Annotated in this window: 60 protein-coding genes, 8 tRNA genes and 3 pseudogenes; 37 read left to right on the top strand and 34 right to left on the bottom strand. The window is 24.2% G+C overall.

Going from position 1 to position 57,671, the window contains the following annotated elements; genetic code table 4:
* Positions 1 to 171: 171 nt before the first annotated feature.
* The 5 genes from rpmG (at position 172) to nusB (ending at position 2,800) form a co-directional block, all read left to right on the top strand.
* Complete coding sequence (rpmG, locus tag ACICQF_RS04750) at positions 172 to 321, top strand: 50S ribosomal protein L33 (RefSeq protein ID WP_174481164.1); 150 nt, start codon at positions 172 to 174, stop codon at positions 319 to 321.
* Positions 322 to 404: 83 nt separating this feature from the next.
* Complete coding sequence (locus ACICQF_RS04745) at positions 405 to 1,481, top strand: M24 family metallopeptidase (protein WP_395472962.1); 1,077 nt, start codon at positions 405 to 407, stop codon at positions 1,479 to 1,481.
* A gap of 2 nt (positions 1,482 to 1,483) precedes the next feature.
* Positions 1,484 to 2,047 carry an elongation factor P gene (gene efp, locus ACICQF_RS04740; protein WP_395472961.1) on the top strand — a complete coding sequence of 188 codons (564 nt, stop codon included), beginning with the start codon at positions 1,484 to 1,486 and terminating at the stop codon, positions 2,045 to 2,047.
* Between the two features lie 14 nt (positions 2,048 to 2,061).
* Positions 2,062 to 2,430: a hypothetical protein gene (locus tag ACICQF_RS04735; RefSeq protein ID WP_395472960.1), complete on the top strand. Its 369-nt coding sequence runs from the start codon at positions 2,062 to 2,064 to the stop codon at positions 2,428 to 2,430.
* Positions 2,396 to 2,800, top strand: a complete 405-nt coding sequence (gene nusB, locus ACICQF_RS04730) for a transcription antitermination factor NusB (RefSeq protein WP_395472959.1) — start codon at positions 2,396 to 2,398, stop codon at positions 2,798 to 2,800. The genes ACICQF_RS04735 and nusB overlap by 35 nt, the downstream gene beginning before the upstream one ends.
* 89 nt (positions 2,801 to 2,889) lie before the next feature.
* Here the strand turns inward: nusB and ACICQF_RS04725 are convergent, their stop codons facing one another.
* Positions 2,890 to 3,840 carry an IS30 family transposase gene (locus tag ACICQF_RS04725; protein ID WP_395472958.1) on the bottom strand — a complete coding sequence of 317 codons (951 nt, stop codon included), beginning with the start codon at positions 3,838 to 3,840 and terminating at the stop codon, positions 2,890 to 2,892.
* Between the two features lie 235 nt (positions 3,841 to 4,075).
* Between ACICQF_RS04725 and ACICQF_RS04720 the strand changes: the two genes are divergently transcribed.
* Complete coding sequence (locus ACICQF_RS04720; protein ID WP_395472957.1) at positions 4,076 to 4,819, top strand: hypothetical protein; 744 nt, start codon at positions 4,076 to 4,078, stop codon at positions 4,817 to 4,819.
* Positions 4,820 to 4,835: 16 nt separating this feature from the next.
* Complete coding sequence (locus ACICQF_RS04715; RefSeq protein ID WP_395472956.1) at positions 4,836 to 5,615, top strand: alpha/beta hydrolase-fold protein; 780 nt, start codon at positions 4,836 to 4,838, stop codon at positions 5,613 to 5,615.
* On the opposite strand, the gene ACICQF_RS04710 is transcribed toward ACICQF_RS04715, so the two are convergent.
* Complete coding sequence (locus ACICQF_RS04710; protein ID WP_395472955.1) at positions 5,608 to 5,901, bottom strand: SemiSWEET family sugar transporter; 294 nt, start codon at positions 5,899 to 5,901, stop codon at positions 5,608 to 5,610. The genes ACICQF_RS04715 and ACICQF_RS04710 overlap by 8 nt on opposite strands.
* A gap of 47 nt (positions 5,902 to 5,948) precedes the next feature.
* The gene (locus ACICQF_RS04705) at positions 5,949 to 6,080 is read right to left on the bottom strand and encodes a hypothetical protein (protein WP_395472954.1); all 132 of its coding nucleotides are present in this window, start codon (positions 6,078 to 6,080) and stop codon (positions 5,949 to 5,951) included.
* Positions 6,081 to 6,120: 40 nt separating this feature from the next.
* Here ACICQF_RS04705 and ACICQF_RS04700 point away from each other — a divergent pair, with 40 nt between their 5' ends.
* Both ACICQF_RS04700 and ACICQF_RS04695 read left to right on the top strand, forming a co-directional pair.
* Positions 6,121 to 7,071 (top strand): IS30 family transposase, encoded by a 951-nt coding sequence (locus tag ACICQF_RS04700; protein WP_395472953.1) that lies wholly within the window; start codon positions 6,121 to 6,123, stop codon positions 7,069 to 7,071.
* Positions 7,072 to 7,230: 159 nt separating this feature from the next.
* Positions 7,231 to 8,853 (top strand): ABC transporter ATP-binding protein/permease, encoded by a 1,623-nt coding sequence (locus ACICQF_RS04695; RefSeq protein WP_395472952.1) that lies wholly within the window; start codon positions 7,231 to 7,233, stop codon positions 8,851 to 8,853.
* A 53-nt stretch (positions 8,854 to 8,906) separates the two neighbouring features.
* On the opposite strand, the gene ACICQF_RS04690 is transcribed toward ACICQF_RS04695, so the two are convergent.
* Together ACICQF_RS04690 and ACICQF_RS04685 are read right to left on the bottom strand one after the other, a co-directional pair.
* Complete coding sequence (locus ACICQF_RS04690; RefSeq protein WP_395472951.1) at positions 8,907 to 9,956, bottom strand: DUF3137 domain-containing protein; 1,050 nt, start codon at positions 9,954 to 9,956, stop codon at positions 8,907 to 8,909.
* Between the two features lie 45 nt (positions 9,957 to 10,001).
* Positions 10,002 to 10,952: an IS30 family transposase gene (locus ACICQF_RS04685; RefSeq protein WP_395472950.1), complete on the bottom strand. Its 951-nt coding sequence runs from the start codon at positions 10,950 to 10,952 to the stop codon at positions 10,002 to 10,004.
* A gap of 497 nt (positions 10,953 to 11,449) precedes the next feature.
* Here ACICQF_RS04685 and ACICQF_RS04680 point away from each other — a divergent pair, with 497 nt between their 5' ends.
* Positions 11,450 to 12,691 (top strand): DEAD/DEAH box helicase, encoded by a 1,242-nt coding sequence (locus tag ACICQF_RS04680; protein ID WP_395472949.1) that lies wholly within the window; start codon positions 11,450 to 11,452, stop codon positions 12,689 to 12,691.
* 631 nt (positions 12,692 to 13,322) lie between these two features.
* Here the strand turns inward: ACICQF_RS04680 and ACICQF_RS04675 are convergent.
* The gene (locus ACICQF_RS04675) at positions 13,323 to 14,444 is read right to left on the bottom strand and encodes an Mbov_0401 family ICE element transposase-like protein (RefSeq protein WP_395472948.1); all 1,122 of its coding nucleotides are present in this window, start codon (positions 14,442 to 14,444) and stop codon (positions 13,323 to 13,325) included.
* A gap of 142 nt (positions 14,445 to 14,586) precedes the next feature.
* On the opposite strand from ACICQF_RS04675, the gene ACICQF_RS04670 reads away from it, so the two are divergent.
* The gene (locus tag ACICQF_RS04670; protein ID WP_395472947.1) at positions 14,587 to 15,090 is read left to right on the top strand and encodes an IS30 family transposase; all 504 of its coding nucleotides are present in this window, start codon (positions 14,587 to 14,589) and stop codon (positions 15,088 to 15,090) included.
* Positions 15,091 to 15,099: 9 nt separating this feature from the next.
* Entirely contained in the window at positions 15,100 to 15,537 is a 438-nt protein-coding gene (locus tag ACICQF_RS04665) for an IS30 family transposase (RefSeq protein WP_395473705.1), read from the top strand.
* Positions 15,538 to 15,556: 19 nt separating this feature from the next.
* Here ACICQF_RS04665 and ACICQF_RS04660 read toward each other — a convergent pair whose 3' ends face one another.
* The 5 genes from ACICQF_RS04660 to ACICQF_RS04640 form a co-directional block, all read right to left on the bottom strand.
* Entirely contained in the window at positions 15,557 to 15,787 is a 231-nt protein-coding gene (locus tag ACICQF_RS04660) for a hypothetical protein (RefSeq protein ID WP_395472946.1), read from the bottom strand.
* A gap of 126 nt (positions 15,788 to 15,913) precedes the next feature.
* Positions 15,914 to 16,117 carry a hypothetical protein gene (locus ACICQF_RS04655; protein ID WP_395472945.1) on the bottom strand — a complete coding sequence of 68 codons (204 nt, stop codon included), beginning with the start codon at positions 16,115 to 16,117 and terminating at the stop codon, positions 15,914 to 15,916.
* A 59-nt stretch (positions 16,118 to 16,176) separates the two neighbouring features.
* Positions 16,177 to 16,332 carry a hypothetical protein gene (locus tag ACICQF_RS04650; RefSeq protein ID WP_395472944.1) on the bottom strand — a complete coding sequence of 52 codons (156 nt, stop codon included), beginning with the start codon at positions 16,330 to 16,332 and terminating at the stop codon, positions 16,177 to 16,179.
* Between the two features lie 339 nt (positions 16,333 to 16,671).
* Positions 16,672 to 16,896 carry a hypothetical protein gene (locus ACICQF_RS04645; protein ID WP_395472943.1) on the bottom strand — a complete coding sequence of 75 codons (225 nt, stop codon included), beginning with the start codon at positions 16,894 to 16,896 and terminating at the stop codon, positions 16,672 to 16,674.
* 285 nt (positions 16,897 to 17,181) lie between these two features.
* On the bottom strand, positions 17,182 to 17,619 hold the full coding sequence (locus ACICQF_RS04640) for a rolling circle replication-associated protein (protein WP_395472942.1): 438 nt from the start codon (positions 17,617 to 17,619) through the stop codon (positions 17,182 to 17,184).
* Positions 17,620 to 17,739: 120 nt separating this feature from the next.
* On the opposite strand from ACICQF_RS04640, the pseudogene ACICQF_RS04635 reads away from it, so the two are divergent.
* Positions 17,740 to 18,186 (top strand): annotated as a pseudogene (locus ACICQF_RS04635) (oleate hydratase); the annotation flags it as partial.
* Positions 18,187 to 18,304: 118 nt separating this feature from the next.
* Here ACICQF_RS04635 and ACICQF_RS04630 read toward each other — a convergent pair.
* Positions 18,305 to 19,255 (bottom strand): annotated as a pseudogene (locus tag ACICQF_RS04630) (IS30 family transposase).
* Positions 19,256 to 19,613: 358 nt separating this feature from the next.
* Between ACICQF_RS04630 and ACICQF_RS04625 the strand changes: the two are divergent.
* Positions 19,614 to 19,991 (top strand): S1 RNA-binding domain-containing protein, encoded by a 378-nt coding sequence (locus ACICQF_RS04625; RefSeq protein ID WP_252318945.1) that lies wholly within the window; start codon positions 19,614 to 19,616, stop codon positions 19,989 to 19,991.
* 170 nt (positions 19,992 to 20,161) lie between these two features.
* On the top strand, positions 20,162 to 21,472 hold the full coding sequence (locus tag ACICQF_RS04620; RefSeq protein WP_395472941.1) for a glucose-6-phosphate isomerase: 1,311 nt from the start codon (positions 20,162 to 20,164) through the stop codon (positions 21,470 to 21,472).
* Between the two features lie 161 nt (positions 21,473 to 21,633).
* Here ACICQF_RS04620 and ACICQF_RS04615 read toward each other — a convergent pair whose 3' ends face one another.
* From ACICQF_RS04615 to ACICQF_RS04595, 5 genes are all read right to left on the bottom strand, one after another.
* Entirely contained in the window at positions 21,634 to 22,068 is a 435-nt protein-coding gene (locus ACICQF_RS04615; RefSeq protein ID WP_395472940.1) for a hypothetical protein, read from the bottom strand.
* 56 nt (positions 22,069 to 22,124) lie between these two features.
* Positions 22,125 to 22,688, bottom strand: coding sequence for an IS30 family transposase (locus tag ACICQF_RS04610; RefSeq protein WP_395473687.1), 564 nt, complete (start codon positions 22,686 to 22,688; stop codon positions 22,125 to 22,127).
* Positions 22,685 to 23,074 (bottom strand): transposase, encoded by a 390-nt coding sequence (locus ACICQF_RS04605; RefSeq protein WP_395472939.1) that lies wholly within the window; start codon positions 23,072 to 23,074, stop codon positions 22,685 to 22,687. Before ACICQF_RS04605 ends, ACICQF_RS04610 begins: the two co-directional genes overlap by 4 nt.
* 189 nt (positions 23,075 to 23,263) lie before the next feature.
* Positions 23,264 to 23,890 (bottom strand): isochorismatase family cysteine hydrolase, encoded by a 627-nt coding sequence (locus tag ACICQF_RS04600; RefSeq protein WP_395472938.1) that lies wholly within the window; start codon positions 23,888 to 23,890, stop codon positions 23,264 to 23,266.
* 204 nt (positions 23,891 to 24,094) lie between these two features.
* Positions 24,095 to 25,045 carry an IS30 family transposase gene (locus tag ACICQF_RS04595; RefSeq protein WP_395472937.1) on the bottom strand — a complete coding sequence of 317 codons (951 nt, stop codon included), beginning with the start codon at positions 25,043 to 25,045 and terminating at the stop codon, positions 24,095 to 24,097.
* Positions 25,046 to 25,289: 244 nt separating this feature from the next.
* Between ACICQF_RS04595 and ACICQF_RS04590 the strand changes: the two genes are divergently transcribed.
* The 7 genes from ACICQF_RS04590 to ACICQF_RS04560 all read left to right on the top strand — a co-directional run bounded on the left by ACICQF_RS04590 (position 25,290) and on the right by ACICQF_RS04560 (position 25,962).
* Positions 25,290 to 25,365 (top strand) — tRNA-Val (locus tag ACICQF_RS04590).
* Positions 25,366 to 25,372: 7 nt separating this feature from the next.
* Positions 25,373 to 25,449 (top strand) — tRNA-Thr (locus tag ACICQF_RS04585).
* Between the two features lie 11 nt (positions 25,450 to 25,460).
* Positions 25,461 to 25,545: transfer RNA gene (locus tag ACICQF_RS04580), tRNA-Tyr, on the top strand.
* A gap of 10 nt (positions 25,546 to 25,555) precedes the next feature.
* Positions 25,556 to 25,630 (top strand) — tRNA-Gln (locus tag ACICQF_RS04575).
* Positions 25,631 to 25,646: 16 nt separating this feature from the next.
* Positions 25,647 to 25,721, top strand: a tRNA-Lys gene (locus tag ACICQF_RS04570).
* 6 nt (positions 25,722 to 25,727) lie between these two features.
* Positions 25,728 to 25,815, top strand: a tRNA-Leu gene (locus ACICQF_RS04565).
* Positions 25,816 to 25,880: 65 nt separating this feature from the next.
* Positions 25,881 to 25,962, top strand: a tRNA-Leu gene (locus ACICQF_RS04560).
* Positions 25,963 to 26,035: 73 nt separating this feature from the next.
* Here ACICQF_RS04560 and ACICQF_RS04555 read toward each other — a convergent pair.
* Complete coding sequence (locus tag ACICQF_RS04555) at positions 26,036 to 27,064, bottom strand: hypothetical protein (RefSeq protein WP_395472936.1); 1,029 nt, start codon at positions 27,062 to 27,064, stop codon at positions 26,036 to 26,038.
* A gap of 434 nt (positions 27,065 to 27,498) precedes the next feature.
* Between ACICQF_RS04555 and ACICQF_RS04550 the strand changes: the two genes are divergently transcribed.
* The 3 genes from ACICQF_RS04550 (at position 27,499) to ACICQF_RS04540 (ending at position 30,189) form a co-directional block, all read left to right on the top strand.
* Complete coding sequence (locus tag ACICQF_RS04550) at positions 27,499 to 28,311, top strand: IS30 family transposase (RefSeq protein ID WP_395472935.1); 813 nt, start codon at positions 27,499 to 27,501, stop codon at positions 28,309 to 28,311.
* Positions 28,312 to 28,510: 199 nt separating this feature from the next.
* Positions 28,511 to 30,055: a sodium-dependent transporter gene (locus tag ACICQF_RS04545; RefSeq protein ID WP_395472934.1), complete on the top strand. Its 1,545-nt coding sequence runs from the start codon at positions 28,511 to 28,513 to the stop codon at positions 30,053 to 30,055.
* Between the two features lie 5 nt (positions 30,056 to 30,060).
* A complete protein-coding gene (locus ACICQF_RS04540; protein ID WP_255495923.1) occupies positions 30,061 to 30,189 on the top strand; it encodes a hypothetical protein in 129 nt (42 codons plus the stop codon).
* Positions 30,190 to 30,284: 95 nt separating this feature from the next.
* Here the strand turns inward: ACICQF_RS04540 and ACICQF_RS04535 are convergent, their stop codons facing one another.
* Positions 30,285 to 30,677 (bottom strand): hypothetical protein, encoded by a 393-nt coding sequence (locus ACICQF_RS04535; RefSeq protein WP_395472933.1) that lies wholly within the window; start codon positions 30,675 to 30,677, stop codon positions 30,285 to 30,287.
* Between the two features lie 161 nt (positions 30,678 to 30,838).
* Between ACICQF_RS04535 and ACICQF_RS04530 the strand changes: the two genes are divergently transcribed.
* Positions 30,839 to 30,912: transfer RNA gene (locus tag ACICQF_RS04530), tRNA-Gly, on the top strand.
* A gap of 53 nt (positions 30,913 to 30,965) precedes the next feature.
* On the opposite strand, the gene ACICQF_RS04525 is transcribed toward ACICQF_RS04530, so the two are convergent.
* Positions 30,966 to 31,163 (bottom strand): hypothetical protein, encoded by a 198-nt coding sequence (locus tag ACICQF_RS04525; protein ID WP_338957754.1) that lies wholly within the window; start codon positions 31,161 to 31,163, stop codon positions 30,966 to 30,968.
* Positions 31,163 to 31,390 carry a hypothetical protein gene (locus ACICQF_RS04520; protein ID WP_174481002.1) on the bottom strand — a complete coding sequence of 76 codons (228 nt, stop codon included), beginning with the start codon at positions 31,388 to 31,390 and terminating at the stop codon, positions 31,163 to 31,165. Before ACICQF_RS04520 ends, ACICQF_RS04525 begins: the two co-directional genes overlap by 1 nt.
* A 796-nt stretch (positions 31,391 to 32,186) precedes the next feature.
* Here ACICQF_RS04520 and ACICQF_RS04515 point away from each other — a divergent pair.
* The 3 genes from ACICQF_RS04515 (at position 32,187) to ACICQF_RS04505 (ending at position 35,335) form a co-directional block, all read left to right on the top strand.
* Complete coding sequence (locus tag ACICQF_RS04515) at positions 32,187 to 32,498, top strand: hypothetical protein (RefSeq protein WP_338957756.1); 312 nt, start codon at positions 32,187 to 32,189, stop codon at positions 32,496 to 32,498.
* Between the two features lie 168 nt (positions 32,499 to 32,666).
* Complete coding sequence (locus ACICQF_RS04510; protein ID WP_395472932.1) at positions 32,667 to 34,349, top strand: phospho-sugar mutase; 1,683 nt, start codon at positions 32,667 to 32,669, stop codon at positions 34,347 to 34,349.
* 14 nt (positions 34,350 to 34,363) lie between these two features.
* On the top strand, positions 34,364 to 35,335 hold the full coding sequence (locus tag ACICQF_RS04505; protein WP_395472931.1) for a 3'-5' exoribonuclease YhaM family protein: 972 nt from the start codon (positions 34,364 to 34,366) through the stop codon (positions 35,333 to 35,335).
* 60 nt (positions 35,336 to 35,395) lie between these two features.
* Here the strand turns inward: ACICQF_RS04505 and ACICQF_RS04500 are convergent, their stop codons facing one another.
* Positions 35,396 to 36,436 carry a hypothetical protein gene (locus ACICQF_RS04500; protein WP_395472930.1) on the bottom strand — a complete coding sequence of 347 codons (1,041 nt, stop codon included), beginning with the start codon at positions 36,434 to 36,436 and terminating at the stop codon, positions 35,396 to 35,398.
* Between the two features lie 155 nt (positions 36,437 to 36,591).
* Positions 36,592 to 37,542 (bottom strand): IS30 family transposase, encoded by a 951-nt coding sequence (locus tag ACICQF_RS04495; protein WP_395472929.1) that lies wholly within the window; start codon positions 37,540 to 37,542, stop codon positions 36,592 to 36,594.
* A gap of 126 nt (positions 37,543 to 37,668) precedes the next feature.
* On the opposite strand from ACICQF_RS04495, the gene ACICQF_RS04490 reads away from it, so the two are divergent.
* Positions 37,669 to 38,511, top strand: a complete 843-nt coding sequence (locus ACICQF_RS04490; protein WP_395472928.1) for an ankyrin repeat domain-containing protein — start codon at positions 37,669 to 37,671, stop codon at positions 38,509 to 38,511.
* 56 nt (positions 38,512 to 38,567) lie between these two features.
* On the opposite strand, the pseudogene ACICQF_RS04485 reads toward ACICQF_RS04490, so the two are convergent.
* From ACICQF_RS04485 to ACICQF_RS04440, 10 genes and pseudogenes are all read right to left on the bottom strand, one after another.
* Positions 38,568 to 39,235: pseudogene (locus ACICQF_RS04485) on the bottom strand (copper homeostasis protein CutC).
* Positions 39,236 to 39,253: 18 nt separating this feature from the next.
* Positions 39,254 to 40,429: a methionine adenosyltransferase gene (metK, locus tag ACICQF_RS04480; protein ID WP_395473704.1), complete on the bottom strand. Its 1,176-nt coding sequence runs from the start codon at positions 40,427 to 40,429 to the stop codon at positions 39,254 to 39,256.
* 11 nt (positions 40,430 to 40,440) lie between these two features.
* Positions 40,441 to 41,427, bottom strand: coding sequence for an alpha/beta fold hydrolase (locus ACICQF_RS04475; RefSeq protein ID WP_338957768.1), 987 nt, complete (start codon positions 41,425 to 41,427; stop codon positions 40,441 to 40,443).
* Positions 41,428 to 41,457: 30 nt separating this feature from the next.
* A complete protein-coding gene (locus tag ACICQF_RS04470; protein WP_174480992.1) occupies positions 41,458 to 42,285 on the bottom strand; it encodes a TIGR00282 family metallophosphoesterase in 828 nt (275 codons plus the stop codon).
* A gap of 15 nt (positions 42,286 to 42,300) precedes the next feature.
* Positions 42,301 to 42,615, bottom strand: coding sequence for a YlxM family DNA-binding protein (gene ylxM, locus ACICQF_RS04465; protein ID WP_395472927.1), 315 nt, complete (start codon positions 42,613 to 42,615; stop codon positions 42,301 to 42,303).
* On the bottom strand, positions 42,608 to 43,591 hold the full coding sequence (gene ftsY / locus ACICQF_RS04460) for a signal recognition particle-docking protein FtsY (protein WP_338957770.1): 984 nt from the start codon (positions 43,589 to 43,591) through the stop codon (positions 42,608 to 42,610). The genes ylxM and ftsY overlap by 8 nt, the downstream gene beginning before the upstream one ends.
* A 100-nt stretch (positions 43,592 to 43,691) precedes the next feature.
* Positions 43,692 to 44,642 (bottom strand): IS30 family transposase, encoded by a 951-nt coding sequence (locus ACICQF_RS04455; RefSeq protein ID WP_395472926.1) that lies wholly within the window; start codon positions 44,640 to 44,642, stop codon positions 43,692 to 43,694.
* A 140-nt stretch (positions 44,643 to 44,782) separates the two neighbouring features.
* Complete coding sequence (locus tag ACICQF_RS04450; RefSeq protein ID WP_252319030.1) at positions 44,783 to 45,343, bottom strand: 5-formyltetrahydrofolate cyclo-ligase; 561 nt, start codon at positions 45,341 to 45,343, stop codon at positions 44,783 to 44,785.
* Positions 45,327 to 45,785: a Fe-S cluster assembly sulfur transfer protein SufU gene (gene sufU / locus ACICQF_RS04445; protein WP_174481014.1), complete on the bottom strand. Its 459-nt coding sequence runs from the start codon at positions 45,783 to 45,785 to the stop codon at positions 45,327 to 45,329. Before sufU ends, ACICQF_RS04450 begins: the two co-directional genes overlap by 17 nt.
* Positions 45,772 to 47,055 (bottom strand): aminotransferase class V-fold PLP-dependent enzyme, encoded by a 1,284-nt coding sequence (locus ACICQF_RS04440; RefSeq protein ID WP_395472925.1) that lies wholly within the window; start codon positions 47,053 to 47,055, stop codon positions 45,772 to 45,774. Before ACICQF_RS04440 ends, sufU begins: the two co-directional genes overlap by 14 nt.
* A gap of 187 nt (positions 47,056 to 47,242) precedes the next feature.
* Here ACICQF_RS04440 and ACICQF_RS04435 point away from each other — a divergent pair, with 187 nt between their 5' ends.
* From ACICQF_RS04435 to ACICQF_RS04415, 5 genes are all read left to right on the top strand, one after another.
* Positions 47,243 to 48,193, top strand: a complete 951-nt coding sequence (locus ACICQF_RS04435; protein ID WP_395472924.1) for an IS30 family transposase — start codon at positions 47,243 to 47,245, stop codon at positions 48,191 to 48,193.
* A 171-nt stretch (positions 48,194 to 48,364) separates the two neighbouring features.
* Positions 48,365 to 50,404 (top strand): hypothetical protein, encoded by a 2,040-nt coding sequence (locus ACICQF_RS04430; protein ID WP_395472923.1) that lies wholly within the window; start codon positions 48,365 to 48,367, stop codon positions 50,402 to 50,404.
* Positions 50,405 to 50,420: 16 nt separating this feature from the next.
* Positions 50,421 to 52,136 (top strand): hypothetical protein, encoded by a 1,716-nt coding sequence (locus ACICQF_RS04425; protein WP_395472922.1) that lies wholly within the window; start codon positions 50,421 to 50,423, stop codon positions 52,134 to 52,136.
* A 51-nt stretch (positions 52,137 to 52,187) separates the two neighbouring features.
* Entirely contained in the window at positions 52,188 to 52,607 is a 420-nt protein-coding gene (locus ACICQF_RS04420) for an HIT family protein (protein WP_395472921.1), read from the top strand.
* A 24-nt stretch (positions 52,608 to 52,631) separates the two neighbouring features.
* The gene (locus ACICQF_RS04415) at positions 52,632 to 52,994 is read left to right on the top strand and encodes a hypothetical protein (protein WP_395472920.1); all 363 of its coding nucleotides are present in this window, start codon (positions 52,632 to 52,634) and stop codon (positions 52,992 to 52,994) included.
* A 252-nt stretch (positions 52,995 to 53,246) separates the two neighbouring features.
* On the opposite strand, the gene ACICQF_RS04410 is transcribed toward ACICQF_RS04415, so the two are convergent.
* Complete coding sequence (locus tag ACICQF_RS04410; protein ID WP_395472919.1) at positions 53,247 to 54,203, bottom strand: IS30 family transposase; 957 nt, start codon at positions 54,201 to 54,203, stop codon at positions 53,247 to 53,249.
* A 909-nt stretch (positions 54,204 to 55,112) separates the two neighbouring features.
* On the opposite strand from ACICQF_RS04410, the gene tkt reads away from it, so the two are divergent.
* Together tkt and ACICQF_RS04400 are read left to right on the top strand one after the other, a co-directional pair.
* Entirely contained in the window at positions 55,113 to 57,119 is a 2,007-nt protein-coding gene (gene tkt, locus ACICQF_RS04405; protein WP_395472918.1) for a transketolase, read from the top strand.
* A 13-nt stretch (positions 57,120 to 57,132) separates the two neighbouring features.
* Positions 57,133 to 57,369, top strand: coding sequence for a YneF family protein (locus tag ACICQF_RS04400; protein WP_252319938.1), 237 nt, complete (start codon positions 57,133 to 57,135; stop codon positions 57,367 to 57,369).
* The last annotated feature ends 302 nt before the right edge of the window (positions 57,370 to 57,671 follow it).

Raw genomic sequence — 57,671 nt, 5'->3', positions numbered from 1 at the left:
AATATTATTTAAATAATTACCTAGTTACTGATATTTTTTATTTTTAATATTAGTAACATTTTTTCATATAAGGAAGTTTAAAAATAATTCCTTTATTTAATTGAACTAACTATTTAATTATGCAATAATATTGAATTGTATATAACTCAATTATTATTAAGGAGGCGCACAATGCGTGATGGATTAACTTTAAGATGTGAAGTTTGCAAAGAAGAAAATTATATTGCTGATCGTAATAAAAAAACTAAGCCTGAAAAATTAGAAACAAAAAAACATTGTTCTCGTTGTAATCAACATACACTACATAAAGAAAAGAAATAAGTAAAACTTATTTCTTTTCTTTAATTTGCAGTACAATATACTTAGTTATTAATTAATGATTTATTAAAAGGATTGAATTTAAAATGAAAAATTTAAATAAAAAAGAAATTATTGAAACAATATTAACCAAAAATAAAATAGATGCTATGTTATTTTATTCTCCCGAAAATCGCTTTTGATATAGTGATTTTATTTCAACGTTAGGTTATTTATTGATTAGCAAAAATGATGCAAATTTATTATTAGATGGAAGATATATTACTGAGGGAAAAGAAAATGCCAAAAATGTTAAATGCATTCAATTTAGTAATATTTTTTCTTCATTGAAAGATTTATTAAAATCACAAAAAATTAAAAAAATTGTTTTTGAAGCAGAATATATTACTATTGCTCAATTAGAAAGTTGAAAGCAAGAAATTAAAGATATTGAATTTGTTCCAATTTATGTTAGTTCACTAAGAATGATTAAAGATGAAATCGAAATTGCACGAATTGCAAAAGCTTGTGCTATTGGTGATTTGGCTTTTAATGAAGTTTTAAACTTTATCCGACCTGGTGTTAGTGAAAAAGATGTTGAAGATATAATATTACGTTCATTTGTTAAAAATGGTGCAACAAAAGCATCATTTGATACTATTGTTGCTTCTGGAGAAAGAGGAGCAATGCCTCATGGTAAAGCTAGTAATAAAAAAATTGGCAATAATGAGTTAATTACTTGTGACTTTGGTTGTGTATATGAAGGTTTTTGTTCAGATATGACTAGAACTTTTGCGATTGGTAAAGTTAATCCAAAATTAATTGAAATTCATGAAATAGTTAAGTCAGCACAAATGGCAGGAATTAAGGCTGTAAAGCCGGGTATAGCTATTGGTGAAATTGATAAGATTTGTAGAGAATATATTAAAGAAAAGGGTTATGAACAATATTTTACTCATGGTACTGGTCATGGACTTGGTATTGAAATTCATGAATCACCTTGAGTTATTAAAAATGAATCTACTATTTTAGTTCCGGGAATGGTTATTACTGTTGAACCAGGTATTTATATTCCTAATTTAGGTGGTGTTAGAATTGAAGATGATATTTTAGTTACCAAAGATGGTTATCAAATTTTAACAAAATCATCTCGTGAAATTGATATTTGAAAGGAGAAAAAATAAAAATGATTAACGTTAATGATTTTAAACCAGGAATTACTTTTTTACATAATAAAACTGATATTTTAATAGTTATTGAATCAGCACATTCTAAAAGTGGACGTGGACAAGCGCATGTGAAAGTAAAAGCAAAAAATTTAAGAACACAAGTTATTATTAGTATTACTTTTACTGGTGGTGATACAGTTTATCCAGCTATTATTGATAAACGACCAGCAATTTATAGTTATGATGATGGTATGTATTCAGTTTTTATGGATAATGAAGATTATAATGAAATTAGGATTGATCAATCACGCTTATCATGAGAAAAAAAATTTTTAGTTCCTGGTAATGAAGTATCATTAAGGGTTTATAAAAATTTAGAAATATTAGGTATTGATTTACCTCCTTCGGTAGTATTAGCGGTTGTTGATGCTCCACCAGGAGTAAAGGGAAATAGTGTTTCTAATACAACAAAAACAGCTATTTTAGAAAATGGTTTACAATTACAAGTACCAATGTTTATTAATAATGGTGATAAAATTGTAGTAAGTACAGATGAAGGGAAATACAAAAATCGCGCTTAAGAAAGGTGAATATTATGGAAATACTTATTGAAGAAAGTAAAGTTGGAACATTAAAATTATCTTCGTTAATTATTAAAAAATTTATTTATATGTTATTAATTAATGATAACTATCAATTAACATTAGAAGATGTTGAAGTTCTAATGTTAGAAACAAATGATATTACTGCTATTAATAATAATATTGTTGTGCGAATAAAATTAATTGTTAATCCAAATGAAGATTTAGTAAATTTAAAAAATAAAATTAATAATTTAATTTTAAGACGTACTGAATCAGCTTTAAATTTATTTTTATTAAATATTCATATAATATTTATTGCTGAAACTAAGGAAGTAGAAATCAACAATGCAAGAACAAAAGAAGATAACCCAGCATCATAAAAGAATTGGCATGATGGAAGTATTATATCAATATTTCCTTGAAGGCCAATCACAACAATGGTTTAAACAATTTCTTTTTGAAGAAGAAGGTAAGAGTTTAATTACTGAACAATGTGAGATATTAAATAAAATAATTGATTATGAATATGATTTAATAGATTTAATCAATAATAATTTAAAACAAGGATGAGATTTTGAAAATTTAAAACCAATTGAACAAGCAATTTTAATTTTAGCAGTGTATGAAATTGTCCATACTAAAACAGATAAAAAAATTATTATTAATGAAGCTATTATTATAACTAAAGCTTATTGTCCAAATGATGCTTATAAATACATTAATGGTGTTTTAGATAAAATAAATAAGTAATTATAACTAGTATATGATTGAATTTAGTTAATAACTATATTTCTAATATAAATATATTATATTATGCTAAATTGTAAAGGTAAGTGCAACTAAATTATTTTTCTATCCAAATATTCGATTGGTGAAAGATAATTTAATATTTTTCTCGGTCTTTGATTTAAAGAAAATATAAATTTATGAACTTCATTTTTATTAGTTTTTGAAAAAATAAATTTTTTAGGAAATTTTTCTCTAATTAAACCATTAGTATTTTCATTAGTACCTCTTTGTCAAGGTCAATATGGATTGGCAAAATAAATTTTTACATCTAAATTTTTTTCAAGTTGTTGTCAATTTGAAAATTCTTTGCCACGATCAAAAGTAATAGTTTTAACAATGTTTTTAGGAAGAATTGATAAATAATAACTGACATTTTTATTAATAACTTTAGTAGTTCTGTTTTTAACTAATATTGCTAAAGTAAATCGTGATACTCTTTCAACTAAAGTTATTAAACATGATTTACTTTTACCTCGTGATGATACTATAGTATTTCCTTCCCAATGACCAAGTGTTATACGATCATTAACATTTATATCTCGTTCTTTAATTGATTTACCATTAAACTTGCCACGATTTTCTTTAGATTTTCGTTTTTTACCTTTTCTTCTTAAATTTTTACTAGTAACTTTATCCAGCATTCCAAAATAAATTCAAGTATAAATTGTTTTAAAACTAATAACTCACTCTTTATGAAAATTTTTAATTCTGCCATAAATTTGTTCAGGTGATCAACCTAATAGTAATTTTTGTTGTACATATTTTACTAAATTCTTATTTTTAAATTTATGAAAACTAATATGTGATTGTTTTCGATTTTCAGCTTTATTTTGTGCAATTAATGAAAAATAATGATTATTATCTTTATTTCTATTAATTTCTCGAATAATAGTACTAATACTTCGATTAAGATTTTTAGCTATTTCACTAATTTTAAATTTAAATTTCAATTGATTCTCAATATAAATCCTTTCATCTATGCCAAGATGTTTATAACTCATATAAAAACTCCTTACTTTTTTCTAAACTAAATTTAGCATTATGAAATTTTTATATGATAATTTTTTGCAATTTTATTTACTTGCACTTACAAGTATAATTCAGCATAATTAATTATCAATGATATTATTGGCAATTAAATATAATAAATAAGTAACATTATTTACTTATTTATTTCAATGTTATAATTATTTTAAGATTAAATTTAAAAATATATAATTAGATTGGAAGTAAAAAATGATTCCCGAATATCGATTATTTAACCATCTTTTGCTTTTAAAAAGTAATTATTTTTTTAAGCGCGAAATTAAAAAAAAATTAGGTCATTTAAAATCAAAAGATTATCGTAATACTTATAACTTAATATTTAATAGTAATCAAAATTTAATGTTTATGAAAATAGTAAGTGTTTATTTATATTTTAATAAAATTTCTTATAAAGAATATTTAAGATTAGTTGCAAATTTTATATTAACTATTTCTGCTTTAATTCCTACTTTTAAGCGTCAAGAAAAACAGTTAGATGATTATCAAAATGCCAAGGAACTTTTATTATTACTTGGATGTAAAGACCAAATAAAAGTTTGGTTTGATGATACTTCAAAAGTAGTATTACCTGATTTTTTGGTAAATAATTCTAATTTGAAAAAAGAAAGTTTGCTCATAATTAAAAGATTGGTAAATATTAGTGGTAATATTTTTATTAATTTAACTAAGAATGAAACAAACATAAAAAATAATTATGAGTTTGGAAGTTTATTAATGTTATTTTACTTGTTGGATTTAGAAACTAGAAAAACATTACTGACAAAAGATAGTACTGATTTAAATTTAAAAGCTTTTTTTTCATATGAAACTTTATTTACTAATAAGTTGATAATTTTAGATGAATTGGTTAAATGTGCTATGCGCTTAGAACAAACTAATTTTAATTTTTATATTAGAATAATGAATTATTCTTTGTTAGGAAATTATCAATAAATTAAGGAGAAAAAATATGAATAATTATGATATAAAAGTTGAAAATATTAAAAGTAAATTTTTAAACATTAATAAATATATTATTATTGCTTTACCTTCTATTTATGATCAAAATATTGCTTATGAAGTTTATTTAGTTTTTGATGGTAAAGATATGTTACTTAATAGTAATAGTAATATTTTATTTGAAAATAATAGTAATTGTATTTTTATTGGTATTGGTAGTACCAATAATATGACTCGTTTTAATGATTTAGCAACTTATACCAATGATGATGTAAAAATATTAATGACAAAATATTTTCCTGAATTAAAAAAAAGTAACATTGATTTTCTTGGTGGTAATGGTAAAAATTACTTAGAATTTATTATTAATGAGGTTATACCGTTTGTTATTAAAAAGTTTAATTTAAAAATTAAAAATTTAAATGCCATTGGTTGTTCTTTGGGAGCATATTTTTGTTTACAAATGTTATATTTATCAAAATTACAATTTACAAAATTATTATTATTTTCGCCAGCAATTTGATTTAATTCACAAATTATTGAAGATTTAAAAACTAAAGTTTTAAATAATAATCAACCTTTAATAGTTGAACTATGGGTAGGAAAAAAAGAACCAAAGTTTTTTGAAGGCAAATTAGTAACAAATTATGAAAGTAATACTATTGAATTAAAAAAAATATTAACTAATAGAAAAATTACTACTAATTTAGTAATTGATGAAAATGGTAGTCATGGTTTTAAATGATGAATTAAATATATTAATGAAAATCCTTTAATTCTTATTACCTAATTGAAACTATGGTTTTTCTTTTTTTTCTAAAAATATTATTAATTTTTAGAATTAAAATAATACTTGCAAAAAATAATACAATAGTATTAGTTGTAATAATAGCAGGTTGATTAGACAATATTGCAAAAATAATTCATGTTATTGCTGATAGTACAAAAATAATATACATATATAATGATAATGATTTTGTATCTCTGGTGCGAATTATTTTAAAACTTTGAGGAATTAAAACAATACTAGTTAAAATTGCTCCAATCCAAGATAAAATATTAATTGTAAGTTCCATATCTTTCTCTCCTAAATTCTTACTATATTTTATTATTCTAAATGTTATTATAAGATATTGATGGTTAAGTTGATAGTAAAAATAATAATTTTAAGTATAATTATTTTAATAAATTGCTGAATTATACTTGTAAGTGCAAGTAAATAAAATTGCAAAAAATTCTCATATAAAAATTTCATAATGCTAAATTTAGTTTAGAAAAAAGTAAGGAGTTTTTATATGAGTTATAAACATCTTGGCATAGATGAAAGGATTTATATTGAGAATCAATTGAAATTTAAATTTAAAATTAGTGAAATAGCTAAAAATCTTAATCGAAGTATTAGTACTATTATTCGAGAAATTAATAGAAATAAAGATAATAATCATTATTTTTCATTAATTGCACAAAATAAAGCTGAAAATCGAAAACAATCACATATTAGTTTTCATAAGTTTAAAAATAAGAATTTAGTAAAATATGTACAACAAAAATTACTATTAGGTTGATCACCTGAACCAATTTATGGCAGAATTAAAAATTTTCATAAACAATGAGTTATTAGTTTTAAAACAATTTATAATTGAATTTATTTGGGTTTTCTTGATAAAGTTACTAGTAAAAATTTAAGAAGAAAAGGTAAAAAACGAAAATCTAAAGAAAATCGTGGCAAGTTTAATGGTAAATCAATTAAAGAATGAGATATAAATGTTAATGATCGTATAACACTTGGTCATTGGGAAGGAGATACTATAGTATCATCACGAGGTAAAAGCAAATCATGTTTAATAACTTTAGTTGAAAGAGTATCACGATTTACTTTAGCAATATTAGTTAAAAACAGAACTACTAAAGTTATTAATAAAAATGTCAGTTATTATTTATCAATTCTTCCTAAAAACATTGTTAAAACTATTACTTTTGATCGTGGCAAAGAATTTTCAAATTGACAACAACTTGAAAAAAATTTATATGTAAAAATTTATTTTGCCAATCCATATTCACCTTGACAAAGAGGTACTAATGAAAATAATAATGGTTTAATTAGAGAAAAATTTCCTAAAAAATTTATTTTTTCAAAAACTAATAAAAATGAAGTTCATAAATTTATATTGTCTTTAAATCAAAGACCGAGAAAAATATTAAATTATCTTTCACCAATCGAATATTTGGATAGAAAAATAATTTAGTTGCACTTACCTTTACAATTTAGCATTACTTAACTAAAATAAAAATTATTTACTCATATTTTAATTGTTAATAGCACCAAGATGATATATAATGATTTATTAGAACCAAATTTAGATAGTGAAAATAGTAGTTTAGATTGAAAGGAGAGGAAATAAAAAATGTTAGAAAAAGAAACAAAAACAAATTTAACAGAAACAACACATGAAAAAAGAGTTAAAAATAGTGACTTTCTAATTAATGCTACTGACATTGTTAAAGTATACGGTGATAAAACGGTTTTAAATAAATTAAATATTCAAATTAAAGCTGGTGAGCGAATTGGAATCATTGGTGCAAATGGTAGTGGTAAGTCAACACTAACAGAAATTATTGCTGGTATTAGACATGCAACTTCAGGAGTTATTGAAAAAAAAGAATGTATTGTTATTGGTTTTCAATTTCAAGAATCAAAATATCCACCAGGGATTACTGTTATGGATATGCTTACTTATTATTTAGAAACATTTAATATCGAAATCAATGTTGGTCAATTAAATGAATTATTAAATACCTATCAATTATCAGCTGCTAAAAATAAAAATATTATGTTTCTATCTGGTGGTCAACAACAACGACTTAATATATTATTAAGTGTTATTCATAAACCTGACTTGGTTATTTTAGATGAAGTATCAACTGGTTTAGATATTGAAGTTAAGGAAGAAATATTTGATTTTTTACAAAAAAATATTGTTGAAAAAAATGTAGCAATGATTTTAGTTACTCATAACATGAGTGAAATTGAACATTTCTGTACACGTATCATTTATATGCATGATGGTGACATTATTGAAAAACGGACTGTTAAAGAAGTCGTTAAAGAATATGGTTCAGTTCATAACTATACATCTCAACAATTTCAAAAATATAAAAAACCTACTATTGCTGCAGAAAAAGAAGCATTATCTAAGAAAAAAGGTCAGCAAGATCCAAACAAAATTGTAAATGCCGCAAAAACACGCCCTTCTAAACAAATACCGTTATTGAATTTAATGTTTAAATATTATCTAAAAGGCTTCTTTGTCCCATTTTTTCTAATTGTTTATCCAATTCTAATTTTGGGAATTCAAGGAGAATCAATACGGCATACTGGTGCTGATGTTGCTAGCACCATTACTGCTGTTAAACAAATGATTGCTGGTATTGCGATTGTTAATATTATTTCAGTTGGAATATTTATTATTCCTCAAACAATTATTGAATTTAAATTATCTGTATTACTAAAAAGAATTGGTGCAACTAATATTCATCCTTTATTTTTTGTTACTGCTGTAATTATCATCGGTGTATTTGCTTCAATAATTTCTTTCTTATGAACATTATTATGAGGGGGCATTTACTTTGGTGGTACGTATGGCTGAAGTGTTATTGCTCTTCCTACTCAAATTGGTGCTTCTATTCCATGAATTATTATTATTTTTATTACTACTATTGGTTTAGGAATAATGTTAGCATCACTATTTAAGACTATTACTTCATTTATTGCTGTTGCCAACGTATTATATTTACCTGTTGCTTACTTAAGTGGCTCAATTATGCCTATTGATTGAATTACAAGTAGTAAAGTATTAAATATTATTAGTTATTTCTCACCATTTAAATACTCTACTTTGCCTTACTTTGAATGTTGAAATGGAACATTTAAAATGACATGAGAAATGTATTTATATGGAGGTATTAGTTTAATAATACTAGCAATTTTTATGGGAATTGCTGCTCGCAAATTAAAATGACAAGATTAATAATCTAAATTTAAAAGTGATTGGGAATCCCAATCATTTTTAATATTTTTTAATTATTTAAATAATAATTCCTTACTTAAATCTAAACTTACTACTCATTGATAAGAGTTTATTATAATATCTAATGTAAAATTTAACATTTCAACAACATTTTCTAATAATTTTTCTTCACTATTAGCAATAACTAAATTTAATAAATTAGCAGTAGAACTATTATCAGAACCAATATTCATATAAGGAAGCATTAGAGTGACTTGATTTTTATTAAAATAAATACGTGGTATTTTTTCTTGTGTATTTGCTAAATCAACCATTTTGCTCATTACTTTCGGCACTAATAACTTTCTTAACTTAATTGGATCACTATAATCAAGAGCAAATAACTTTTCAAATGCTGCTGATTCAAGTTGATCACCATGATTTGAACCCATAATTCTTGAACCTAATGTTTCAGGAACAATCGTTGTTATTACATCTTTCATATCAATTAAACACGTAAAATAAAGATATCGATTATATGTAGTACTAGTAGTTGTAGTTTTTCCTGTCTTGTAAGTTCTAGTAATCTTTTCTAAGGTTGTTCCACAATTAAAATTTTTATCATTAATACTACCAATAATAACTTTTTCAGTTCAAACACGATGATTAAAATCACTACCAATAACTAAGAATTTTTGTGGTACAATGGTAAAATTATTAGTAACATTAGTAATTTCAACTGCTTTAAAAGTAGAATTAACTGCCATTTTTAAATAATTAATATTATATTCTAAAAATTCTCGTTTTATTTTTTTAGAAAAAGTTTGTCCAACTGTTACTAACAATGTTCCAACTAAAATAAAAATAATACCAATAATAACTATTACTAAATAAAATGTGCTAGACACTTTTTCAGGTAATAAACTACTCAGAAAAATTATCCATAACATAATAGTAAAAAAACCTAATGCCAAAATAATATAAGCAATAATTTTATATACATTGCTTATAAACATTCGCTTAAAGGAAGTATTTAAAATATTGTTATAAATTGAATGTATATTTTCTTTAATAATTTTTAATTCATTCTCATTAAACTTTATAATACTATTATTTCTGCTCATTTTTCCTCCCATATATTAATTGCTAAATTGTAAAGGTAAGTGCAACTAAATTATTTTTCTATCCAAATATTCGATTGGTGAAAGATAATTTAATATTTTTCTCGGTCTTTGATTTAAAGACAATATAAATTTATGAACTTCATTTTTATTAGTTTTTGAAAAAATAAATTTTTTAGGAAATTTTTCTCTAATTAAACCATTATTATTTTCATTAGTACCTCTTTGTCAAGGTGAATATGGATTGGCAAAATAAATTTTTACATCTAAATTTTTTTCAAGTTGTTGTCAATTTGAAAATTCTTTGCCACGATCAAAAGTAATAGTTTTAACAATGTTTTTAGGAAGAATTGATAAATAATAACTGACATTTTTATTAATAACTTTAGTAGTTCTGTTTTTAACTAATATTGCTAAAGTAAATCGTGATACTCTTTCAACTAAAGTTATTAAACATGATTTGCTTTTGCCTCTTGATGATACTATAGTATCTCCTTCTCAATGACCAAGTGTTATACGATCATTAACATTTATATCTCGTTCTTTAATTGATTTACCATTAAACTTGCCACGATTTTCTTTAGATTTTCGTTTTTTACCTTTTCTTCTTAAATTTTTACTAGTAACTTTATCAAGCATTCCAAAATAAATTCAAGTATAAATTGTTTTAAAACTAATAACTCATTGTTTATGAAAATTTTTAATTCTGCCATAAATTTGTTCAGGTGATCAACCTAATAGTAATTTTTGTTGTACATATTTTACTAAATTCTTATTTTTAAACTTATGAAAACTAATATGTGATTGTTTTCGATTTTCAGCTTTATTTTGTGCAATTAATGAAAAATAATGATTATTATCTTTATTTCTATTAATTTCTCGAATAATAGTACTAATACTTCGATTAAGATTTTTAGCTATTTCACTAATTTTAAATTTAAATTTCAATTGATTCTCAATATAAATCCTTTCATCTATGTCAAGATGTTTATAACTCATATAAAAACTCCTTACTTTTTTCTAAACTAAATTTAGCATTATGAAATTTTTATATGAGAATTTTTTGCAATTTTATTTACTTGCACTTACAAGTATAATTCAGCATTGATTAAAATTAAAAATTTGTATAGTATTTTAATTATTATTTTTATATTTTCATTTCTAAAAATTTATCTTTACATTTAATTAAAAATAGTGTATTATATTTAAGTTGTTGATTAATTCGCAATTTTCTTTTAAGATATGATTGATAAAAAAATATCAAAAAGTTGTTAATGATGTCAAAGAAATAAATAATATCATGAAATTATTTGACAACTTTTAATTTTAGAAAAATTAGATGAATTAATACTTTAAAATGTAAGTAAGTATATTATATATAAATAATAAATAAAACTAATCCTTTTTTAAAATAATCCTCTTTTAGAGGTTATTTTTCAGGTTATAATTATCATTTTTTCTAAATTTATTCAAAATTTATTTTTAAGGAGAAATATATGAGTTTTACAGAACTAAATTTAAAACAAGAATTAACTGCTGCTATTGCTAAATGAGGTTATACTACCCCAACACCAATTCAAAAGAAGACAATTCCAGTTTCTTTACAAAAAAAAGATATTATTGGAAAAAGTCATACCGGAACCGGAAAAACTGCTGCTTTTGTCTTACCTATATTACATAATTTAGATATAAAATTATATCGTAATCAAGCCATTATTGTTTGTCCAACTAGAGAATTGGCAATCCAAGTTGCTAAACAAGTAAAAAAATATGCTTATTTTTTAAATGGTGTTAATGTTGCTTTATTATGTGGTGGTGTTAATATTAGAAATCAATTATATGATTTAAGAACTAGTAATATAGTTGTTGGAACACCAGGAAGAATTACTGATCATATTAATCGTGGTAGTTTAAGATTAAATTCAATTAAAACATTAGTTTTAGATGAAGCAGATGAAATGTTAAAAATGGGATTTAAAAAAGATATTGATTTCTTATTTGAGAATTCACCACAAAATATTCAAACTGTCCTTTTTTCAGCAACAATGTCAAAACCAGTTTTAAAAATTGCTGATGATTATCAAAATAATCCAGTTAGTATTACTGTTGAAGATGAAAGTCAAAAATTACAACAAGCAAATATTAAACAATATTATTTTGATTGTCGTAATATAACAAAAGAAACTGCATTAGTTACTTTATATCAAAAATTACAACCACAATTAAGTATTGTTTTTTCAAATACAAAAGCTTTTACTAACAAAATTGCACAATTATTAGAACAAAATAATATTAAATGTGCTGTTATTAACGGTGATAAAAGTCAAAGAGAACGTATGGAAGCAATGAGACAATTTAAAAATGGTAAGGTTAAAGTATTAATTGCTACTGATGTTGTTGCTAGAGGAATTGACATTAATGGCATTGATTATGTTTTTAATTATGATATTCCACGTGAATATGAATACTATACTCATCGTATTGGTAGAACAGCTCGTGCTGGAGCACAAGGAATTGCTATTACTTTAGTAAGTAATAGAGTTCAATATAATGAAATTCAAGAAATTCAATATTATCAAAATCATGAAATTACTTTACTAGATACTACAGGTTGAGATTTGCCTAAAAATGTTGTTAAAGTACCAACTAAATTAAATTTTTCATCTCATAATAATAGAAATGATTTTAAACGTAATGTTGATAATAATTCAAAATGAAAAAGAAAACCAAAATATTAAAACGGCGGTTATCAAAAATCCGGAATAAATTAAATCTTATATAGTCTTATTATATTTTAGACAAGAAATAATTTGGATTTTTATGAAATTGTATTTAAATAATATAATTTTTTTTAAAATATTGCAACTAAAATACTTATAATTAAATTTGTTAAATGTTAAACTTATGAAGTAAAGTTAAGGAGAATTTAAAAATGAAACTTAAAGCACTTAAAAAATTACAGTTAATAACTGTATTATTATTTATTTTTACTATTTTAATTATGATTATAGGTTTAACTCTTATAGGTTCTTGTGATTATCATTCTCATATTTACAATTTATTAACGAAAAAATATATAAACCTAGAAAAAAATGGATTTGGAATATTAAGTACAACCAGTATAATACATATTTTAGGTTGTTCTCCCAAATCTGTATGTTCAATAACTAAATGTAATGGAAATTATTGTAGTTGAATTCAATTACAAATTGGAGTGATTTTTTGTCTAATTTTAGTACCAATTTTAATAATTATAATTTTATCATTAACTTTTTTCATTATTGGTTTAAAAGTAAAAATAAAAAATAATAATTTTTGAGATGCTATTCAAAATTGTGAAATAATAAGTAACTATTACATACATTAAAGCTATGTTTCTAAATTTATCTTATTACATTTAAAAATAACCATTTTAATATAAATTAAAATATTATATGTTCTATTACCAAGCATTTCTTTTAAAACATGTCAAATATTAGTTTCTGTAAAACAACCAATATTTCACTTTGCACCTTGATTTTCAATACCTTCTTTATTATTTTTAAAGTATTGTTTTTTTAATTTTTTATGATTATCTAATTGATTATATAAATAGTTAATTAATTGTTCATATTGACCATTATTAATTAAATATTTACCATGATTATATTCTTCTAAATATTTTTCTTTATTTCCAGCGATTATTCCAAGATATAATGTTCTAATTAAATGAAATTTATCTAAAACAAATTGTGCACCTAAATAATCAGCAACTTCTTTAATTCATCCTGCACTATCACCACAAATAATAATTTTTGCTTGTTCAATATTTTCATAAAATTTTTGACAATGTTCTTTAACAAATTCAGCAGTTTTTTTAACTCCAATTTTTGTTTTTGTTGGTCTTATAATTGCCTTTACTCTTTTATTTTGTACTTTATGATTAATATTATCTGTATATGTTACTATTAATCGCATAGAATATTTTGTACCTTTACGTTTAAAATTTCAAAATTTTCGGTGACCATCATCAATTGCTACAAAAATAGGCTGATTTTTTTCTAACTTTACTTTTACTGGATTTGCTTCAATTACTTCTAAATTTTTAAAAACTCTATGAATAGAACTAAGACTAATATTTGCTTTTTTTATAATATCTCAAATATCTCTGTATCTTTTTCCATCAGCAAAATATTCTATAATAGTTTGTTCAATATCTTCACCTATTCTTTTATATTTTGGCAGTTCTAGTATTTCATCAACTAAACAAACACGAACTCATTTTTGTAATTTTTCATTAAAATATTCATAAATTCTTCTTTTATAAGTTACTAATCCATGTATAGTTTTTCTCGTTCGATATTGATAATCAACAATTTTATATTTCTTTTTATCTCTTGTATTTTTTATTCTTCAATCTATTTTTTCTCATTTATTTGTTATATGTTTTAAAACTAATTTATCAATTTTTGCACTTTGTTCTCTAAAATTTCATTTATAATTAAAATTCACATTTACTTTTCCTAACTATTTTAAAAAAATCTAAATTTGCTGAATTATACTTGTAAGTGCAAGTAAATAAAATTGCAAAAAATTCTCATATAAAAATTTCATAATGCTAAATTTAGTTTAGAAAAAAGTAAGGAGTTTTTATATGAGTTATAAACATCTTGGCATAGATGAAAGGATTTATATTGAGAATCAATTGAAATTTAAATTTAAAATTAGTGAAATAGCTAAAAATCTTAATCGAAGTATTAGTACTATTATTCGAGAAATTAATAGAAATAAAGATAATAATCATTATTTTTCATTAATTGCACAAAATAAAGCTGAAAATCGAAAACAATCACATATTAGTTTTCATAAGTTTAAAAATAAGAATTTAGTAAAATATGTACAACAAAAATTACTATTAGGTTGATCACCTGAACAAATTTATGGCAGAATTAAAAATTTTCATAAACAATGAGTTATTAGTTTTAAAACAATTTATACTTGAATTTATTTTGGAATGCTTGATAAAGTTACTAGTAAAAATTTAAGAAGAAAAGGTAAAAAACGAAAATCTAAAGAAAATCGTGGCAAGTTTAATGGTAAATCAATTAAAGAACGAGATATAAATGTTAATGATCGTATAACACTTGGTCATTGATAAGGAGATACTATAGTATCATCAAGAGGCAAAATCAAATCATGTTTAATAACTTTAGTTGAAAGAGTATCACGATTTACTTTAGCAATATTAGTTAAAAACAGAACTACTAAAGTTATTAATAAAAATGTCAGTTATTATTTATCAATTCTTCCTAAAAACATTGTTAAAACTATTACTTTTGATCGTGGCAAAGAATTTTCAAATTGACAACAACTTGAAAAAAATTTAGATGTAAAAATTTATTTTGCCAATCCATATTCACCTTGACAAAGAGGTACTAATGAAAATACTAATGGTTTAATTAGAGAAAAATTTCCTAAAAAATTTATTTTTTCAAAAACTAATAAAAATGAAGTTCATAAATTTATATTGTCTTTAAATCAAAGACCGAGAAAAATATTAAATTATCTTTCACCAATCGAATATTTGGATAGAAAAATAATTTAGTTGCACTTACCTTTACAATTTAGCAAATATTAATAACTTTATTTCTAATAGTTGGTCTTTGATTAATATTCCATATATCAATTCCTAACTTTTTACTAAATAACAAAGAATTAATAGAACCTAAAATTGGGTCTTTTAAATATTGACCATAATAAGCACTAACTCTAACCATAGCACTTAAAGGACTTAATCCAGTTCTTAAAATTTTAGTTAAAGTATAATTACTAGTTTGTTCTAACTCATTAGGCATAAATAAAACTCCTTATTTAATTTTTACTTTTTTCTTTTATTCTCTTTTCTTATTCGTTCCATTTCATTAGCAACTCTGTAACACATTTCACAACCATATACTCTTTCATAAGTCCAATCACTACATTTATGTCTCATAATTTAACTTACTTTCTTGTTGTCTAATTGATTTATTTAAAGCAATATCTAATATACAATTTGGACAATAATATTTTCTAGTATATAAGTTTTGTAAAACTCTTTTTGGACAAATAACTTGGTCGCAAAGTTTACATATATAAATTGCTAAATGAAATGCTTGTTCACATGAACAATTATTATTTTTAGCCATAATTTAAACTTAACTCCTAACATAAAATAATTATTTAAAATTACCCTTTTAATAAATAACTATTTTCAATTAGAAAGTTTTTTAATATTACCGCTTAAATCAAGTTCAAGTGAATAAAAATTACCAACTTTTAAATCAACACTAGATAAACAATTATTAAAATCACTAGCAAATTCTGGATTATATCATTTATCACGTGTTTGACCAGTTGGCACGCTTGTTTATTTATTTATTTCTACAAACTTTAAAACATCAAACTTTAATGTTTGACCTTTATTATTTTTATCGGGTATAATACGCCCTTTTTCAATATTAACTAATTGAACTTTAAACATAAAAAAAATTAACCTCGACTATTCATTAAAATTTAATTTAATAAGTTAAGCATAGTAGGGTAAAACCTATACTTATTAATAATATATCATAAAAATATAAAATTTCAACAAAAAATAAAAAAATGAACACTAGTAAGAATAGTCGTAATTACTAATGTTCAATAAACATTATATATATATATATATACAAGTAAAAATATAGAAAAACTAGTTTTTTTTCTAATGTAAAACTTTTTTCTTAAAATCTATTTTTTCAACTTTATTGCCAAAAACTTTATCTACCCAAGTCAAAACATCTTTATCTCTTTGAATTAAATAACCTATTTCACTAGTCCGTAAATAATACTTATGCGATAAAGCACTTAAATATACATAACGTTCATAATCTTCATATTCTTTAAAATAATCATTTACAACAGTACTTTCAATAATACCACCAATCATAACAGTATTACCGTTACTATCTCTTTGAGTTTTAAAATAAAATACATTTGTTGCTTTAAAACTTGCTTTAATTATATCTTGGATTGTAATTTTTTTAATACCACGAACTACAATAGGATTTTTACAATTACGACTAAAAGCATAAGCCTTTACACCTACATCTGTTTGATTTATAGATTTAACATCATCTATTGCTTTTGTAACATACTTTCCTAAATATTTAATAACAAATTAATTTGTACCTTTTTTAACTACTTTTAAATCATTAAAACCGTGAGTTCATCATTATGCTAGCATACTTTTATGTATCTTTCTATTAAAAATTATATGAAAATGAATAGCACCACGAGATTGATATTCATAAACATAAAAATACTTTAATTCTCCTAAATGTTCAAAACGTTTAGGGTCATTTCACCATTTCTTTAATTTAAGAAAAAATAAACGAATATCTTTTTTTGCTTTTTTAATATCTTGTATATTATCTTTATAAGTTAAAGTAATAAAAATCAACATTTTACTATCATAAAAATTATGTAATGCTTTTTGAATTAAATTAGTTTTAATAAGAACAGTATTATTTCTTAATTTTTGTTTATTACCAACATAACATTTACCTTTTTTATTTCCAATATTATTTAAAAAAGAAATAGGTAAAACAACATTTTTAACATAACAAGCATAAAAAATCTTTTTAACATAAAAATCTTGTTGAAAATCCATATATAAAACTCGACTATTCTAGGTTTTAAAAAAACCAATTTTATACATTTTAATAACAAACAAATCTTAACATAAAAAATTATAAAAATAAATATAAAACAAAAACGATACTTAATCATGGAAATAGCTCAAGAGTGATTATATCATATTGGTGTTCCTGAAGAAGAAATCTTTCAACTTGCTAAAAACTCATGTAATGTGGTACCAGTTTATATGCCATTTATTACTTCATACTTTATGCCAAGAGAAATTGGTGATCGTCCTTTAGTAGTTCCGGAAGGTTCAAAAAATTTAGCGTTTATTGGTAATTTTAGTGAAACTGAAGATGATACAGTTTTTACAACCGAATATTCAGTGAGAACTGCTATGGAAGCTGTCTATAAATTATTAAAGGTTGATAGAGGAATACCAGAAGTTTTTGCTTCAGCATATGATATTAGAGTACTATTGAATTCAACTCATATTTTATGAGATAAGAAAAAAATTAATGATATACAAGTTCCTCTCATCTTAAAAATTTTCCGTAGAGGTGCATTAAAAAAAATCAAGGGAACTTTTCTAGAATAATTACTTGAAAAATCAGGATTATTATAATAAATCCTAATATTTTTAATAATATTTATAAAATAAAATATCTATATTAACTTACCATTTTAAGTATGCTAAATTGTAAAGGTAAGTGCAACTAAATTATTTTTCTATCCAAATATTCGATTGGTGAAAGATAATTTAATATTTTTCTCGGTCTTTGGTTTAAAGACAATATAAATTTATGAACTTCATTTTTATTAGTTTTTGAAAAAATAAATTTTTTAGGAAATTTTTCTCTAATTAAACCATTAGTATTTTCATTAGTACCTCTTTGTCAAGGTGAATATGGATTGGCAAAATAAATTTTTACATCTAAATTTTTTTCAAGTTGTTGTCAATTTGAAAATTCTTTGCCACGATCAAAAGTAATAGTTTTAACAATGTTTTTAGGAAGAATTGATAATTAATAACTGACATTTTTATTAATAACTTTAGTATTTCTGTTTTTAACTAATATTGCTAAAGTAAATCGTGATACTCTTTCAACTAAAGTTATTAAACATGATTTGCTTTTACCTCGTGATGATACTATAGTATCTCCTTCTCAATGACCAAGTGTTATACGATCATTAACATTTATATCTCGTTCTTTAATTGATTTACCATTAAACTTGCCACGATTTTCTTTAGATTTTCGTTTTTTACCTTTTCTTCTTAAATTTTTACTAGTAACTTTATCAAGCATTCCAAAATAAATTCAAGTATAAATTGTTTTAAAACTAATAACTCATTGTTTATGAAAATTTTTAATTCTGCCATAAATTTGTTCAGGTGATCAACCTAATAGTAATTTTTGTTGTACATATTTTACTAAATTCTTATTTTTAAACTTATGAAAACTAATATGTGATTGTTTTCGATTTTCAGCTTTATTTTGTGCAATTAATGAAAAATAATGATTATTATCTTTATTTCTATTAATTTCTCGAATAATAGTACTAATACTTCGATTAAGATTTTTAGCTATTTCACTAATTTTAAATTTAAATTTAAATTGATTCTCAATATAAATCCTTTCATCTATGCCAAGATGTTTATAACTCATATAAAAACTCCTTACTTTTTTCTAAACTAAATTTAGCATTATGAAATTTTTATATGAGAATTTTTTGCAATTTTATTTACTTGCACTTACAAGTATAATTCAGCAAAATAAAGAAAAATATTAAAAAAAATTAGTAATATTGTTACAAGTAACATTCATTTCTTTAAAAATAAAGAAATTGCTAACAAATTTAATATTTTAATAATCTTTAAATTTAAAATCAATTAATAATTTCTCATTCTAATGTTTAAAAATTCATAAAATTAATATTATTAATTTTAACTTCAAGATTAAATATAATGTTATAATATTTTTATGTATTATTAAATTATACAAAAGAAAGAGGAATTAACTTATTATGAGTACAATTATTAAAAATGAAGAAAATGAATCAAATGTTCAACAATTTCAAGTTGGTGACATTATTACCGTAACTCCAACTGGAATAAAGGAATTTGGAGTTTTTTGTAAGTGTCCAAATGGATTTTCTGGTTTAATTCACATTAGTCGTATTACCCCTAAATTTGTTAAAAATGTTAGTGATTATTTTACAATTGGTACATCAGTTAAAGCAGAAATAACAGGTATTGATCATACTAAACAACAATTAAGTTTAAGTACAAAAGAACAAGGATTAGTTGCAAAGAATAATTCTTCAATTGAAGAAAATGGTAAAGGATTTGCACCAATAAGAGAAACTGTTGATAATTGATTTAAAAAAGAAGAAAATAATTAAAATACTATTTTTCTTCCAAATAATAAAAAATATTGCCATTAAATGGCAATATTTTTTATTTTTTTCTTGCAATCTAAAATTTTTACAACTATATTTTTATTATAAATATTAAATAGTATTATTACGAATTAATATTTTAATTTTAAATACTATAAGGAGGTTATAGAATAGTGATAAAAACTAATTTAAAGTTTACTAATTTAGATATTAAAGAATTATCAACTTTATATCAAGAAAAAGTAACGGTGATTAACGCTGAACTGGAAAGTAATGCTAAAAATGAAGATGGTTGATTAGGATGAATTGATTTTCCATTTGCATACCAAAAAGACATTACTTTTCAAGACTCTTGAAAACGAATGAAAACTCTAGCATTGAAACTACAAAAAGAAATACAAGTTTTAGTAGTAATTGGTATTGGTGGATCATACTTAGGTGCTAGAGCAGGAATTGATATGGTGCAAGGTTTATTTAATAATACCGCTCCTGTTAAAGTAATTTATATGGGTAATACCATGAGTTCAACTTATGTTCACCAAGTTTTATCATATTTAAAAGATAAAGAATTTGCCATTAATGTTATTTCTAAATCAGGAACTACTACTGAACCAGCAATAGCCTTTCGTTTGTTAAAAGAACTATTAATTAAACAAAAGAAAAATAAGAATATTGTTAATAACAGAATTATCGCTACTACTGATAAAACAAGAGGAGTACTCCATGATTTGGCAAAAGAAGAAGGATATGAAAGCTTTGTTATTCCCGATAATATCGGTGGTAGATACTCTGTTTTAACTCCTGTTGGTATTTTTCCGATGATGGTAGCAGGAATTAACTGTGAAGAAATTATTGCTGGTGCGAAATTAGCAGCAAAAGAATGTAAAAGTGATAAAATTAATGTTAATGATGCCTATTTATATGCAGTTTCTCGCTATCATTTACATAAAACTAATAATAAAGCAGTTGAAATTTTAGTAAGCTATGAATTACAAATGCAAATGTTATGTGAATGATGAAAACAATTATTTGGTGAGTCAGAAGGTAAGGATGGCAAAGGATTATTACCAGCTAGTGTTGTTTTTTCAACTGATTTACATTCAATGGGCCAATTTATTCAAGAAGGTTCAAAAATGTTTTTTGAAACAGTAATAAAAATCAAAAAACCTAATGAAGATATCAAAATTCCACTTGATAAAGAAAACAATGATCAATTAAACTATTTAACAAAACATTATTTACATGAAATTAATAATATTGCCTTACAAGGAACTATTGAAGCTCATAGTGATGAAATAGTAGGAAAAACACCAAATATTTTATTAGAATGGGATACAATGGATGGCAAAATGTTTGGTTATGCTAGTTATTTCTTTATGAAGGCTTGTGCTGTTAGTGCAAAATTATTAGGTGTTGACCCATTTAACCAACCTGGTGTTGAAGTATACAAAAAGAAAATATTTACATTATTAGGTAAAAAATAATTTCCTAATAATAAATTTAATAAAACATTAAAATATAGTTATATAAAAACCATTCTGAAAAGAATGGTTTTTATATAATTTACTTAGTTGTTCTTCACTTATTAATTTACAATATTATATTATGACATTTTTTTTGTAAATAATAATCTAAATAAATGTAATTATAAGTTAAGTTGTATTTTAAATGATAGTAAATGATATATACCAGTGCTAGTTGATGGTGCATTTATAAAATCAAATTGATTTATTTCATTTACCATTTTTTGTTCTTGATCTTTAATTAAAAAACTTTCTACTATATGCTTAGTTATTTGCTCTTGAATAGAATATTGTGCTTTTTCTTCAGAAAAATCTTGATTAATACATTCAATAAAAATGAAAGATAATTTTTCATTTATTTCATTATTCTTAATAATCTCTTGATAAACATCATTAAATTCATTATTTAATAATTTTATATTTAATATTGATAAATCTTCATAAGTCATATTTCTAAAATTTAAATTAAATTCAAATTTTTCAAAAATATTTATTATTAATTGTTGATTTTCAAGTTCTTGATACTCGCTTTCTGATTGGATTACTTTACTAGCCATCTTTTATTCTTCCTTTTCTTTAAAACTTTAATGCTAAATTGTAAAGGTAAGTGCAACTAAATTATTTTTCTATCCAAATATTCGATTGGTGAAAGATAATTTAATATTTTTCTCGGTCTTTGATTTAAAGACAATATAAATTTATGAACTTCATTTTTATTAGTTTTTGAAAAAATAAATTTTTTAGGAAATTTTTCTCTAATTAAACCATTAGTATTTTCATTAGTACCTCTTTGTCAAGGTGAATATGGATTGGCAAAATAAATTTTTACATCTAAATTTTTTTCAAGTTGTTGTCAATTTGAAAATTCTTTGCCACGATCAAAAGTAATAGTTTTAACAATGTTTTTAGGAAGAATTGATAAATAATAACTGACATTTTTATTAATAACTTTAGTAGTTCTGTTTTTAACTAATATTGCTAAAGTAAATCGTGATACTCTTTCAACTAAAGTTATTAAACATGATTTGCTTTTACCTCGTGATGATACTATAGTATCTCCTTCCCAATGACCAAGTGTTATACGATCATTAACATTTATATCTCGTTCTTTAATTGATTTACCATTAAACTTGCCACGATTTTCTTTAGATTTTCGTTTTTTACCTTTTCGTCTTAAATTTTACTAGTAACTTTATCAAGCATTCCAAAATAAATTCAAGTATAAATTGTTTTAAAACTAATAACTAATTGTTTATGAAAATTTTTAATTCTGCCATAAATTTGTTCAGGTGATCAACCTAATAGTAATTTTTGTTGTACATATTTTACTAAATTCTTATTTTTAAACTTATGAAAACTAATATGTGATTGTTTTCGATTTTCAGCTTTATTTTGTGCAATTAATGAAAAATAATGATTATTATCTTTATTTCTATTAATTTCTCGAATAATAGTACTAATACTTCGATTAAGATTTTTAGCTATTTCACTAATTTTAAATTTAAATTTCAATTGATTCTCAATATAAATCCTTTCATCTATGCCAAGATGTTTATAACTCATATAAAAACTCCTTACTTTTTTCTAAACTAAATTTAGCATTATGAAATTTTTATATGAGAATTTTTTGCAATTTTATTTACTTGCACTTACAAGTATAATTCAGCTAAATATAAAAATTATTAAATAATATGTAATATGTATAAAATTTATTATTTATATAAATTTATTTTATTTAAAATTCTACTTTAATTAAATAACATCCTTAACAATAGTAATGCCATTTTTAAGCATTGAATATCATGCATATTGATTTAAAATATTAGCTGGATGCTCTGGTTCATCATAAGTATTTGTCATTGTCATTGGAACAATAACATTTACTTCTTTATTGTGCTGATTAAATCAAGTTTTACAACTAATAGCAAATTGATAAATACAAATATCAGTACAACAACCAACAATAATAATGTTATCCCATTGTAAATTTGGCTTAAAATCAAAAGCAAAAAAACCATTAGTACTATTTTTTTTAATAATCTTAATATTGTCAAATTTTAATTCTTCTACTAACTCTGATTCAATAGTATTTTCCAAACAATGACTAGGAAAAGTATGAAATTCGGGACTATGTTCATTATGAGCATCATTAAAAGCAATAACTTTAGTTTCATTAGTATTTACTTTTGATAATAAATTTTTAATTGGTTTAATAATTGAATTAATATTGGGTGAAAATAAATTTCCTTTTTTAGCAAAGCCATTAACCATATCAACAATAAATATAATATTATGACCTTTTAAAGTTTTAAAATTTAAATTAACTGTTTTATCCAAAGTTTTATTTATAATTTCAATAAATGAATCATTATTTTTCATTATTCACCTCTATTTTTTAAAAATTAATCGTTTAATAATAAATCAAATTATACTACAGCCAGAACAAATTGGCATTAAGAAAATAGTAAAAATAATTCCTACTTTTAAAAAGAAAATATCTACTGTTATTCCCTGACTACTTTGATAGATTAAACTATCAATTACACCATTTATATAAATGCTAAATTGTAAAGGTAAGTGCAACTAAATTATTTTTCTATCCAAATATTCGATTGGTGAAAGATAATTTAATATTTTTCTCGGTCTTTGATTTAAAGACAATATAAATTTATGAACTTCATTTTTATTAGTTTTTGAAAAAATAAATTTTTTAGGAAATTTTTCTCTAATTAAACCATTAGTATTTTCATTAGTACATCTTTGTCAAGGTGAATATGGATTGGCAAAATAAATTTTTACATCTAAATTTTTTTCAAGTTGTTGTCAATTTGAAAATTCTTTGCCACGATCAAAAGTAATAGTTTTAACAATGTTTTTAGGAAGAATTGATAAATAATAACTGACATTTTTATTAATAACTTTAGTAGTTCTGTTTTTAACTAATATTGCTAAAGTAAATCGTGATACTCTTTCAACTAAAGTTATTAAACATGATTTGCTTTTACCTCGTGATGATACTATAGTATCTCCTTCTCAATGACCAAGTGTTATACGATCATTAACATTTATATCTCGTTCTTTAATTGATTTACCATTAAACTTGCCACGATTCTCTTGAGATTTTCGTTTTTTACCTTTTCTTCTTAAATTTTTACTAGTAACTTTATCAAGCATTCCAAAATAAATTCAAGTATAAATTGTTTTAAAACTAATAACTAATTGTTTATGAAAATTTTTAATTCTGCCATAAATTTGTTCAGGTGATCAACCTAATAGTAATTTTTGTTGTACATATTTTACTAAATTCTTATTTTTAAACTTATGAAAACTAATATGTGATTGTTTTCGATTTTCAGCTTTATTTTGTGCAATTAATGAAAAATAATGATTATTATCTTTATTTCTATTAATTTCTCGAATAATAGTAATAATACTTCGATTAAGATTTTTAGCTATTTCACTAATTTTAAATTTAAATTTCAATTGATTCTCAATATAAATCCTTTCATCTATGCCAAGATGTTTATAACTCATATAAAAACTCCTTACTTTTTTCTAAACTAAATTTAGCATTATGAAATTTTTATATGAGAATTTTTTGCAATTTTATTTACTTGCACTTACAAGTATAATTCAGCTTTTAACTTTTCTTTTAAAAAATAATTAAAAATAAAATAATTTTACATTATCTTTAAAAAATAATTGTAAATGTTAAAAATATCTATTATAATGATTAAGGTTTTTTAAGAATAAATAATTCTAATAAAACAATAAATAAGGAGTATTAGCTCAGCTGGGAGAGCAATTGCCTTACAAGCAATAGGTCGGCGGTTCAAGTCCGTCATACTCCACCATTTACCTGCTGATGTGGCTCAATCCGGCAGAGCAACGGTTTTGTAAACCGTAGGTTGCAGGTTCGATTCCTGTCATCAGCACCATTATTATTTATGGAGGGGTAGCAAAGTGGCCAACTGCACCTGGCTGTAAACCAGATCTCTTCGAGTTCGGGGGTTCGACTCCCTCCCCCTCCACCATATTACTTATTGGGGTGTAGCCAAGCGGTAAGGCAACGGCCTTTGACGCCGTCATGCGTTGGTTCAAATCCAACCACCTCAGCCATATATTTTATTAATTTGTCCTCGTAGCTCAGCGGTAGAGCACTCGGCTTTTAACCGAGGTGTCGCAAGTTCGATCCTTGCCGGGGACACCATTTGATGCCCAGGTGGTGAAATGGCAGACACGTCGGGCTTAAGATCCGATGACTTTTACAGGTTGTGCGAGTTCGAGTCTCGCTCTGGGCACCATTTTATATATTTATTAATGACGAGGAAGTATTCCTCATTTTTTATAAGCAAGTAAACTATATTTTGCCCAGATGGCGAAATGGCAGACGCAGTAGACTCAAAATCTACCGAGAAATCATGCGGGTTCGAGTCCCGCTCTGGGCACCACTAATATTAAATTATTAGTATAAAAAGGTATTCTTTTAAGAATACCTTTTTATTTTTATAATATTAAATATTATTAAACTGATAATCGACGTTCTGAAGATTGTTGTTTAACAGACAAACGTTCTTCAGAATTTAATGCTGCTGTATTAAGTGGTTTAGGATCAGCTATTTCAACAACATGAGAAGTTGACATGACTGATTGTGTTTCCTCTCCATTATTAATTTTTTCTGGATTAAAAGGTTTATTTAATAATGGATTATTATCATCACTATCTTCAGAACTTGATGATGATGGTGAAGATGTACTGCTAGAAATATTTTCATAATTATCTTCCTCATCAAAATCATTAACATCCGCACATCAATTTTCATATAATTCCATTCCAGTATTTACTAATAAACCAGTACCAACTATTGCAAGACCAGCTATTGTGTCTCAAAAAGCTGTTGATCTTTTCTTATAAAATGGTTGGTCATCATCATTATTATTTGGATTACTTAATTCATGATATGCAAAAATACTAACACCAGTAATTGCACTAGCAATAGTTATTGGTGCTAATAAACTTGCAGCTGTATTACCTATTTTTTGTCATATATTACGTTGTTGATTTATTGCATTTTCTTCATTATTAGGTGCACAACATTCTGATATTTTTTTACTAATTGTCACTATATGATTTAAACTTGAAGCTGCTGCTGCTGTAATAAAAGCATATGTAACAGGTAATGTATCTGGATTGGGTGTTGGTCAGTTAAGTCAAGCTACTGCTAGTGGTAATAATGGTGCTGTTGCAAAACTCACTCCTGTTAATAAATTATTAATCCTTACATTATTAATATTTCAATATCTTAATATTAAATTAGTTAACGAAATTTTTGAATTAATTCCTCCTTCCAACATAAAAAATAATGCTGGTGCTAGTGATAATACTCCATCTTGATATAATAAATAGTTACCCCCAGTTACCATTCAATTACCAAGAGTAAGTAACACATCTCTTATAGTAGGTACTACCCTATTTCTATTATTAGTTGATATTAAATCATTTGGTAATAATTGTTCTGTAGAAGAATAACTTCTTGCTGGTGATGAATCCATATTTTTCATCCTTTCTAAAAAATAATTTAAAGTAATAAAATTAATATAAAAACACCCATATTAAGAATTACAATTCTTAAATATGAGATAAACTCTAGTCTTTATTTATTACTTCTTGTATTATAACCCTATATTAAATAAATGAAAGTAATATAATCATTAATATTGAAATTATGAAAAATAATTTTAATAACTTAAATAATTAAATTAATAATATTAAAAATAAATTTTTATTATTTCCTTATATAAGGAGGAGTTTTATTTTTTAATATTACTTTTTTAAAATTTACTTAAAAACCTTGTTTTTTCTTATTATTTATTTTTAATAATGCTGAATTATACTTGTAAGTGCAAGTAAATAAAATTGCAAAAAATTCTCATATAAAAATTTCATAATGCTAAATTTAGTTTAGAAAAAAGTAAGGAGTTTTTATATGAGTTATAAACATCTTGGCATAGATGAAAGAATTTATATTGAGAATCAATTTAAATTTAAATTTAAAATTAGTGAAATAGCTAAAAATCTTAATCGAAGTATTAGTACTATTATTCGAGAAATTAATAGAAATAAAGATAATAATCATTATTTTTCATTAATTGCACAAAATAAAGCTGAAAATCGAAAACAATCACATATTAGTTTTCATAAGTTTAAAAATAAGAATTTAGTAAAATATGTACAACAAAAATTACTATTAGGTTGATCACCTGAACAAATTTATGGCAGAATTAAAAATTTTCATAAAGAGTGAGTTATTAGTTTTAAAACAATTTATACTTGAATTTATTTTGGAATGCTTGATAAAGTTACTAGTAAAAATTTAAGAAGAAAAGGTAAAAAACGAAAATCTAAAGAAAATCGTGGCAAGTTTAATGGTAAATCAATTAAAGAACTAGATATAAATGTTAATGATCGTATAACACTTGGTCATTGAGAAGGAGATACTATAGTATCATCAAGAGGCAAAAGCAAATCATGTTTAATAACTTTAGTTGAAAGAGTATCACGATTTACTTTAGCAATATTAGTTAAAAACAGAACTACTAAAGTTATTAATAAAAATGTCAGTTATTATTTATCAATTCTTCCTAAAAACATTGTTAAAACTATTACTTTTGATCATGGCAAAGAATTTTCAAATTGACAACAACTTGAAAAAAATTTAGATGTAAAAATTTATTTTGCCAATCCATATTCACCTTGACAAAGAGGTACTCATGAAAATACTAATGGTTTAATTAGATAAAAATTTCCTAAAAAATTTATTTTTTCAAAAACTAATAAAAATGAAGTTCATAAATTTATATTGTCTTTAAATCAAAGACCGAGAAAAATATTAAATTATCTTTCACCAATCGAATATTTGGATAGAAAAATAATTTAGTTGCACTTACCTTTACAATTTAGCGTATAATTAACTGTTATAAAGGAGGTCATTTATTAATATGAAAAAACAACGCTTAAATATCTCAAAATTAGGATTTTTACTTTCAGTAATGGGTTCGGCAGTAGGATTAGGTGGTATTTGAGGATTTCCAACTCAAATGTATAACCATCATGGTGCTTTTCTAATCCCTTTTTTAATATGTATGGTAATTTGTGCAATACCAGTTTTATTTATTGAAATGACAATTGGTAATAAATATCGCAAAAATCATATTGAATTTTTTAGTGAGGTTGGAGGTAAAAAGGGTGCTTTTTTCTCTTGATTGCATTCAACAACCGTTATTTTACTAAGTACTTATTATAGTGTTTTAGTAGGATGAACTTTAATTAATATTATTATTAGTTTTACTTCTAATTTAAATAAAGGTTCTTATTTTTATCATAATATTTTACAACAAACAAATGATCAAGATATTAGCAATTTAAATAGCCTAGGTAACTTAAATTGAATGATTTTACTTGCAACAATTGGTGTATGAATTATTTTAGGTATCATTCTACTAGGTGGTGTTGAAAAAGGAATTGAAAAAGCCAATAAAATTATGATTCCATTTTTATTTTTAATAATTATTATTTTAGCAATTTATACTAGTACATTATCAGGTGCTAAACTTGGATTAAATGTAATGTTTGATTTAGATGCTAAAGAATTATTAAATCCTGGATTATGAAAAGATGCTTTTGGTCAATCATTCTTTATGTTATCAACATGTACAGGAACCATTTATATTTATGCAGCTCATGCTCCTGAAAAACAAGATAGTACTAATCAAGCTTTTGTAGTAGCCTTTGGTACTAGCGTTATTGGTATATTAACAACAATTATTGTTTTTAATTCAATAGGTGCAATTGCTCAAAATCAAGGTAAAACTGATATTAAATATGTATTTCAAGCAGGACCTGCTTTGATTTTCCAAGTAATACCACAATTATTTGCTATTATTAATAATCAAGTTCCTATTTTAGGAAATATTTTAGCAATATTATTTTTTGTTACACTTTTCTTTGCGGGTATGTCCTCACTAATTGGTCAAGTTGAATCAATGGTAAATGGTCTAGAATATGAAATTCATTTAAAGCGCAAACAAGCATTAGCAATATCATTATTAGGAGCAATGGCAGTATCAGTATTATTTACCTTTAGTAATTCACCAGCGCTGTTTAATGGGCTAGCAATCTGAGTAGCACAAATTTGACTACTAATAATTGGGTTTATTTTATTAATTGGTATTAGTCCATATGGCTGAAAACTATATGATACATTAAAATTATATAATAATGAAAATTCATGAATGAAATGAACAAAAGGATATAAAATAGTAATTTTAATTATCGCACCAATTTTAATTTTAATTAATATTGCTACTGGTATCTATGATTTTATTATTAATATTATCAATGCTAATTTTGTCTATGGTACAGTTGGTCTAACACTTGGTGTTGGGTTAGTTTTGCTTTTAACTTTTATCTTAACTTATCATAAAAATATTCATAATAGTTTTAATAAATTATTTAAAATAAAAACAAAAACTGAAAGAGGTTAAAAAACATGGATGTTGGAGCAATTATTTTAATGGTAATTTCTTTAGTAAGTATTATTGGTCTTTTTATTTTCTTTGTCATAATGGATTTTAAGAGTCATAAAAAACAAAAAAGAAAAGAAAAAAACAAAGAATAATATTTTTTAAAATATTTTAGTATACTTATGATAAAGTATTATAATTAGGTTTTTTTGTAATCTGGCATTAAAATGCCAGATTACAAAACTTATTATTAAATGGTGAGTGAAATGGAAAAAAATAAATTAAAACAAATTTTATTAATTAGCAAAATAACTTTAACAATTGCTTCTTTATTTTTATTTTTATTTTGACTAATGTTTATGACTAATAATTTTTTTCCTAAATCTCAAAACTCATTTGTTGCCAAAATTATGAATACTTCAATTCAAATTATGATTTGACCAATTACTAGTATAATTCTATTTATTTTTATTATGCCAATATGAGTTACTAATAAAAAACAAATTTTATTAGTATTTTTAACACTGTCACTAATTATCACAATATTGTGCACAACTTTTCTTTTTAGTTTAAACATTAATAAATTCTGAATTATATGATTAATTGCTCATTTTTTTGCTATAGCTTCAATTATTTTTGTCATTGTTTCTTTTTTCTTTAAAGAAAAACTTCTTTTATTTAAAAAGAAAAAAAATAAACATATTGAAAAAAAGATTAAAAAATAATTTTTTTTAACTTGTTTATCAAAAGTAGTTGACTTTAATTTTAGTAATATGATATAAATACATGGTGGTTAACATAACTGCGGGTGTCGTATAATGGTATTATTACAGCCTTCCAAGCTGAAGACGTGGGTTCGATTCCCATCACCCGCTCCATTATAAAATAAAAAAAGGCGTATTAATTACGGCTTTTATTTTTTTATAATGGTTTATATTTTAGGACCTTTTTTAGTTTGTAGTACTACTGCTGTTTCTTCATCACTACAATTACTGCAAGCACATTTATTAACTATTTCTGCTCATGAATTTACTGGATACATAACTAAAGACATTCCATTAGTTCTTTCTGGTAATGATTCTAAATATTTTATTTTATTATTTGTGCATTCTTCTAAATTAATTTTCATTAGTTATCCCCTACTTCTTTTAAAATTCGACTATTAAAAGCATCTGCTAAGAACTTATAAACTTTTACTTCAGAAATATTTTTTAAATCATAACAATTAATGATATCAGTTAATTTTAAAATCACATCATGATATTTTATAAAGTAAGTTTTATTTTCAACATTTGCTCACTTTTCTAAATTCATTGCATAATAAATTATTCCATCTCTATAAAATTGTGATTTCATATTTCTCACTCCTTTAAACGATATAATAAAACAAAAAACCTAATTTAAATACAAAAATTTAAACGAGGTCTATAAAAAAAACCAAAATATTTTGTTCCAAAGTTCCTTTAAAACTTTAATACAATTGTAACTCATTTACAAGAAATTCCAAGTAAAATCAATAAAAAAAATTAATAACTTAAAATTAATATAAAGAGATAAATAAAGATTACATTTGTAATCTTTATTTATAATTGTCCTGAAATTGTTTTTAAAACAAAATTTTTTATATTCACTGATTTGTAACTCAACCTCACAATGTTTCTTATTTACTAATCTGGGGTCTCAAGCATAAGCAAGAACTGTTCTATTGTTTACTGCTACTTTAATTAATTTGTTTTAGTTTTATCTTTAGGAATTTCTTTTAATCTTTTTTCCTTTTCTTTAAAACTTTAATTTAATAAAAATCCTAATATAGATATATCTCTATGTTAGGACTGAACAGTTATTAAATTATGAATATATAATAACATAAAAAATAATACTTTTGATGAAAATTATAATTAACACTTATATAAGTATTAATATTTAATTTCATATACATGTATTTTTTTATAAACAATTAAATTATAAAACTTCTAAGGAGGTAACTATTTCTAATTAAACAATAGTTATCTAATACAAAAATAAATGAAAAATATCTATATTTAATATAGATATTATGATATAATTTTCCTAAAATTAATATAAGTTTTTACCTATTTACTTTTATTTTAAAGTAAATAGATTTTTAATTTGAAAAAGGAGATATTTAGAAGTGCTATATAGTAAAAAATCAGAAAATCTTATAACAGAAAAAGAAAAAACAACAACAAATTCAAGAAAAATTAAACCACAATTACCAATAACAACATCTCTTGCTGAAATATTACTAAATAATAATGAAAAACTTGTTGGTACTATTACTAGTGATCAGTATCTTAATAAAGATAACAAACAAGTACCATTATATAAACTAATTAAAACTTCAGAACCAAATAAAAAAATAAACATTAAAGCAATAAATTCTATTAAAAATGACAAACAACCAATAACAATTCTAAATAAAACCAATTCACAATCAATATAAAAATAAAATAAAATTATTAAAGATTGAAATTGAAATTTTTAATAATTTTATTTTTTATTATTTAATTCAAAGTTTATGTTTAGATTAACTACTAAAATTTATTTTCTTCTTATTTTATAGTATGATTTACCTATAAACTTAATTTTTTATTATAAAGGAGAAATAATAATGAATGTACTAAAAACATATGAGATTTGAAAAAAGCAAAACTTACCACAACACTTAAAAAAACAATTAACTACAATGTCTAAAAGTGAAATTGAAGATGCTTTTACTACAACTTTAGAATTTGGTACAGCTGGCATGCGTGGTATTACTGGAGTTGGTACCGGCAGAATTAATGAAATTATTATTATGAAGGCAACTGTCGCATTTATTCAATATTTAAAATCTGCCTTTTCTGAAAAAGACTTACTTCGTGGTGTTATTATTGCTCATGATAATCGTCACTTTTCAGCAGAATTTACAATGTTAACAGCAAAAACTTTAGCTAAACATAAAATTCCTGTTTTTTTATTTAAAAATAATGATTTAAGACCAACACCAGTACTTTCATATAGTATTAGAAAAGTTAATGCTCTTGCTGGAATTGTTATTACAGCCAGTCATAATCCTCCTGAATATAATGGTTATAAAATTTATGATCAATATGGCTGTCAATTTCTTCCTAATGTTACCAATATAATTAGCAATAAAATGGAACAATTGCCTGATGATTTTCAATTAACATTCGATTATGATACTAACCTAATTAAAGAAGTGCCTTCAACAGTAGAAGATAATTATCGTGACGATATTAAAAATTTACAGTTTTATCCACAAGTTAAAAATCGTAACTTTAAAATTGTATTTTCTAATCTACACGGTACTAGTCGTGAATGAGTTAAACCAATTTTAGAACAATGCGGTTATGAAATTATTTTAGTAACAGAGCAAGCTAACTATGATCCTGATTTTAAAGGTGTAGTGTCGCCCAATCCCGAAGTAAAACCAACATTTGATTTAGCAATTAAATATGCTAAAAAACATGATGCACCATTAATTATTTTAAATGATCCTGATGCTGATCGCATTGGTATTGCTGTAAAACATAATAATGATTATGTATTATTAACAGGTAATGAAATAGCACCAATTTTATTAGAATATTTATTAAGCCATTATCAACTTAATAAAACAATGCCAAAAAATCCTGTTATGTACAATACATTTGTTACTTCAAATTTATCTGATATGATTGCTAAATCATATGGATGTCAAGTTATTAAAACGTTAACTGGTTTTAAATGAATTGGTGCAGAAATGCTAAAAGAAAAAGAACGTAACATTAACTTTGTTTTTGGTTTTGAAGAAGCATATGGTTATGTTATTAAAGATATTACTCGTGACAAAGATGGTATTCAATCAGCAATAGTAGCAGCAGAAGCGGCTTGATATTATCAAAAGTCACAAAAAACATTAGTTGATGTTTTAGAAAATATTTATCAAAAATTTGGATATTATTACTGTTATACTGTTAATCTTATTTTAAAAGGCAAAACAGGACAAAATACTATTAATAATATGTTAGAAACATTAAGAACTAGTAAAATACCAACACTTAATAATATTAAAACAATTAAAGTTGAAGATTATCAAACTGGTTTACATGGAATGCCATCGCAAAATTTACTAAAATTTTACTTCAGTGATGGTTCATGATTTGCTGTTAGACCTAGTGGAACTGAGCCAAAAATTAAATTCTATTTTGTTTGTGTTGATAAAACCATTAATTATGCACAATTAAAAATGAGAAAAATGTATGAAGAATTAGCTATCAAATATCTAAATATCAAAGATATAAAATGATAGAAAGGAACTAAAAAATGACTGTAATTAAAGATATTAAACCTAATAATGTTTTAAGTTTAGTAGTAATTATTAATCGAGTAATTCAAGGTGTTGCTTCTAACACTACTAATTATTTAAACTTACAATTACAAGATAAAACTGGGACAATTTCAGCAAGAATTTGAGACGTAAGCAAAGAAACTATTGAACAATTAACAATAGGACAAGTAATTAAAATTGAAGCAAATAGCATTAATTATAATAATGAAATACAACTAAAAATTAATAATTGAACTATTATTACTAATCCTAGTGAATATTATGATTTATTACTTACACAAGCACCAATTAATATTATTGAAGCATGAACTGAAATTAGTCAAACAATAAAGGAATTTAAAAATCCAATTTTAAAAAAAGTATTAATCCAATGTTTTAATAAAAAAAATATTGATGATTATAAAAAATGACCAGCAGCAGTTAAAATGCATCATGCTGTTCAAAGCGGTTTATTATGACACTCAGTAACAATGTTAAGAATGGCAAAACAAGTAGTAGCACTTTATAATGATCGTAATATTAATAGTGAACTATTATATGCAGGAATCATTATGCACGATTATGGAAAAATGGTTGAATTAAATAATAATCCTATTAGTTCATATACACTATCAGGTAAAATGATTGGTCATATTTCATTAGGTGCAATGCAAGTTACACTTGCTTGTAAGGAATTAAATATTAACTTAGACGAAGAAATCGTAGTTTTATTACAGCATCTAATATTAGCTAGTCATGGTAAATATGAATATGGTTCACCTGTCTTACCAAAAACAATAGAAGCTGAAATTTTACATCATTTAGATAACTTAGATGCAAAGATCTATGCAATTGATGAAGCATTTGTTAATATTAATGTTGGTGAATCAACTGCTCGTATTGCAAGTATTGAAAATAGAATGTTCTATAAACATCAAAATTTAAAAGAAAAAAATAAAAAAGTTTAAATAATAAAAACTCTCTTTTAATTAAAAGAGAGTTTATTTTTTATCATAAATTTTAATAAATTAATTTATATTTATTTTTATAGGATAAAAATAACCAGTTTCTGTATTACCATAAAAAATCAATACATTTGCTTCTTTATCTGATTCTTTATCTTTAAATCAATCATTAGGTACTGGCTTTTCATTTTTATCATAAATTTCATTTTCATTTCTAAGCTTATTAAAATCAATTTTTTCTTTATACATACCTTTTAATAAAACTTTAACATCTAATTCTGAATTTTTTTGTAATTTTTTTAATTTATTTATAACATCTGTTACTGCTTCTGGTTTATTCATTGTTTCTTTAGTTGAAGTTGCTGGTGCTCATGAAGCGAATGGCAAAGTTGTCTTTGCAAAATAATTTTGCATATCAATATCTGAAATAATTGTTTGTTTAGTTATATCAATCATTGTTGAACCTTGATAATTTGGATCATTTGAATTACTACTTATTTTGACAACTATTTTAGATACTTTTTCAAGTTCTTGTTTATTGTTTGTTATTTCTTCATTATTTTCGTTATAAAATTGAAGTTGATAACCAGCAGCTAATGGTGTTGACTTAAATTCATCAAAACTATTTATATTACTAATTAATTCTTTATAACTTTTACTTGGATTAGCAATAATGTCTAAACCAGTTAATTGAATAATAGTACTTAAATCAGTTTTATCAGATTGTTCTTTTATATTTATTTTAATTGGTGCTGTTGAACCTTGATAATTCAAATCATTACTATTGCTAGTAATAACTATATATAAATCACCAACTTTTTGTAATTTAGCAGTTATATCATTTTTAGCTTCTTTATCACTAAAATATTTAATTACAGGGTTACCTAACTTTGGATTTAAGTTTTTAACTTCTATTGTATTATTTATTAATGTATCTAATTTTTTATTACTTTTATTAACATCTACAGTAATATTTGTTGTTAGTTTAGTAATTTTATCTTTTAATTCTGTTTTTTGTGTTGTGTTATTATCACAAGCAACAACTGATAATGGTATTGGTGTTGATATTGTTAAGATCGATAATAATTTTACTAAGTTTTTCATTTTTTACCTCGCTTAAAAATAATAAGTTAATTTAAAAACCAATAAAGATTTTGAATTAATAATATATGAAAACCAAATATTTTACAATATAACTTTAATATGCAAAAATACTTGTAAATTAAGTTATTTTTGCTAAATTGTAAAGGTAAGTGCAACTAAATTATTTTTCTATCCAAATATTCGATTGGTGAAAGATAATTTAATATTTTTCTCGGTCTTTGATTTAAAGACAATATAAATTTATGAACTTCATTTTTATTAGTTTTTGAAAAAATAAATTTTTTAGGAAATTTTTCTCTAATTAAACCATTAGTATTTTCATTAGTACCTCTTTGTCAAGGTGAATATGGATTGGCAAAATAAATTTTTACATCTAAATTTTTTTCAAGTTGTTGTCAATTTGAAAATTCTTTGCCACGATCAAAAGTACTAGTTTTAACAATGTTTTTAGGAAGAATTGATAAATAATAAATGACATTTTTATTAATAACTTTAGTAGTTCTGTTTTTAACTAATATTGCTAAAGTAAATCGTGATACTCTTTCAACTAAAGTTATTAAACATGATTTGCTTTTACCTCGTGATGATACTATAGTATCTCCTTCTCAATGACCAAGTGTTATACGATCATTAACATTTATATCTCGTTCTTTAATTGATTTACCATTAAACTTGCCACGATTTTCTTTAGATTTTCGTTTTTTACCTTTTCTTCTTAAATTTTTACTAGTAACTTTATCAAGCATTCCAAAATAAATTCAAGTATAAATTGTTTTAAAACTAATAACTCACTCTTTATGAAAATTTTTAATTCTGCCATAAATTTGTTCAGGTGATCAACCTAATAGTAATTTTTGTTGTACATATTTTACTAAATTCTTATTTTTAAACTTATGAAAACTAATATGTGATTGTTTTCGATTTTCAGCTTTATTTTGTGCAATTAATGAAAAATAATGATTATTATCTTTATTTCTATTAATTTCTCGAATAATAGTACTAATACTTCGATTAAGATTTTTAGCTATTTCACTAATTTTAAATTTAAATTTCAATTGATTCTCAATATAAATCCTTTCATCTATGCCAAGATGTTTATAACTCATATAAAAACTCCTTACTTTTTTCTAAACTAAATTTAGCATTATGAAATTTTTATATGAGAATTTTTTGCAATTTTATTTACTTGCACTTACAAGTATAATTCAGCTTTAGAAAAGGAAGATAAAGAAATGCCTAAAAATAAATTTTTAACAGCTATTGAAGAAGGTGACTTACAAACAGTTAAAACTTTACTACTTAATCCTGATAACAATAAGTTCGATATGGAGGGTGCCTTAATAACAGCCGCTGATTATGGTCACATTGAAATAGTTCAATTTTTAATAGAAAATAATACTGATATCAATCATATAAATAGTACAAAAGATACTGCTTTAATGTTAGCTGCCGAACAAGGTCACACAGAAATAGTTAATCTTTTAATAACAAACGGTGCTAATGTTAATCATATAAATAACACAAAAGATACTGCTTTAACACTTTCTATTGAACAAGGTCATGAAAATATAGTTAAAATTTTAATAACAAACGGTGCTAATGTTAATTATATAAATAAAGATTATGATACACCTTTATTATTAGCTACCAAAAAAGGTTACATAAAAATAGTTAATCTTTTAATAACAAATGGTACTAACATTAATTATATAAACAAAAATGATGATACAGCTTTATTATTAGCTGCTGAACAAGGTCACACAGAAATAGTTAATCTTTTAATAACAAACGGTGCTAATGTTAATCATAAAACAAAATTTGGCAATACTGCTTTAACAAAGGCCGCTAAAAATGGCCATTTAAATGTAGTTGATTTATTAATAGCCAATGGTGCTGATATTAATAAAATAAATTTACGTGGTGAAACTGCTTTAATAAGAGCACAAAAACAAAAACATACAAAAGTAGAAAAAATTTTAACAAAACAATGTTCTTTAGAATCTAATAAAAATGAAATCAATGCAACTAATTATAATAATAAACCATCAATAAAGGTTACTGTTCTTTTGTATTAAAAGAACAGTAACCTTGTTAAATGTTTAATCTTATCTATTATAAAACTTTTTATTATTTATGCCATATTTTTAATATTATTAATTAATTGATAATTAATAGGATTATTAAAATTATTATCTTCGTGCACACATTTTCCAACGTGAATATCATTAATACCATTTTTTAATAAAACATTAACATTTTCTAAATTAACTCCACCACCAGCAATAATTTTTATTGGTAAATTTAATTTCTTTAATTCTTTAAATTTATTAATATTATTTACAATATTATCTTGACCACCAGAAGTTAAAACTGTAGTAACACCTAATTTTACTAACTGTTCTAAAGCTTGTTTTTTATTAAAAATTTCATCAAAAGCACGATGAAAAGTTATTTTTAAAGGCTTTGCTAATTTAATAATTTCACTCATTCTTTCAACATCAATATTATTATCTTTAGTTAAAATACCACAAACAATACCTGATGCATGAGTTGTTTTAATAAATTCAATATCTCTTTAAAGATTTTAAAATCATTATCAGTAATATTAAAACCATTATTATTATTTCTGACCATAACCATTACTGGTTTCAATGAAATTTTACATGCTTCAGCAATCAATTCATAATTTGGAGTATAACCACCAAATTCCATAGCAGTACAAAGTTCAACTTGATTAGCTAAAGAATTATTAATTTTTTCTATATCTTTTAAATATGTAGCTATTACTTCTAAAAACATAAAATATCTCTCCCCATCTTATTTTTTTGATAAATAAGTTTTCAATAAACTAACTTTATCTAATTTCTCTCAAGGTAATTGTAAATCATTTCTACCAAAATGACCATAAGTTGATAATTGTTGATAATTTTGTTTAAATAACTCTAATTTATCAATCATAGCACTAGCAGAACAATCAAAGACTTGATAAATTATTTCTGTTAATTTTGCCTCTGTTAAACCGGAAATAATAGTTTGATGAGTATTAACAAATATTGCAATTGGTTCAGGAGTTCCAATTGCATAAGCTAATTGTACTTCACAAATCTTTGCTAAGTTAGCAGCAACAATATTTTTAGCAATATACCTAGCATAATAAGCACCCGTTCTATCAACTTTAGTGGGATCTTTTCCTGAAAAAGCTCCCCCGCCATGACAAGCAGCTCCACCATAAGTATCAACCATTAATTTTCTTCCTGTTAAACCAGTATCACCAGCAGGTCCACCAATTACAAATTTACCAGTTGGATTAATTAAATATTTAAAATCAAGATTTAAATGATATTTATTAGCAATATATTGCATAATTTCTTTATGAATAAATGTTTTAAATTGTTTTTCATCATAATTTGCTTGATGTTGAATGCTCATTAAAATAGTATGTATTTTTAAATTTTTAGGGTCTTCTTGATCAATAGTAACTTGCGCTTTCATATCAAGAAGTGCATACTTAAATTTTTTTTCCTTTCGTAATTTTGTAGATCGTTTAATTAATTCATGTGCTAAAACAATTGCTAATGGCATATATTCTGATGTTTGCTGACATGCATAACCAAACATTATTCCTTGATCACCAGCACCAATTTGATGATTTTTTAATTCAACACCTTGTAAAATATCAGGTGATTGTTCATGAATTAACACTTTAATTTCACAAGTAAAACCATTAAATCCAATTTCATCATTTATATAACCAATTTCAGTAATAACTTTTCGCGCAATTGCTTGATAATCAACTTGAGCATGACTATGAACTTCACCACCAATTAAAACAAAATTTGTAGTAATAAAAACCTCACATGCTACTTTGGCATGTGGATCTTGTTTTAAAAAAGCATCTAAAATTGCATCAGCAATTTGATCGCAAATCTTATCAGGATGACCAGGAGCAACAGACTCACTAGTAAAAAGAAGATGGGTAATATTAGGTATTAATTTCATATTTTTTAACCTTTCTCAAGTAAAATTTTTTTTGTAATTCATGGCATAATTTCATTATCAAATATATCTTTAATATTAGGTTCATTAATTAAAGCATGTTTACCATCAAAAATAAAAACATAACTATGATGTTTCTTCCAATATTTTTTATTAATTTTAAGTTGATGAAAATCACTAAATACATCATCAGCACTTTGCAAGATTAACGTTGGAAGTTTTGAATTACTAATTTCCATTATACTTTTTTTATTAATTTTTTTAAATTGTAGTAAAAAACGTAATGATCAATTTTGACGATTACTATATCTTTGATTTATATTAGTAATATGAGCATTATTACTAGAAATATCTTGATTTTCAACATAGATTGGCATTTGAATATTAGAATTAAAAATAAAAGCAAAACAAAAACAAATAATAAAACTTAATGAAAATTGATAAAGATTTTTTTTAGTTACTAAATTACTAGTAATTAATGCTGATACTTGTGAATTATTTTTAACAGCATGACTAGCAATAGCTGCGCCTAATGATTCACCAAAAATAATAATTTTTTGATTAGGATATTTAGATTTTACTGCACTTATTATATCTTTTAAATCATTAATATCAGTACCTAATGATTTAAATTTTCAATCTTGTCCATTTTTACCATTACCTCTTCGATCATAAGTAATTAAAGATAGTTGTGATTTTTTACAAAAAGAACTTAATAATTTAAAATCATCTTTTTGACCTTGCAAGCCATGAGCACCAATAATAATGACTGTACTTTTATCAACCATTTGCTTAAATAATTTTACTTCATAACCATCACGTAAAATAATTACCTTTTCTCGTATTTCAGCAGCTTGTTGTACATGAACATTATCTTTAATTTTTGCCATTAATAAAATTCTTAAAATTATTAAAATAATTAATATACTAATCCCAATTAAAATCGAATATAAACCATTTTTATCAGTAAAAAAATTAGCATTGTTTCATATCATGTTAAAGTTAGTCCCTTCCTATATTTGTAATTATTCGTAAATTTTAAAATTAGGTGCTTGTGGATGAATAAAAATACGTTCAATTTTTTGTGCTTTATTTGTCTCATCATTAATAGTTAATAAAACAGCTGAAAATTGACCTTCACCATCAGCTGGACTAAATTTTGCCGGCATACTTTTTTTATCACGAATAATAACTTCTTCAGCTTTAGCACCAATAATAGAATAAAACGGACCTGTCATTCCAACATCACTAATAAAAGCAGTACCTTTTGGTAATAAACGATTATCTGCTGTTTGAACATGAGTATGAGTTCCTACCACACAAGTAACTTGACCATCAAAATTTCAAGCAAAAGATAACTTTTCCGCTGTTGCTTCAGCATGAAAATCAATAATATGAATGTCACTTTTTTCTTCACTATTTTGTTTATCAATCGTAATAAGTTGTTCAAGAGCAAAATAAGGATTATCAGATTTATCCATGAAAGTACGACCAATTAAGTTTGTTACACGTACTTTTTTATTACCAACTTTAACTAAAATTGTACCATTACCTGGATGATAAGGATTATAATTTAAAGGACGCAATAAATCGGGAGTTGTATTAATATACTTAGCAACATCAGGATGACCAAAAATATGATTACCGGTAGTAATAATATCAATACCAGCATTTTTTAATTCATCATAGTGTTTTTTACATAATGATTTACCATGAGTAGTATTTTCACCATTCGCAACTACTAAATCAATCTTAAATTGATTTTCATATTCCTTTTTTATTTTAGGAATTCAATATTTAACCATTTGTCTACCAACAATACTGTAAATATCACCAATTATTAAAATCTTCATTAATTTCCACCTGCTTTATTCTATTTTATCAATTTCTTGTAAAACTTTAATAAAATTATACTTTTCCGTATATTTTTCATATATTACTTGTCGTTGTTTATATTTTTCATAAAGATGCAAATTACTTTCATATTTATTTAATAAAATAATAACTTTTTGTAGACTATCATGAACAGCCGTTCGTGATACTTTTTGTAAATCAGCGATTTCTTGTAAAGATAAATTCTCAATAAAGTAATTTGTAAAATATTGTTTTTGTTTTGCTGTTAATAATGTATTATAAAAAGCAAATAAACTATAATATAAAACTTGTTTTTTTAAACTATTCATTTTCATACTCCACAAACAAATTACTTGTTAAACTAAAAATATACTTATCTAAATCAAACTCTTCCAAGTCATTAATACCTTCACCAAAACCCATTAATTTAACAGGAATATCTAATTCTTCCTTAATAGCAAGAATAATGCCACCTTTAGCAGTGCCATCCATTTTTGTTAAAATAATGCCAGTCAAAGAAACAATTTTCATAAATTCTTGCGCTTGATTAATACCATTTTGTCCAGTTGTACCATCAATTACTAACAATGTTTCATTAGCTTCATGTCCTAATTTCTGAGTAATAATTTTATTAATCTTTTTTAACTCCTGCATCAAATTAACTTTATTTTCTAATCTCCCTGCTGTATCAACAATAATAACATCACAACCTTCAGATTTAGCTGCTTCAATTCCAGCATAAACAACACTAGCTGGATCTTGCTTTGGTGTTCCTAAATAACAAGGAATACCAATTCTTTCTGCTCAAATTTGCAATTGTTCAACTGCACCAGCACGAAAAGTATCAGCAGCAACTAGAATTGGTTTTTTACCTTGTGTTTTTAATTTAGCTGCTAATTTAGCTGCTGATGTTGTCTTACCATTACCATTAACACCAACAACTAAAAATAACGAAATATTATTACTACTAAAATTTAATCTTGTAGAAACCAACTGACCATCAGTATAAATAACAAACATTTTATCAATAATAATATCATTAATATCTTTTGGTTTTGTTAATTTTTGGATTTTAGCTTCATGACGAATTTCATCAGTAATAGTTTCTGCCATTTTGTATCCAACATCTGCTAAAATTAATACTTCAGTTAATTCTTCAAAATATTGTTCATCAAGTTGATGATAACGCGCTGCTAATGCTTTAATTTTAGATGCAAATAATGTTCTTGACTTTTTAAGGCCCTGATCATATTTAGTTGTCTTTTGACCAAATAATTTTGTCTTTAAATTTTTAAAAAATGCCATATTTTCACCTACATTGTTTATTATACCAATAAATAACTAGTTATTTATGACATTAATACTTTAATTTTATTAAAATGCTAAATTGTAAAGGTAAGTGCAACTAAATTATTTTTCTATCCAAATATTCGATTGGTGAAAGATAATTTAATATTTTTCTCGGTCTTTGATTTAAAGACAATATAAATTTATGAACTTCATTTTTATTAGTTTTTGAAAAAATAAATTTTTTAGGAAATTTTTCTCTAATTAAACCATTAGTATTTTCATTAGTACCTCTTTGTCAAGGTGAATATGGATTGGCAAAATAAATTTTTACATCTAAATTTTTTTCAAGTTGTTGTCAATTTGAAAATTCTTTGCCACGATCAAAAGTAATAGTTTTAACAATGTTTTTAGGAAGAATTGATAAATAATAACTGACATTTTTATTAATAACTTTAGTAGTTCTGTTTTTAACTAATATTGCTAAAGTAAATCGTGATACTCTTTCAACTAAAGTTATTAAACATGATTTGCTTTTACCTCGTGATGATACTATAGTATCTCCTTCCCAATGACCAAGTGTTATACGATCATTAACATTTATATCTCGTTCTTTAATTGATTTACCATTAAACTTGCCACGATTTTCTTTAGATTTTCGTTTTTTACCTTTTCTTCTTAAATTTTTACTAGTAACTTTATCAAGCATTCCAAAATAAATTCAAGTATAAATTGTTTTAAAACTAATAACTCACTCTTTATGAAAATTTTTAATTCTGCCATAAATTTGTTCAGGTGATCAACCTAATAGTAATTTTTGTTGTACATATTTTACTAAATTCTTATTTTTAAACTTATGAAAACTAATATGTGATTGTTTTCGATTTTCAGATTTATTTTGTGCAATTAATGAAAAATAATGATTATTATCTTTATTTCTATTAATTTCTCGAATAATAGTACTAATACTTCGATTAAGATTTTTAGCTATTTCACTAATTTTAAATTTAAATTTCAATTGATTCTCAATATAAATCCTTTCATCTATGCCAAGATGTTTATAACTCATATAAAAACTCCTTACTTTTTTCTAAACTAAATTTAGCATTATGAAATTTTTATATGAGAATTTTTTGCAATTTTATTTACTTGCACTTACAAGCATAATTCAGCTTATTGATTAGTGTATTTAATTTTTAGATTAAAATATTAATTAGTAAAAATATAGTCTAATGGTATATCTCAATTATCGTGATTAATTATATAAGGAATTTTTTGAATAGCAAAACCAAGTCCTATTTTACTAAAGTTAAATTTATTTTTAGATAAATAACGATCGTAAAAACCTTTACCATAACCAATACGATAATAATCTTTATCAAAGGCAATCAATGGTACTAACATACAATCAATTTGACTTCCTATAACTTTTTGGCAATTTAAACTTGGTTGTCCAATTTTAAAATCATTATCAAATACGATATCGTTTCAACTATTAATAAAGTAAAATTCCAAATGCTCACCATTCATTCTTGGTAAACAAACTTGTTTTAGATTTTTTCATAATAATTCAATAATTTCTTTAGTTTCTACTTCATATGGTAAGGAATTATAAAGAGCAAATACATTATTTTGTTTAAAATAATGTGATTCATTAAATTTATTGAAAATAATTTTATTTCACTTTTGATAATTATTTTTAGAAACATTTTTTAATTTTTTTAAATAAATGGTTCTTAAACTAATTTTATCCTTAATTTCCATTTCCATTTTTTTCACATTCTTTCTCAATTATTTTATTAATACCATTAATACCAATAAGGGCACATTTAATTCGATTACGTTGTCTTGGTACATTTTTAAAAGCAATCATATTTTCAATTATTTTATCATTAAATTGCTTTTCTGATAACATTGCTTGATAATTAATAATAATTTCTTTTATTTGTGATATTGTTTTACCTTCAATTAAAATACAAAAAAGATCGGTTGCTGCAGTTGAAATAGCACACCCAATTCCAGTAAAGCGTGCGCTATTAATAACTTTATTTTTAATAGAAATTTCAACATGAAAATTATCAACACATGATTCATTGTTTTGATGATATGTCAAACTATTTGGTAAATTTTTAAAACCTTTATTTTTTGGATTACTATAGTGTTCAACAATTAGTTTGCGATAATAGTCTTGATTGTTATTAAAAGAATTCATTTAAAAAATCTCCTCCTTCATTAATCCCTTTTTTTAAAGCTATTACTAATAAGTCAATATCTTTTTTGCAATTGTATATGTAAAAACTAAGACGAATTGTTACTTCAGCGTTAATTATATTAGGTAATAATTTAGCACAATAAGTTCCACTGCGTACGCATATATTTTGTGTTCCTAAAAAATTAGCAACATCTTGTGCAAATACTTTTTTAATATTAAATATTATGTTACTACTATTGCCATCAATATTATAAATTTCAATGTTATTTCCTAACTGCGCTGTTAATTGTTCAATTGCGTATTTTTTTAGTAAAATTTCATGATTTCTAATATTTTCAATACCAATGTTTAATAAATACTTAATAGCTGCACCTAGCCCAAATACACCCGCAATATTTTGTGTTCCACCCTCAAAACGATAAGGACTATCTAATAAGTTAAATTTACCATTTTCATAAATATCACCATTCATGCCTCCACCCAATATTAGTGGATCTAGTATATTTAATCATTCGTTTTTTCCTCAAAAGACACCGATTCCAGTTGGACCAAAAACTTTATGACCAGAAAATCCAAAAAAATCAATATTTCAATTTTTAACATCGGTTTTTATATGTCCTATTGATTGTGCACCATCTATTATTACTAAAATATTTTTAAAAATTCAATTATCACTTTTAACATTTTTTTTACCATATTCTTTAATAAAATTAGTTAATGTTTCAGTATCATTTTTTATTGCTAAAGAATTATTAATATTTGCAAAAGCAACTATTCTAGTTTTAGGTGTTAAAACTTTTTTTAAATTTTCAACAGTAATGACTCCTTGTTTATTTGTTTCAATAAATTTTATTTTAATTTTTTTAGTTTGTATCAAACGATAAAATGGTAAGAGTAATGAGCTATGTTCTAAAGTTGTTAATAAAATTTCATCATTTTCTTGTAAATATTTTTCTAAGCCAAAAGCAATTTGATTATAAGCAAAAGTTGCTGAAGGACAAAAAACTATTTCGTTTTCGTTACTATTAATAAATTTACTAATTGTTTTTCTAGTATCTTCAAATATATCATTTCCCTTAACAGCAATTTGATAATCTTGACTATGTGGATTAATACAATATTTTTCATAATAATCCCTAACAGCATCAATAACTATTTGTGGTTTTAGTGAAGAAGCCGCTGTATCTAAATAAACTAAATCAGGATTATTTTTAAAAAAGGGAAAATCAGTTTTAAAGGTATTATCATTAATGTTTATTTTTTTATTCATATTTACTCCTATATCATTACACCAAATATAATATACTTATACTAATGATTATACACTTAATTTTGTGCTAATTTTCTTAAAATGCTGAATTATACTTGTAAGTGCAAGTAAATAAAATTGCAAAAAATTCTCATATAAAAATTTCATAATGCTAAATTTAGTTTAGAAAAAAGTAAGGAGTTTTTATATGAGTTATAAACATCTTGGCATAGATGAAAGGATTTATATTGAGAATCAATTGAAATTTAAATTTAAAATTAGTGAAATAGCTAAAAATCTTAATCGAAGTATTAGTACTATTATTCGAGAAATTAATAGAAATAAAGATAATAATCATTATTTTTCATTAATTGCACAAAATAAAGCTGAAAATCGAAAACAATCACATATTAGTTTTCATAAGTTTAAAAATAAGAATTTAGTAAAATATGTACAACAAAAATTACTATTAGGTTGATCACCTGAACAAATTTATGGCAGAATTAAAAATTTTCATAAACAATGAGTTATTAGTTTTAAAACAATTTATACTTGAATTTATTTTGGAATGCTTGATAAAGTTACTAGTAAAAATTTAAGAAGAAAAGGTAAAAAACGAAAATCTCAAGAGAATCGTGGCAAGTTTAATGGTAAATCAATTAAAGAACGAGATATAAATGTTAATGATCGTATAACACTTGGTCATTGAGAAGGAGATACTATAGTATCATCACGAGGTAAAAGCAAATCATGTTTAATAACTTTAGTTGAAAGAGTATCACGATTTACTTTAGCAATATTAGTTAAAAACAGAACTACTAAAGTTATTAATAAAAATGTCAGTTATTATTTATCAATTCTTCCTAAAAACATTGTTAAAACTATTACTTTTGATCGTGGCAAAGAATTTTCAAATTGACAACAACTTGAAAAAAATTTAGATGTAAAAATTTATTTTGCCAATCCATATTCACCTTGACAAAGAGGTACTAATGAAAATACTAATGGTTTAATTAGAGAAAAATTTCCTAAAAAATTTATTTTTTCAAAAACTAATAAAAATGAAGTTCATAAATTTATATTTTCTTTAAATCAAAGACCGAGAAAAATATTAAATTATCTTTCACCAATCGAATATTTGGATAGAAAAATAATTTAGTTGCACTTACCTTTACAATTTAGCAAATAAATAATTGGTAATTAGTTATTTCATTTTAAAATTAATTAGAAAAAACTATCCCTTAAATATAAATTTTATGTTAAGATATCTTAGTAAAATAAATTAAAAAATCTTTTTTTGCTATAGATTTAATTAAAAGGAGTGAATAAAGTGCGCAATATTCTTGCCTTAGTTGCAGCTTTCATGTTATCATCAACATCAACTATGTCTATTATAGCTTGTAATAATTCAAATGAAAGAGGCACAACTAATGTTTTCGACTGAAATAGTGCTTTTATAGATACAAGTACTACGACTGACACCTTTTTTAATTACTTATTAAATAATCCCAATAGTGGATGAGGTAAAACATTATATACTGATATTAATCAATATATTAATCTTTCAATTTTAAAAAATACTCCAGAATATAAAGATGATTATCTTGCTGCTTTGACAGCAGCTCAATCTGAGATGGAAAATAAAATAAAATCATTACAAGCAAAATATGGTCGTTCATGAGAAAAACAATGAAAGAAAGTATTGGTCGATGATGATGTTAATACTTACATTGATAATATTTTAAAAAAGAGTGCTTTAGGTATTATTCAACGTAGTTATGTTACTAGTAATTATAAGGGTTATAAATACTACAATCAAAATGAAATTAATATTTGATTAAAGGATTTATGAGAACAAGTAAAGAGTGAAAACAATCCAAATGGTACTTATGATAGTGTACAACAATACATTAATGGTAAAACAAGTATTACTTATGCTGGTAAATATTCTAGCAAAATTTGAGTTGTTGCTAATGCCAATAGTTTAAATCCTGATCTTACTGATTTTAAACAATTAGATGATGCTGTTAAAGCTGCTAAAACATGAACTGGTGTTAATATTAGTTTCCTTGTTGTAAAAACTAGTGATGATAAGAATGATAGTAATTATGAAACAGATTCATACAATACTATTGATGGCTTATTAAGTGATAATCAATCTAAAATAGCTAAAGTAATGTTAAGAAATCAAGAATTAATTTGAACTCGTCAAATTGTTATTCCTTTTGATTCTACTGCTAAACCTTTACAAGAAAAGATTAGTGCTTCTCAGTTTTCTCAAAATAAAACTAAAATTAATGAAATTTTAAAGAATATTAGAACTAATGGTTTTGATCAAACATTCACTGAAGAAAAAGGGGCCGCTACTACTGATGTTAGTAAAACTGGTGATTTAGGATTAATGGATATTACTAAATCTTCACAAGAGAATAGTCCTTTTTATTATTACTTATATCGTTATGTAACTAGTGCTGAAGGTGTTGGTAAAAATGTTGATGGTATTCAACCATATAAATTAACACAATTTACTTCACCAACTGACAAGGAAAAGGGTTTAGATGACTTAATTCCTTATATAGACCGTGATAGTATTAAAGATAAAGGTAAAGATGGTACTAGCCAATATAATGATTTAGTTTATATGAAAGATATAAAAGGACCACAACTTCCTGATGCTGCAGTTAATAATGGACCTGGAGTTGGCATTTTTATTGATACTGGTGGTATTCATTTTATTCAAACGCCAGGTATCACATATCAACAGCAAGATAAACCTAAAAGCGATGAATCAACTTATAATATAATTAAAACATTTAAAAATCATAGAAAAGATACTTATCAGTGAAAAGACTTAGCACCGTTATCTGAGCGTCCAGGTGGATTATCTGATTCTCCTTATCTTGATTATTTACAAACTGGTTTTTTACTACAAAAATATACTCCAAATACAACTCTTACTTTTAATTTAAATGATGCATTAACAGCCTTTACTGGAGGTACTGGTAGCCTTGGTGATGCAACTTGATGAGATTATAATTTATACTTTAATAATAACTCGAGTTTAATTCATTGAAATTTACAGGATATATTTGGTTCAAGTCCTCTTGATCCAACTGATACGAAAATTAATAGCTTTGTTGAAAAAATGAAAAGTTGATTTGATAAAACTAAAGAAAATCGTTGAAACAATAGACAAGGTATTAATATTAATGCAACATTTAAGGATAATATTATAAAAACTAATAATACATGAGATGGCTTTACACAAGATGCACCAGTTGCTCGTATGGATACTAATATTGCTAATTATCTAGATGTTGTTGGGAAACGAACATTATGATGATATGATCCAAGTATCATTAGTTCTTAGACGGGAGGTATTAAAAATGAAAAAGATAAAAAAGATTTTACCATTATTAACTTCAGTTACTCTTTTATCTGGCCCTGTATTATTATTAGTTGCTTGTGATAATGAACGTGATATGAGTAATTTACCTAGTGGTAAAATTCCTGATGATTATAAAAATCGTGTATTATTTAATTTTTTAGGAGTAAATTTTAATGAAACGATTTCTGCTCAGTTTAAGAATACTTATTCACAAGGTCTTGATTTTATTTTAAAAGATGTTGAAGGAACAATTGCTCAGCAAAAATTTTATGAATTTTTTCATAAGAAACTTCATTATAGTGAAGACACAAAAAATGCAGATGGTACTACTGCAATAATAGGAGAAGCCAATAAAGCTTTTATAAAACTTAAAGATGATTTAGGATTAAGTTTATTAACTCAAAAGTACTTAAGTGGTATTAATACAGCTAATTCACTAGATAAAGTATCAGCAGCAGATAATAATGAGTTATTATTTCAAAATCAAAGTTGACATCAGGATGGTACAAGTAAATTTAATTATCAAAATGTAGATTTTTATAAAGAAAAAAATAAAGATACTGGTAAAGTTAATGATCCTGATCAAATATTTACTCCTGATAGTTTATATAAAGATTATGGTGATAAAGATGCTGCTTTTGATGAACAATTAGCTGCCATTGCTAAACATCCAGATGACAATTATAGTAATGAAATTGGTAAATTATTACCAAATGATGCTAAAAAATGAAATAGTAGTGCTGGTATTAATAAAACACAAAAAAGTCTTTCTGGTACTGATATTCCAACTTATTCAAAATATTTAAAACGTTTCCAATGATGATTACGTTTTCGTTATCAACAATATTATCAATATGAAATTTTACCAGCATTAAATCAAACTTTATTTACAATGTCTTATATTTTAGACAATATTGTTGATATTAAAGATAATGAAGCAGGTAAACCTATAATTTCAACCCAAACAAATAACCTTTACATAAGTCAATTACAAGATACTACTGGTTGACAAAAGAGTAACTATAATGTAAATTGAAACTTTACTACTGATTTAGCAAATGCGCAAAGCATTGATAAAAAATGAAATAGTAGTCCTTCTGAACCTCCAAAGTGAGAGTCAATTGTTAAAGATGATGATTCAGGAAAAGGAAAAACTTTAAATTCTGATTTTTTTACTCAATTAACAAGCGGTAATGCCTCAACTATTAGTGAAATTGATCCTAATTTTGGTGCTAATGGTTTCTTAAGTACTGCAACTAATAATCAATTGGCTGCAGGTTGAGTATCTAATGGTGGATTACATTACACTACGAATAATAATATTGCTACATTTACTTACTCTGCTCCTATTTATTTCCTAAACCTTCTACAAAATTTAGATTTTAGTTTTTTAAGTAATAAAAACGAAGGCTGAGTTCCAGAAATTAGTAATTTAATTCATTCATGAAACATTAGTGGTAATGCTAGTCTTAAGACAGATTTCTCTAAGTATATAAGAGCTGATGGTAAGGAAAGCACTATTACCCAAGAAACAAAGTGAAATATATTTTGACAAATGTTATATTCTATATCTGCTAGTGATTCTGCAACTAAAGATTCACCAGCAGCTGAAAACTTTAAAATCGCTGCCCAAAATTTATTTCCAACATATATTCCAAAAAATAATATATATGAAGAAGAGTTTTGAAATAAGGTAAAAGAGTTTTATCCATAATAATACTTAATATTTTAAGTTATACTTATAAAGTAAGTTGAGGTGAAATATATGACAAATAAAGCATGCATTTTTTGTACAATTATTAAAGATACAAATAACTTAATTTTTGAAGATACAAATACAGCAGCATTCATGGATATCAATCCCGTAACTAAAGGACACATTCTAGTAATTCCAAAGCAACATTTTGAAACTTTTATTGATACTACACCTAAAATAGTGAGCGATGTTAGTATCACAACTCATAAAATTGTTAATTTGTTAATAAAAACTATTCCCGAAATTAAAGGATTTAATATTTTAACTAATAATGGTAGCGAAGCATTTCAAGAAGTATTTCATTATCATGTTCATATTATTCCAAAATATATTCGTGAAAAAGGGTTTTTAATTAATAGGACAAAAGAAAATGTTACAATTGATGATATTAATAATCTTAAAAAAATACTAAAATCACAATTAATGTAAAACAAATATTTAAGGAGGAAAAAAATGAAAAGTCTTAAGTTATTAACTTTACCTAAAATATTAATGCTAATTGGTGCTGTATGAATTATTGTTTTTAGTTTATTGTATGCAACGGGAGTTATAACTTATAGTTTCTATGGCTGAAATGAAAATGGAGCTACATTAGTTATAATAGGTATTATTTATATTCTAATACCATTTTCAGTTAAACCCGGATTATGATCAAGACTATGAGCACTATTTATATCATTTCTTTCAGTTATAATAGTTATTGGTTTATTTGTTGGCAAAGATGTAGATTATAAGTCAACATGAACTTATATTAATGCTTTACCACATATTATCATGGCGTTTGGCTCTATTTTATGAATATTTAATAGTAAATAAGTCATAAAATAATTATTAATAACTTAAAATATTGGATAATATATTGTCCAATATTTTTTTTATAATTTTGGTTGAAAATAGTATTAAATCAATTTTTAATAAATAATTAATAATATTTTTAGAGTTTATTTTCAACATAAATAATAAGAAAAAAATATTATAATAGTTATTATTATCAAATTTTATAAAAATTATTAATTGATGAGTGGCATAACTACCTTTTTGTTTGCTAAATTGTAAAGGTAAGTGCAACTAAATTATTTTTCTATCCAAATATTCGATTGGTGAAAGATAATTTAATATTTTTCTCGGTCTTTGATTTAAAGACAATATAAATTTATGAACTTCATTTTTATTAGTTTTTGAAAAAATAAATTTTTTAGGAAATTTTTCTCTAATTAAACCATTAGTATTTTCATTAGTACCTCTTTGTCAAGGTGAATATGGATTGGCAAAATAAATTTTTACATCTAAATTTTTTTCAAGTTGTTGTCAATTTGAAAATTCTTTGCCACGATCAAAAGTAATAGTTTTAACAATGTTTTTAGGAAGAATTGATAAATAATAACTGACATTTTTATTAATAACTTTAGTAGTTCTGTTTTTAACTAATATTGCTAAAGTAAATCGTGATACTCTTTCAACTAAAGTTATTAAACATGATTTGCTTTTACCTCGTGATGATACTATAACTATAGTATCTCCTTCTCAATGACCAAGTGTTATACGATCATTAACATTTATATCTCGTTCTTTAATTGATTTACCATTAAACTTGCCACGATTCTCTTGAGATTTTCGTTTTTTACATTTTCTTCTTAAATTTTTACTAGTAACTTTATCAAGCATTCCAAAATAAATTCAAGTATAAATTGTTTTAAAACTAATAACTCACTCTTTATGAAAATTTTTAATTCTGCCATAAATTTGTTCAGGTGATCAACCTAATAGTAATTTTTGTTGTACATATTTTACTAAATTCTTATTTTTAAACTTATGAAAACTAATATGTGATTGTTTTCGATTTTCAGCTTTATTTTGTGCAATTAATGAAAAATAATGATTATTATCTTTATTTCTATTAATTTCTCGAATAATAGTACTAATACTTCGATTAAGATTTTTAGCTATTTCACTAATTTTAAATTTAAATTTCAATTGATTCTCAATATAAATCCTTTCATCTATGCCAAGATGTTTATAACTCATATAAAAACTCCTTACTTTTTTCTAAACTAAATTTAGCATTATGAAATTTTTATATGAGATTTTTTTCCAATTTTATTTACTTGCACTTACAAGTATAATTCAGCTTTAGAAGAACAAGAAGAACTTGAAAAATCAGTACCATTATCCTTACAATCAGAAGAAGTATCTGAGAAAGAAAGAGAAGATATTGATAGAGCGATTGCATTGTCATTGCAAGACCAATTTAATGTAGAACAAGAGCAAGAAGATATTGATAGAGCGATTACATTAGAGGCTTTATCAATTAAAAAGACAGGAAAGAAATAATAAAGCAATTGGTTTATATTTAGAAGAACAAGAAGAACTTGAAAAATCAGCAAAAACACAATCAAATTTAATGTAAGTAATCAAAAAATCTGAAATAGAAGAAATTAAAGTTTTAGAACAACAAAAAATAAATAAAATTTTAAATTTCTTAATTAAATTAGTAACTTTTGGAAAAATTAATAAAAATAAGAAAATTGAAATAGAAATTAGTCAAAAATGAAAAAAATATCAGAATCATGTAGTAAAAAACCAAAAACAAATCCAACATTATTTTCAAAATAATCTGGAAAAGATTTTAATAAACAACAAGTAAACAATGAATCAGCAAACCTACCATTAATAAACTTAAATAAACCAAGAACATCACAAATGTAAAATATTAAGAAAAGAGTTATCTTATTTAAGATGAAATATTATTTTTTTATCTTGGGGTGACCTTTTCTTTTTTAATTTGTTCAAAGATTCAATTTAGTTAAAATAAAATTATATTTTTTGTCATTATTATTTATACTTTTTTAATTATTTTTAAAAAATTACCTATTTTATTAAGAATATTGTTAATATTATATTAAATAATAACTATTAAAAATTTAAGGAGAAATTATGGAAAATAAAATTAATTTAGATAAATTAACTATTAATTCAATTCGTATGTTAGGAGTACAAGCAGTTAATGCTGCTAAAAGTGGCCATCCTGGTATTGTTTTAGGTGCTTCACCAATGACTTTTTCTTTATTCAAAAATCATTTATCTTTTAATCCAAAAAATCCAAAATGATTTAATCGTGATCGATTTGTTTTATCAGCAGGTCATGGTAGTGCTTTATTATATTCAATATTACATCATGCTGGTTATAAATATACAATCAATGATATAAAACAATTCCGTCAATTAAATAGTAATACACCTGGTCATCCCGAATATCATTTAGACTATGGAGTAGAGATGGCTACTGGACCATTAGGTCAGGGTATCGCTAATGCTGTTGGAATGGCGCTTACTGAGAGTTTTCTTAGTGCTAAATATAATCAAAAAGATCTTAATATTATTGATCATTATACATATGCAATTTGTGGTGATGGTGATTTACAAGAAGGTATTGCACAAGAAGCACTTAGTTTTGCTGGACATTTTAAATTAAATAAACTAATTATTTTATATGATTCAAATGATGTTCAATTAGATTCATCTGTTAAATTAGTATATTCAGAAAATTTAAAAATGCGTCTTCAAGCATTAGAGTGAAATTATTTAAAAGTTGAAGATGGTGAAGATGATAAACTTATTTCTGAAGCTATTAAAAAGGCAAAAGTTAGTGATAAACCAACTTTAATTGAAATTAAAACTATAATTGGTTATGGGGCTATTAAACAAGGAACACCGAGTGTTCATGGCTCTCCTTTAATGGAAGATATTAAAACAGTTGCTAAAAATTTAAACTGAGAATATCCTGAATTTACTGTTCCAAAAGAAGTAAGTACTTACTTCACACAAACAGCACTTAATCATGGTTCTAAAATAGAATTAGTTTGAAATCAAAAAGTTGAAAAATATGCAAAATTATATCCAAATTTGTATAAAGAAATTAAATCAGCATTGAAAAATGAAATTTTTAATGAAGATTATCAATTAAATAAAATTGATTGAACTTCAATTATTGGGGTAAATCCACAAGCAACAAGAGTAGACTCTGGTAATATTTTAAAACTTTTATCAGCTCATTGTCCAACATTAATTGGTGGTAGTGCTGATTTAGCTGGCTCAACTAAAGCATTAGTAACAGACAAAGACTTTCTACCTCTTGACCATTCAGGAAGACATATTCATTATGGAGTAAGAGAATTTGCAATGGGTGCTATTGTTAACGGTATGACGTCACATCAAGGCACAATTCCTTTTGGTTCTACTTTTCTTGTGTTTAGTGATTATCTAAAGCCTGCATTACGATTAGCAGCTTTAATGTCAATTCCATCTTTGTTTATTTTTAGTCATGATAGTATCGCAGTTGGCGAAGATGGTCCTACCCATGAACCAGTTGAACAACTAACAATGTTAAGAACTATTCCTAATTTTAATGTAATTCGCCCTGCTGATACAAAAGAAACAATTGGTGCATATTTAATGGCATTATCTAGTAAAACTAACCCTAGTGCTATTATTATTACTAGACAAAATTTACCACAACTTGCAAATAGTAATATTGAGGCAGTTCAAAAAGGTGCTTATGTTATTAGTAAAGAGAATAGTAGTAAAGCTTTAGATTTAATTATTATTGCTACCGGTAGTGAAGTTTCATTAGCTATTGCTAGTCAAGAACAACTATGAAACGATCAAAAACTTAATGTTCGTGTAGTTTCAATGCCTTCTACTTTTATTTTTGATAAACAAGATAAAACATATCAAAATAGAATTTTACCTAATGATATTATAAAAGTTGCTATTGAAATGGGTTCTAAAGATAGTTGATATAAATATGTTGCAGGTAATGGCTTTGTTATTGGCGTAAGTACTTTTGGTATTTCTGCTCCTGATAAGGTAGTACTAGAAAAATACGGCTTTACATCAAATCAAGTGTGTGATAAAATTAATAAGTTTTTAAACAGTAAGTAAGGAGAAATTAATAATGATGGTTTGGTGAGCAGTATTAATCATTGGCATTGCTAGTGCGTTAATTGGTGGATTAGTTGGTTTTATTGTTACTAAGAAGATTTTCGAAAAACAATTACAGAAAAATCCTCCTATTAATGAAAATATGATTCGTGCAATGTATTTACAAATGGGGCGTAAACCTACTGAATCTCAAATTAAATCAGTAATGCAAGCAATGAAACGTCAACAAAGTACTACTAAAAAACGATAATTTTTATTAAATATAAATTGTAAAATAGTTACCATTATGGTAACTATTTTTATTCATTATATTTTGATAAATTTAATGTTTTATATATCCACTTGTTGATGGCTTATTTTGTGGATAATTTTCTTCTTTTAATTCTTGTTTAATTTTTTTCTGTCATTTTTTTCTTTTTCTTGATTAATATTTAATTTATTAATGTTACATTTAAATATTTTCTTTATTTTTTGTTCAATTTTTAAAATCCTTTTCTTATCAATTTTTAATCCAATTAATATTAAATTTTCTTTTATATTTTTTACTGAATT

It is taken from the genome of Spiroplasma endosymbiont of Nomada rufipes, assembly GCF_964277355.1.
Classification (GTDB): domain Bacteria; phylum Bacillota_I; class Bacilli_A; order Mycoplasmatales; family VBWQ01; genus Spiroplasma_E.
Note: the sequence above shows the minus strand (reverse complement) of the source record. Positions and strands in the feature narration are given on the sequence as shown.